Here is a 40746-nt window from a genome sequence, read left to right as displayed (position 1 = left end):
CATCCAGCCGTACCTGCCCGTGCCCAGCGCCGAGACCCTCGAGGCCCTCGGCGAGAAGGCCGAGAGCGTCCCCGCCGCAGACGCGTGGCTCGCCGACCTCACCGGCCGCGCCATCAGCAAGCCCCCCGCCCTCTTCCCCCGCCTGGAACTCCCCGCAGCCGAGTAGCCCCACGCGCGAATCCCCTGTGAACACTCCATTCACACGTTCACAGGGGGCCCGCTCGTCTCCGGCCCCGCACGTCCCAGCGCGACGTTTTCGCGTTTTGGCTACGTGTTGCGATTTGAGAGCGCTCCCATTCGCAACGAGTAGCCAAAACGCGAGAACCCTGGGGGGCGTCAGAAGCTGATGTTGCCCTGGATGTCGCGCGCCTGGACGACCTTGCCGCTGACGTTGCCGGAGATCTGGTTCACCACGCTGCCGCCGTCCGCGTGGATCTCCACGTTGGCCCTGTCGTAGCGCTCGCGCAGCTCGCGCCCGAACTCCGGGTCCGCCTGCTCCGCCCGTTCCAGCTCGCGGCCCAGCTCGCCAACGCGCGCCTCGTCCTCCGGCGCCTCGATCGCGGCGTCCAGCACCGCCTGCGCCTCCGGGCTCAGCTGCTCCTTCACCCACCGCACCAGCCCGCCGATCGCGGACGTCGCGGCCTTCGTCGCCAACACCGCCGCCATAGTCATGATCATCGGCTCCACTAGTCCCCCGTGCGCAGTCCGTATCCAGGCCTCAACTCACCGTAGCAGCGCGCCCTCAATGGCTCGCTCCTTGTCGTTATGCCACTGAGCCGGTGTACGGGTACCGCTTGCGTGCGCTTGGGTATTGAGTCCGCTTGTCGTACATGATCGCATAGCCGGGAAGTGCGATGATCTGCCAGTCCGGGCCGACCGCGTTGATCGCTTGGCCGAGCAGCTCGAACAGTTCGTCGGCGGTCGGATTTTCCCAGTCAACCGTGACTTCAATTCCCCTGTGAAAATCGGCCTTCTTGTAGCGGAATACGAATGGAACGTTTTTCTTCACTTGCTGCAAAAGATTAGTTGCCGTGTAGGTCCCCATTGCGATTTCTTTGCACGTCCAGTGAAGATTCGCGGGATACATCGTGTCGAAGTGGTCGGGTCCGAAGGCCGTCTCGTCCCGATGCTTGCCCGGGTCGTGTGGGCCGAACCCCTTACCGTTCCATGCTGCTAGTCCTTGTTCCTTGTACGACGCGATGAGCCGCCTCTCAGGTGCGACCGAGTGCAGGTCCTCGTGTACGTACAACGCGGTGAATGACATCTCTATCGGTGTGATCTTCAAACGACACTTGATCTTGTCGTAGTGCTCTCGGAGGCGGTTGGCCACCGAACTCTCGTCTTTGCCGACATAGACGAGTACGTCGTTCTGGTAGAGCTGGTAGACGCCCGGCTTGGAGTACACGTCGGCCAGGTGTTCGAGATCGAGGGGAGCAGGCTTGAGGGCGCGTAGGCCGTCCGCCAGTTGATCGGCGAGTGCTCGCATGATGCTTAGCCTGAACTCGCCGGTCGCCGGGGCCTCTGCTGGCTCTTGATCACTCGCCACCGGGCTGAGGGTACCGGCGTCGTTCAACGCGACACGCTGAACTAGGTAGGCGAACGAGCGTTCGAAACGCTCCGCGGTACGGTTTGCGAGTGGCGAAGCGATCAGCGAACCGGCCTGAGGGCACAGAGAAGTCGCGTACCAGTGTTGAGCTGTTCGCTGGCGGGGGTGGGCTTGCCATGGCGGTCCACCAGGCGGGCTTCCGCCCGCTCCTATTCAACGAGTTCAACAACCGTGCCTGCGAGACCCTGGTGGCTAGCGCGCGGAAGACTCTGGGCGTCGACGGCCTGATCCGAGTCGAGGGGACGAGGCCTGAACCTCCGGAGCCGGGCCAACCCGCTCCCCTGTATCCGGGAGACGTGCGCGACCTTGACATGAGCGCCCTTGAGGGCGAGGTGGACGTCCTCGCTGGAGGTCCGCCCTGCCAGCCGTTCAGCGCCGGAGGCGTGGCCAAGGGCGACGAGGACAAACGCAACATGTTCCCCGCCATGTTCAAGGCGGTCCGCGAGATCCGGCCAAAGGCCGTCATCTGCGAGAACGTCCGGGGCCTTCTTCGACCCTCGTTCGCCGAGTACTTCCAGTACATCCAGAACGAACTTCGCCTTCCGTTCGAGAAGCGCGACAGCGAGGTGAGGTGGCAGGACCACGATGCCCATCTGGCTGGCATTCTCCGGCGGCTGCCTGACGAAGACAGCGACCCCGATCACTACAAGGTCGTGATGGTGCCGGTCAACGCCGCCAACTACGGCGTCCCGCAGGTGCGAAACCGTGTCGTTCTCGTCGCCTTCCGTGCCGACCTCGGCGTCGACATCGAAGCATTCACGAAGTATGTCAGGACGCCGAAGTTCTCTGAGGCCGCTCTGCTGCGATCTATGAAGGACGAGAACGGTCCGTACTGGCAGCGCCACCATCAGGTGCCAGGTCACGTAAAGGATCGGGTCCGGGCTCGGCTACCGAAGGTGGTCAAGGAGGACGACTGCCAGCCTTGGCGCACGCTGCGCGACGCGGTCGCGGGCTTTGGCACTGGCGCCAAGCTACCCGCGCTGCCAGAGGTCGACTTGAGCCGCCTTGAGGAGAAGCACGACTTCGGGAGTGGTGGAATCGTCGACCACATCGGATGGCCCGGCGCGCGAATATACAAGGGGCATACGCCGAATGAACTCGACCAACCCGCGAAGACGGTCAAGGCTGGCGTGCACGGGGTGCCAGGCGGCGAGTCCGTGATGCTGCTGGATGACCGTGTCCCCGATTCCAAGTCGGCCGACGGCTGGACCTACCTGCACCGCTATATGACGGTGCGCGAGACCGCCCGAGTGATGACTTTTCCTGACGAGTGGCTCGGCTCCGGACCTCGGGGCGAGCAGATGCGGCAACTGGGCAACGCGGTTCCGGTCGTGCTCGGCGAGTTCTTCGCGAACGCCGTCGCCGATGCCCTCACCACGGCGGGACACTGACGGATGCCGCGGACAGAGGGGCAAGGACATTGGAAGGCGCGGCTCCCCCCGGAGCGGGCCTACAAGCGGCGCGTGGGCGGCGTCGCGCCGGTTATTGAACAAGACCGGGCTGCGGGAGGCCACAACCGGCGCAGCGTCGCGCTGGGAGATGGGCGCTTCGCGCGAGCCTCGATCAGTCTGCGGCTGTATAGGAGTACTCGACGTATCCGTGCCTACCTGCGCTGGTCGCAGGATGGCAAGACTCGGGAACGGTACGTTTGCGAGGTCGAGCATGACTCCAGAGGAAAGAACCTGGCTGAAGCGTGGCAGCGTGCGTGGGACATGGACCTTCTGGTCGAAGAGCCGCTGCCTCCCGAGTCGAGTGCGTCCTCGCTGGAGGTCCGCGCGTCCATGCGGGCAAATCGTGGTAAGGACACCCGACCTGAGCTGACACTCCGTAAGCTGCTCTACGGGCGCGGCCTCCGCTACCGCGTCGACGCGAGGCCGCTCATCGAGATCCGACGTACGGCAGATCTGGTGTTCCCGGGCGCTCGGGTAGCGGTCTTCGTCGATGGCTGTTTCTGGCACGGCTGTCCGGAGCACTACCGCCCCGCTGTCAGGAAGGCGGAATTTTGGCGCGAGAAGATCGAGGGCAATCGCGCCAGAGACCTCGAAACCAATGAAATGCTGTCTGCTGCCGGTTGGCAGGTGATCCGAGTTTGGGAGCATGAAAACCCCGACTTGGCAGCCGAGCGCGTCGAGCGAGAGGTCCGTGCTGGACGACTCCAACGGTCGGTCACGTCTGCTAGGGGTTGATCCCAGCTTCTGTTCGGATGCACAGGGGTGGTGCGGTCACTGGACCGTGGGTTGACGGCCGCTTGGCAAGCGGAGGCGTCGTCACACGAGCTGATCGTCTGCAAGTGCTTGCCTAAGGTAGGCGACGGTACTAGCGCCAGTCCGACTAGAACTGTGGAGCGGACGGATCTGCGTCGATACGATCCAGCGGTCCGCTCGTGCGTCCGCCGTTGTCCAGTCGGCCGCGTCACCCTAGTTGTCGGTGCCGCGCTGTATCTCTTGCCTGGGGTGGACTAGAGCCAGAACAACATCTCAGACAGGAGTTACACCTTGTCGACCGACGCTGAGGGATCTTCGTACGAGGAAGTGGACCTCACGCCTTCTCCGCAGTTGTTGGAGGCGCTGGGGGATATTCCCTACAAGCCCTGGCAGTGCCTGGCGGAGCTGATCGACAACTCTTTCGATGACTTCCTCGCGGACCCAGATCCCATCGAGCGGCAAGAGGTATGGATCACCCTGCCGAAGCCTGCCGACGACGACCCGATCGTAGTTTTGCTCGACAATGGGCGCGGCATGAGTCTGGAAATGCTGCAAAACGCGCTGAAAGCCGGGTACAGCGGTAAGCGGCGCTACGGCAGTCTAGGGTTGTTCGGTATGGGCTTCAATATCGCCACAGCCCGAATGGGAAATCTAACCGAAGTGCGAACAACGCGGGCAGGCGACGCGGACTGGTTGGTCGTTGAGATTGACTTGCGCCGTCTGCAACAGAATGACTCCTTCCGGGCGCCCCTTCGGCGTGAGCCCAAGCAGGATGTGTCTGAACACGGCACCGAAGTGATCGTTCGGCGCCTCCGTGCCGAGATCGTCGACGATCTGAAGAAGGCCAATCGGCACAACCATATCCGCAGGGATCTAGGTCGCGTCTATTCGTATCTGCTGCGCGGAGAAAACCCGGTCCCAGGCGTTCCGGATGGTCCGATGGCGGGACGCGGCTTCCGCCTGAAGGTGAATGACAGGAACGTGTTGCCGAGATTGCCTTGCGTGTGGTCGGCTTCACGGAAAGTGACCAAGCAGGGTCGAGAGATCCCAGCCGTGAAGTCGGTGGACATCCGGTTGACCTCCGCGCTGGCTTGCATGAAGTGTGGCCATTGGCAGAGTCCGGACCTCAACCTGGACCGCTGCGCGCAGTGTGACGGCGATGACATGCGGTTGAGCGAGCGTCGGATCCATGGTTGGTTCGGCGTCCAGCGGTATTTGGATGAGACCGATTATGGGATTGATTTCCTGCGCAATGGAAGGAAAATCAGAATCGGGGATCGATCTCTATTCTCGTGGGAAAATCCCGATGACGGTACGCAGCTCACTGAATACCCAGTGGATATTCCTGCTACTCAGGGTCGAATCGTGGGAGAGATTCACCTTGATCACGTCCCGGTGGGCTATCAGAAAACAGACTTTAGTCGAGAGAGTCGCGATTGGCGTCATGCGGTCATTGTGCTGCGCGGCGAAGGCCCGATGCGTCCAAAGAAGGCGGAAGCTCTGGGATATCCGTTGAATTCCTCTCCTCTTGGGGAGATATTCAAGGGATATCAGGAAAACCGCCCTGGGGCTGCTAGTCTGATTCCTGGAAATGGAAAATCAGCTATCCATGATTCGGCTCGAGAGTGGGGCGCTAAGTTTCATTCTGGACGCCACCCTGAGTTTCTCTCCGACGAGATCTGGTACCAGGCAGTCCTGGCCCACGATGATGCCCGAGACAACGGCGAAGCGCCTGCGAGGCGGAAACGAGCTGGCGAGGTCGAAGATTCCTCGTTGGCTGGGCGCACCGGGTTGAGTCCATTGGTTACTCCAACCTCGGGAGGTCAGGTTGACAGCGAGACCCCGGAGCCATCTGCTCCGTCCTCTGATCCTGAGCGCGTGGAGACTGAGGGGGAACGCTTCCAGCGATACCGCGTTGACGCCCGTCAGATCTTTGACCTGATGGGCGAAGTGACACTTCCTCGGCTGGGACGCAGGGTCGTGACGGTGTTTGACACGCGGGCGCCGCTGCTGGATGACGAGGCGCGGCGGGTTCCCTCCCTGGCACGCATGGGGAAGGGCATGAACCTGGAGGTGTTCGTCAACGGCGAGCATCCGGTATTTCGTGAGTACGGCCGCGATCCGCGGGACTACGCGCTGATGGAGATCGCGCAGACGCTGCACGCCTTTGAGCCAGACGGGCAGAAGATCACCGCAGTCACTGCCGAGGTCACACGCCAGTTCCCCGACCAGAGAGTGACTGAATCGGCCCTGCGCGACCGAGCGGATTCCTTGCTGGGGCGAGTGCGCGAGCTAATGGCGCCGATCGCCGGGTCGATGGCTGGCGAACTGTGGGAGGCGCTCCCCGAGGAGATCCGGCTGCGCGCGGAGCGCGATGCCGGGCGCGCGGATGCCTCCCTGGACTGGCCTGCGGTCATCAGGGAGGGGGCCTACGTCTCCCATCTCGACGCGGCCGGGATCGCGGCCGCGATTCGCGCGTGCCCGGCCAACTTCCTGGACGGGGCGGTGTTCAAGACGTCTTGGCGCGGCTGGTCCGACGCGGCGGTCAAGGAACGGCAAGTCACGCAGACCGTACGACCGCTGGAGGTGGTCGGCGAGTTCTTGGCCGAGCCGGGGGCGAAGACTCGACTAGAGCTGTCCCTGGCGCGGATCACCTTCGACATGCTTGACCAGAGCGTCGCTGGGTCGGTGTGAGTGTTGACCACCTCATTCGTGGCCTCGGAGTTCCTCCGTGCGATGGGACCGTTCGGTTTCACCCGTCAACTGGAGCGCCTCGCACTGCACCTGGGCTTCACCGATGTCGTAAATATCGACGGCGCGAACGACCAGGGCGGTGACATCCTTGCCACCCGGGAGGGACGCCTCTGGGTATTTCAAGCCAAGTGGAAGGCGGGCGCGGTGGTTCCATCCACCGCCATTGACGAAGTGCTAGCGGCGAAGGCCCACTACGGCGCGGACCACGCGGTCGTGGTAACCAACAGCCGTTTCGGGCCAAACACCCGCAAACGCCGCGATAGCCTCGCCGCAGTCGGAATAAGGGTGGAACTGTGGTCGGGCCAGGAGCTGGCTGACCTCTACGCTGACAACCGCTTCACATCTGATCGGCTCCCTGCCCGTTCGCTGCGTCCCTATCAAGACCACGCTCTGCGGGAGATTCAGTGCGACTTGAACAGTGCCGACCGGGCACTGCTGGTCCTGGCCACCGGCCTCGGGAAAACCGTGGTTGGTGGCGAAGCTATCGACTACCACTTACGAGAACACCCCCAGGACAAGGTCTTGGTTGTCGCCCCGGCCAAGGACTTGGTAGATCAGCTCGAACGGGCTCTGTGGCACCACCTGCCCAAGGCGGTACGCACCCAACTCTTGACGGGTGACCACCGTCCCGACGACCTGCGTGGGGTCACTTGCGCTACAGCCGCCAGCGCGCTCTCGTACGCCCGCGCCGGCTATCGTCCGGCTCTAGTCATGGTCGACGAGGCCCATCACGTTGCCGAGGATGGCCAATTGGCCGAGCTCCTCGACATCCTCCACGCCAGTCGACAGTTTGGGGTCACCGCTACCCCGTGGCGCGGTGACCGCTTCGACATCCGCAAGCGATTCGGAGAACCTAGCTTCACCCTGGGCATTGAGGAAGGAATGCGGCTGGGCTATCTGTCCGAGGTTCGCTACCGACTCTACGCGGACAACATCGACTGGGACTTCGTCCGCGGCATCAGCGACCACAGTTACTCGATCAAAGATCTCAATTCCCGACTCTTCCTGCCTGAGCGAGACGAAGGCGTACGTGAGCAACTAAAAGAAGTCTGGGCGCGCACCCAGCGGCCTCGTGCGGTGGTCTTCTGTCGCACTATTGAACACTCCGAGCGGCTCGCCGCGCTGCTCGGGGAAGTACCGCAGTGGCGAGGGGCGCTCGCTGTGCACGCAGGCCTGAGTAAGCGGGAGCGCCAGTCCCGGCTAATGGCCTTTCGTAGTGGGAAGACGCCCATTCTGTCTGCCGTTGACATTCTTAATGAAGGCGTCGACGTTCCGGATGTAAATATTCTTTGCTTCGCTCGGGTGACGCACAGCCGTCGGATCTTCGTCCAGCAACTCGGCCGCGGTTTGCGGCTGCGGCCTGGGAAATCGCACGTGGAAGTTCTGGATTTCGTCAGCGACATCCGCCGTGTCGCCGCGATCTTGAACATTCGCCAACAGATCGCTGAAGACGAAGTCGAGACCTTGCGCCTGGCTGAGCGTGGTACGACCTTCGAGTTTGCCGACCAGCGCGCGGAGAGTCTGATGCGCGAATGGATTAAGGACGCGGCGAGCCTGGAGGCGTCGCTAGAGGACAGTCGCCTCCAGTTTCCTGACCCTGCTGCCTTTGGGGGATGAGGTAATAATGAGTGTTATCGATGAGGACATCCGCCGTGAAGTGATCGCCGAGATCTACCGGCAGGTCGATGAACTCGACTGGGACGGCATGTCCCCGCGTGAGCGCTCGGAGTGCTATGTGCGCTGGATTGATGACCCGCTCGTTGGCGGCAAGCTGAGGCGCTTCATCGAACGTGATCGAGTCCGCGTGTGGATCAAGGACGGCCCGATCAAGGAACTGCCCCGGGCGCGCCACGGTATCGGTTCATACGCGCCGTTCGCGGTGAGTCGATATCCCGATATGGAGGAGATCGCACGTCAGGCCATCGGGGCCGACTGGCGGGCAGACCCCGGCACGGTGGACGTCAAACCCAACCGCTGTTTGGTTCGGGGACCAAGCACGGACGTACTGATGATCTGGGGACCGGCCACGAAGCTCGCCGACCTTGTGTGGGCCGCCATCAACGCCCGCGTCGACGGTGGAGCCGAACCTGTCATCGTCGTTACGTCTTCGCAAGGAACTCGTCTCAGCGAGGGCGAGAAGCACCGGCACGTGCTCCTCTCCAACGTGGTAGGCGTCGATCTTCGACACATCACACTGCGTCTAGCTCGTCTTTGACGTTGACGTACCGCTGTGACGAACCCCAAGGTATCTGTCTGAGTTTGCGTGTCATGCGTCCTCCTCGGTTTGCCAGTGCCGCAAACGGATGGAGAGACATCTAGCAGAGGGGAGCGGTGCTGTGGGGTGACTTGGTTGACTGCCACGCATGCGGATCGTCTTGGACACCGACCCGGGGATCGACGACGCGCTCGCGATCCTCTACCTGGCGGCGCAGTCGGGGGTGGAGCTGGTGGGCGTGGGAACGGTGCACGGCAACGTCGCGGCTGACACGGCCGCGGAGAACGCGTTGCGGGTGTTGGAGCTGGTGGGCTGGGGCGCCGTGCCGGTCGCCATCGGCGCGAGGCGGCCGATGGCGCAGCCGCTGAGGACCTACGAGCACGTGCACGGCGACGACGGCCTCGGCAACGTGGCGGGGGCGAAGCCGAAGGGGAAACCGACGGACGAGTCGGCGGTTGAACAGCTCGTCAGGCTGGCGCGCAGGTATCCGGGGGAGCTGGACCTGCTGGCGCTGGGGCCGTTGACGAACGTGGCGGTGGCGCTGCTGGTGGAGCCGGAGCTGCCGAAGCTGCTGCGCAAGGTCGTCGTGATGGGTGGGGCGGTGTGGGTGCCGGGGAACGCGACGGCGCACGCGGAGGCCAACATCCACAACGACCCGGAAGCGGCTGATCTTGTTCTGGGGGCGGGGTTCGACCTCACGCTGGTCGGTCTCGAAGCGACGGCGCACGCCATCGCGAACGCCACCTGGTTGGATGAACTCGCGGCGCACGACAGCCCCCGCGCGCGGTTCGCGAGCGGTGTTCTCGGCCACTACGTGGGCTTCTACGAGCCGCTGGTCGGGGTGCGCCAGTGCACGCTCTACGACCCGCTCGCGGCGGCGATCCTGCTGGACCCGGACCTGGCGCGCTACCGCGAACTGCCGGTGCACGTGGAGCTGAGTGGCACGCACACCAGGGGCACCACCGTCGCCGACCTGCGCGGTTACCAGGACACGAGTGCCGAGCGGCCCGCGGTGAAGATCGCGGCGGAGTTGGACGAGGCCGAGTTCCTCGACCGGATGTTGCGGGCCCTGCAAGCGGAGACCGCCGGAGCTCCTTGATCGGCAAGGGCGGCGGTCTGCTTCCCCTGTCGGCGGGGCACGCTACGATATTTGCAGGAACAGATGCCCAGACAAGCGGAGCCGCCCACGGGTGAGGCCCGCTTGTCCTCGTATAGGGAGGTCGAGCTATGGGGCGCGGCCGAGCCAAGGCAAAGCAGGCCAAGGTGGCAAGGGAGCTCAAGTACAGCTCTCACCCAACTGACCTGCATGCACTCCAGAACGAGTTGTCGGGCGGGGGGTCGTCGGCGGATCGCAGGCCGGACGATCGCCTCGAACTCGACGACCGGTACGACGATTACCGCGGGTGACCATCTGAGCTGAGCCGCCCGACCACGTGCACCCGTGGCCTGGGCGGCTTCAGTTTTTCCTCTTCTCAGCACCGCCGGTTCACGGCTGGTGCCGGTCCACGAAGCCGGACAGGCTTGCGATGGACTCCAGCGCGTCCAGGTTCAGGTCCTCGGCGGCGACGTCGACCCCGAACCGCTCGCGCACGGAGTCCAGCAGTCGCGCGCCCGCGAGCGAGCTGAGCCCGATCTCGGGGCCGAACAGCCGGGTGTCCCCGGGCAGCGCGGCCACGACCGCCCGCTCTTGGCCGACGGCCTCGGCGATCAGTTCGCGGACCACCGCGTCCGTGCTCATGAGTCCCCTTCCACGATCGTCAGCCAGCCCGGCGCGTCCGGGGGCGGTGTGCCGGCGGGAGCGCCGAGCACGGCCAGGTCGGGCGAGGGCTGTTCGACCACCCGCATCCCGCACTGCCGGAACAGCACGCGCAGTTCGAGGTTCGCGCTGGTCGGGCGCATCAGCACCTCGACGCCCGAGCCGGAGCGCTCCATCAGCCAGCGCAGGAACGCCAGCGCCACCCCGCGCCCGGCGACCCGGCAGGACAGCGCGAGCAGGCGCACCCGCCACGCGGCGTCCCGGCGCTGCACCAACGCGGCGCCGATCATGCCGTAGTCGCCGAAGCGGTCGGTCAGCCTCGCCACCGGCACGAACCACTCCGGCGAAGCGAGCATCGAGCGCAGTTCCTCCGCCGAGGGCACCTCGCCGGTCGAGTTGAGCCGGTGCGTCCGCGTGGCCAGCTCCACCAGCCGGTCCAGGTCCGAAGGGCGGGCCTCGCGCACCGCCAACCGCATGTCGCAGTCGCGCAGGAAGTCCTCGCGGGAGCCACCGAAGCTCGCCGCCGCGGCCTTGCGATCGGAGTCCTCGCGGTAGCGGCGGACGCGCGCCCGGCTGTCGTCGGTCAGCACCTCGGGCAGCAGCGGCGGTTCGTCCAGTCGCTCGGCCAGCTCCGAGGGGGAGAGGACGAGCACCTCGGGGGCGCGCGCCGCGACCTCGGCACGCTCGAAGGCGGTGTCGTCGACGAAGGCGAGGGTGTCCAGGCCGATGCCCAGCTCCGAAGCGATCCGGCGCAGGGAATCGCTCTTGTCGCCCCAGCCCAGCTGCGGCGCGACGAACCGCTCCGCCAGCTCAGGGGTGGACGTGAGCAGCGCGAGCAGCGACGGGTCGGTCCGGCTGGCGACGCTGCTCAGGATGCCCCGCCCGGCCAGGACGTCGATCGCGCGCAGCACCTCCGGCCGCGGCGTCGGCAGGCTCTGCCCGTCGCCCTCGACCGCGACCTCGTCCCACACCGTGCCGTCGAGGTCCCAGACGACGCACTTCACCGAGCGGCCAGAACTCATTTCCTCATGTCCAGGCGCATCGACAGGTGCGTCGACTCGAAGCCGTACTTCCGGTAGAGCGAGCGCATGCCGGTGTTGCCGACGTGCACCTTGCCGGTGACCTCGGTCAGCTCGTTGCGCGCGGCGAAGGCGAGGCCCTCCTCCAGCAGCAGCTCCGCGACCTCGGTCCGCTCCGGCAGCTCCGCGACCGCGAGCGAGCGGAAGTTGGCGTAGCGGTCACCGGTGAGGAAGTTGGTGTTCAGCGCCATCCACAGCCAGCCGATGGGCGCTTCGGTGCCGCGCGCGGCCACGAACATCCCCTCAGGCTGCTTCTTCAGCGCGTTGGCCAGCTTCTTGCGGTGCGTCGCCGGATCGTCCACCGCGTCGTCGCCGAAGGAGATCTTGGCGATCTCCACCTCGAAGTCCGCGATCGCGTCCAGGTCCCGCTCCTCGGCCTGGCGCACGGCGTATGCGGTCACTCCGACTCCGCCACCAGCTGCAACGGCCGGAACGGGCCGCCCTTGCACTCGGGGCACCCCGCCTCGCGCAGTTCGGCGACCGAGTCGAACGCGGCGCCCACGCCGACGGGGACCTTCGCCGAGCACGCGACGCACTCGTACTCGCGCTGCCGGGAGCGCTTCTCCCTGGTGTAGAGCGGGCCCTCGTAGCTGCCCGCCACCGAGGACGCGGTCTCCGCCGTGGTGAGCAAGTGCTGCAGGAACCCGGTGCCGCCGAGGATGCCGCTGCCCTCGTACTCGTTGAAGTTGCGGATCATCCCGTGGGTGACCAGGCCCAGGCCGAGGATCTCCCGCTGGACGTCCAGCATCTCCTCGGTTCCCTTGGCGCCGAAGGAGAACAGCACGTTGCGCGCCGCACCCGGCTTCAGGCCCTCGACCACCCGGGAGAGGAACAGCTTCGCGCCCTCCGCGGTGTAGGGCGGGTCGGTCATGCCCGCGTCGAACTGGCCGCGCAACTCCTCCGGCAGCGGGTCGCGCAGGTTGTGCTGCACCAGGTCGACGTCGATGCCGAGGGTGTCGGCGGTGTCGGCGATGTACTCCAGGATGTCCGCTGACAGGTCGACCACGGTGACCTTGCTGGCCAACGGCACGTCGAGCACGTCGCTGACCACGCCGATGGCGATCGAGACCAGGTCGTCGTCGCCGACGAGCAGCACCGAGCCGCCCGGCAGCACCCCGGCCCTGATCAGCGCGAGCACCCTGCGGACCTTGGTCTCGGCGGTGCACAGCGACTGGTCGAGCGCGACGTTCACGCCCGGCGCGGCCGCCATGATCCGCTTCATCCGCTCGACGGCCTCGTTGAGCACCGCCGGGATGGCGATCTCCAGGCCGCCGCAGCGGTAGCAGTCCGGGTCGAGGTTGAGCTCGACACCCAGTTCGGTGGTCAGCGCGTGCCCGCGCGGGGTCAGCCGGGACGGCCGCTCCTCGCCGAGCAGGCCGCGGCTGCGCAGCTCGTTGCCGACCGCGGCCACGATGGGCAGCGGCAGCCCGGTGCGGCGGCTGATCGCCCTGGTCGGGGCGGGGGCGAGCTGGCGGAAGGCCTGGAGGATGGCGCGGACGCCCATCTCGCCTTCCTGCAGCCGAACGGCGTCGGCCACCTCGGCGAGCAGTGCCAGGTCAGGGTTCTGGGACCCGGTGTTCGGCGACTCGGCGCTCATGAGGCGAATCGCAGACAGGTCAACGCGGTGCTGTTCAACATGGTCCGTCGAGCTTAGCAACCGGCGTGCTCACCAGCGGGTTCAGCTGGTGGCTCTGAGCAGCCGGGAGATGTTGGCGCGCACCGGGGACAACCCCGCCTCGATGCTGCTGATCATGCGTTCGGCGTTGATCCGGCCGTAGGCGAGCAGGTCGATGTTGGCCAGGTTGAACTCCGGCCAGGTGTGGATGCTCAGGTGCGACTGCGAGAGCACCAGGACGGCGGTCACCGCGCCGTTGGGGAAGACGTGCCGGGACTCGCCGAGGATCTTCGCCCCGCCCGCGAGCGCGGCGTCGGTGAGCAGCCGCAGCAGCGCGGGCTCGTCGGTCAGGACAGCCGGGTCGGCCACCCACGCGTCCACCGCGTAGGAGCACAGCTCGCCGACCTCGACCTCGCCGTCACCAGCCATGCGGCGAGGGTAGTTGCTCGTTGACCGGAGGACTTCTCGAACGCGTGGGGCATCCCCGTACGATCGACGAGATCCGTCTGAGGGAGGCCGCTGTGCCCGGACCAGTTCGGCTCGGCGAGCGGGACATCCGGGTCCTGCTCGTCGAGGACGATGACGGCGACGCCTTCCTGGTCGAGGAGCACCTGGCGCTGCAGAACGAGCGCGTCCGCCTCGACCGCGTGCGCACCCTCGCCGACGCCGAGGCGGAGATCGCGGGCCGCCGCGTCGACTGCGTGCTGCTCGACCTGCAACTGCCCGACGCGACCGGGCTCGACGGCCTGCGCAGGCTGCGCGCGGTCGACTCGGCGGGCAGCGTCGCGTTCATCGTGCTCACCGGGCACGACGACCAGCAGCAGGGGGTCGACGCCGTCGCGACGGGCGCGCAGGACTACCTGATCAAGGGCGATGTGGACGGGCGGCTGCTCGGGCGGGCGATCCGCTACGCCATCGAGCGCCTGCGCGCGGAGGAGACCCAGCGCCAGCTCGACGAGGAACGGCTGCGTGGTGAGGAGAACGCCCGGCTGGAGCGCGGCCTGCTGCCCTCGCCGTTGTTGCGCGACCCGCACACGACCTTCGTCGCCCGCTACCGAGCCGGTGGAGCCGGCATGCTCGTCGGTGGGGACTTCTACGACGCGGTGCAGACCGACGACGGCACCGTGCACGTCGTCATCGGCGACGTCTGCGGGCACGGTCCCGACGAGGCGGCCGTCGGGGTGTGCCTGCGCATCGCGTGGCGCGCGCTCGTGCTCTCCGGTCAACCGACCGAGGTGATTCTCCGTACGCTGCAACAGGTTCTGCTCGCGGAGCGGTTGCGAAGGGGCGTGTTCGCGACGATCGCGACGATCTCGGTCAGCCCCGACCAGCAGACCGCGACCATGCACCTGGCCGGGCACCCGGAGCCGCTGCTGCTCAGCGGCGGCCGGGCCGTCGCCGTGCCCAGGGAGGACGCGGGCATGCCGCTGGGCATCGACCCGCAGGCGAGCTGGCTGCCGATGACCGTTGACCTGCCGCAGGACTGGGCTCTGGTGCTCTACACGGACGGGCTGATCGAGGGCCGCGTCGGTGGAGGGCCGGAACGCCTTGGCGTGGAAGGACTCCACGGCCTGGTGGAGGAGCGGATCGCCGAGGACCCGCGCTGGCGCTCGGCCCCGCACACGCTGCTGGACCACCTCATCGAGCGGACCGAGGCCCTGCACGGCCAGCGTCTCACCGACGACGTGGCCGTGCTGCTGCTGACGTCGAACTACCGGCGGCCCAGGTGACGCGCTCCCTCGGGCGCTGGTTGCTGGCGGCAGGGGCGTTCCTGCTGGTGTTCGCGGGGAGCGCGATCGTGCTGGGCGCCTACGCGATCACCGAGCTGACCGACGCCAGGCGCACCGGGACCACCTACGTCCAGCCCGCCGCCCGGCTCGCGCAGACGATGACCACCGCCTTCCTCGACCAGGAGACCGGGGTCCGGGGCTACGTGCTGACCGGCAGGCCGGACTTCCTGGAGCCGTACCGGACCGGCGAGCGCCAGGCGATGGACGCGCACGCGAGGCTCACTGAGCTGATCAAGAACGGCGGCGCCGTCGAGCGCGCGAACCTGCAGACGATCGACGCCGCGAACCGCGCGTGGGTCAGCGGTTACGTCGAGCCGACCCTGGAGATCGTGCACTCCCGGGGCGCATCGGGCGAGACCGGCAACTCCGCGCGCGGCAAGATCCTCTTCGACGAGGTGCGCGCCGCGCTGAACCGGCAGACCGAGCACTACGACCTGCTGCGGGCGAACTCGCAGCGCCAGGTGGACGGTGCGGCGCAGACCCTGATCACGGTCTGCATCACGGTCGCGGTGCTGCTGGTGCTCGCGATCGTCGCGCTGTTCCTCGGCACCCGGCGGGTCGTGCTGCGCCCGCTCGCCGACCTGCGCGCCGAGGCCAGACGCGTGGCCAGCGGCGACTTCCACCACCAGCTCGAAGTGCACGGCCCGCGCGAGATCGTCGACCTCGGGCACGACGTCGACGAGATGCGCGGGCACATCCTGCGCGAGCTGGGCGAGGTGCAGGAGGCCCACCGCACCCTCGACGAGCAGGCCCGCGAGCTCCAGCGCTCCAACGCCGAGCTGGAGCAGTTCGCCTACGTCGCCTCGCACGACCTGCAGGAGCCGTTGCGCAAGGTCGCGGGGTTCTGCCAGCTGCTGTCCACCCGCTACCGGGGGCAGCTGGACGACCGCGCGGACCAGTACATCGACTTCGCGGTGGACGGTGCCAAGCGGATGCAGGTGCTGATCAACGACCTGCTGGCGTTCTCCAGGGTCGGCAGGACCAGCGGCGAGCAGCGCGAGGTGGACAGCGCCGAGCTGCTCGCGCAGGCCGAGCGCAACCTCGCCGCGGTCATCGAGGACACCGGCGCGGAGGTCAGCACCGGCGAGCTGCCCGTGGTGCGCGGTGAGTCCTCGCTGCTGACCACGGTCTTCCAGAACCTGATCGGCAACGCGGTGAAGTTCCGCGGCGAGCAGCCGCCCCGGGTGCGGATCGAGGCGGAGCGCTTCGGCGAGATGTGGGAGTTCTCCTTCTCCGACAACGGGATCGGCATCGAGGCGCAGTACGCGGAACGCATCTTCGTGATCTTCCAGCGGCTGCACGCCAAGGAGGCCTACGAGGGCACCGGCATCGGCCTCGCCCTGTGCCGCAAGATCATCGAACACCACGGCGGGACCATCCGGCTGGACACCGGGTACCAGGGCGGGACGCGCTTCGTCTTCACCCTGCCCGCCGTCGCGGAACCGGCAGACCCAGTGCGAACAGACCCAGTGCGGACAGACCCAGCGCAGACGACCGAAGGTGACCATGACTGACCAGACCCCGCTCACGCCCTTCGACGTCCTGCTGGTCGAGGACGACCCGGGCGACGTGCTGATGACCCAGGAAGCCTTCGAGCTGCACAAGATCCGCAACAGCCTGCACGTGGTGCCCGACGGCGTGGAGGCGCTGGCCTTCCTGCGCCGCGAGGGCGCGCACGCGAACGCGCCGAGGCCGGGGCTGATCCTGCTCGACCTGAACCTGCCGAAGAAGGACGGCCGCGAGGTCCTCGCCGAGATCAAGGCCGACGAGTCGCTGCGCACCATCCCCGTGGTGGTGCTGACCACCTCAGAGGCGGAGGAGGACATCCTGCGCAGCTACGACCTGCACGCCAACGCCTACGTCACCAAGCCGGTGGACTTCCACCGCTTCGTGGAGATCGTCCAGCGCATCGACGACTTCTTCGTCACCGTGGTCAAACTCCCGCGCTGAACATAGGTTGGCCTCATGGCAGCGAACCAGGTCGTCTCGCGCACCGTGATCATCAACGCCCCGCCGGAGCGCGTCTTCGAGGTGCTGGCGAACCCCTACGAGCACGCCAACTTCGACGGCTCCGGCAGCGTGCGCGGGCAGCTGCACGGGCCCGAGCGCTTGGAGCTGGGCGCGAAGTTCGGCATGCGGATGCGGATCCTGCTGCCCTACCGGATCGAGAACGAGGTGGTGGAGTTCGAGGCGGACCGGCTCATCGCCTGGCGGCACACCGGCCACCACCGCTGGCGATACGCGCTGGAGCCCGCCGAGGGCGGCACCAGGGTCACCGAGAGCTTCGACTGGGGCACCGCGCGCTCGCCGAAGGCGTTGGAGCTGCTCGGCTACCCCAAGCGCAACGCCCGCTCGATCGAGCAAACCTTGGCACGGCTCAAGAAGCTCATCGAGGAGCGCACCGGCTGAGCTGTTCTGTGACGCCACCGTGCCCTCGGTGATCTCCGCCGAGCGGATCATGGGTCACTCCCGCGCTGACAGGGGTGAGCCATGCACTGGCGAATACGGGGCGTCATCGCCCTGCTCGTGCTCGTGATGACGACGGGGTGCGGTGCGGACGGATCGGTGAAGCTGGCGCCGCCGTTCCTGCCGATCGCCTTCGGCATCAACAGCAAGGGCGATGTGACCTTCTCCTACGACAAGTCCTTCGTCACCCCGCTCGGCCGGATCACCCTCGGCGCCGACCTGCCCGTGGTGGAGGAGGCCGAGGGGCACCTGCTGGTGATCCAGCAGCGCATCGCCAACCGGGACGTCCGCGACCTCTACACGCTGCGGATCGAGGGCAACCTCGCCGCCTGCCTGAACGGGCGGTTCCACCTCGGGGTGTCCGGCAACACGATCACCCTCGTGCTGCTGACCCCGGTGAGCCGGTTCTGGATGGTCTCGGCCACCGAGAACGCCCGCACGGCGTGTCCGCCCGAGCCGGGCATCACCCGCGCGCTGCCGACGACCCGGCCTCGGCCCACGACCACGACGGTCCGGCCGACGACCACGTTCAGGCCGGTGCCGACCACGACGAGCCGACGGCCCTTCGTGACGACCACGACCCGCTAGCGTCGGCGGGAGCGCAGGGAGCGGCTTCTCGGCGCAGCTGGGTACACCACACGGTGTGTGACCGGTTTTTCACTGCGCGGCAACGACTCCGGGTCGCGCACCACGCGGATCGCGGTCGTCTCCGGGGCCAGCTCCCACGCGCGCAGATCGCTCGGGTACGGGTGGAAACCGTGGCACAGCAGCGTGTCCCGCAACGCCCACATCGGCGGGGGCACGTCGGGGTCGTGCTCGATCCGGAACTCCAGCTCACCCACCCGCATCACCCAGTGGCTGTCGGACTTGTGGTGCAACCGCGCCGATCCGGCGTCAGCGATGATCATCGGGGCCCTCCGGTTCCGGCTTCCAGCAGGTGGAGCCACCCGGTTGTTACCCAAACGGTTGACGCCTAATCGCCCACGGGTGCGAAATCGGGCAGGTCAGAGGAGTTCGACGAGCTTCACGGCCTCGGTGAGCTCGATGCCGGAGTAGGTGCGCCGCACCTCGCGGACCGCACGCACGTTGCCCTCCCGGTCGCGGATCTCGCGGAACCGCGACAGGTCGTCGGTCTCGAGGATGGCCTCGACGGAGGTGTGCTCGGCGACGAAGTCAGCGCGCCGTCGCTTTCTGTCCACTGTGGACACGTATGCGGAGAGGGCGACGGAGGCGAGCGCGGCGAAGGTGGCGGCCAGCGACTGCTCGGCCGCGAGCAGCACCAGCACCACCGCGACGAGCGCGATGTTGGCCATCCACAGCAGGCGCGTCGGCATGGGGGCATTCTCCTGCCCCGCGCGCACGCGGCGCCAGGGGGTGGGAAACCGCTGAAAGTTCTTCTTGTGCGGGGCGGCAATGGTGTGTTCGGCGGTTACGATGGGGTAATCCGGCTGTACGCGTGATCGGCAGGCAGGAGAGCGACATGGTTGCGCCGTTCCGTTTCGGCGTTGTTCTGGTGTCCGAAGCGTGTTCGCGCGCGGAGTGGGTGGCGAAGTGCCGCCGCGCGGAAGAACTCGGGTACGACGTCGTCTCCGCGTGCGAGCACGTGAACCTGCCGTCCCCGTTCCCCTCCGTGATCCTCGCCGCGGAAGCGACGGAACGGCCCAGGATCGGCATCTACGTGCTGAACACCAGTTTCCACAATCCGACCCTGTTGGCCAGGGACGTGGTCACGGTGGACCAGTTCGTGGAGGGCAGGCTCGAACTCGGACTGGGCACCGGCTACGTCGAATGGGAATTCGAGAAGGCGGGCATTCCCTTCGGCACCCCGGCCAGCCGGGTGGACAAGCTGGAGACCGCGATCGGCGAGCTCCAGCGCCTGCTGACCGACCCCGAGCACCCCAAGACCGTGCAGCGCCCGCACCCTCCGATGCTGGTGGGAGGGCATGGCAACCGGGTGCTGCGGCTCGCGGCGCGCAACGCCGAGATCGTCAGCTTCGTCGGGGCGCAGTACCGTCCGGAATACGGTCGGATGGTGATCGCGACCGCGGAGGAAATGGTGGAGCGGGCCGAGTACGCCCGCCGCGCCGCCGGTGCCAGGGCTGACGAGCTCGAATACAACATCCTTTCCAAGGCGACGATCATCACCAAGGACCGGCGATCCGCGCTGGAGCAGGTCCGGCGTTTCGCCCCGCACCTTGACGATGACCAGATCCTCGCGGCTCCGACGTTGTCGATCGGAACTCCGGAACAGATCGCGGAACAGCTCAGGGAGAACCGCGAGGTGTACGGGATCAACTACGTCACGGTGATGGAACCGGCGATGGAGGCCTTCGGCGAGGTCATCGGAGCGATGCGCTGAGCATTTCTGGGAAAGGGCCCGGGCGGATGCGTCCGGGCCTTTTTGTTGCCGAGGTTCTTGCCGGAGAAAAAGAACAAGCGCCACGTCGGAGGACGTGGCGCTCAGCCCCTCGCTCGCCTTTCTGGCCGGGACCGGCCGTCTGCAGGGGACGGCCGGTCCTAGCTGTCGCTGATCGTCGTGCGGCGAGCGGGTCTCGTCAGAGGACGTGCACCTCGGGGACGTAGAGGATCCACTTGCCGCCGGCCTCGCGGAACGCCTTCTCCTTCGCCATGATCTCCTCGGCGTGGTTCCAGGCGAACAGCAGCGCGTAGTCCGGGTAGGGGTTGCTGAACGCCTCGGGGCTGCGCACCGGGATGTGCGTGCCCGGGGTGAGGCGGTTCTGCTTCTGCGGCGTGGTGTCGCAGACGAAGGAGACAAGCTCGGAGCTCAGTCCGCACAGGTTCGCCACGGTCGCGCTCTTCGCGGTGGCGCCGTAGGCCACCACGGTCTTGCCCTCCTCGCGCAGCTTGGTGAGCAGCGCGACCAGGTCTTCCTTGATCTTGGTGACCTTGGCGCCGAATGCCTCCAGGGTCGGCAGCGTGGCCAGGCCGGCCGCGGTCTCCTCGGCGATCAGCTCGGCGACGGCGGCGCTGGGCTCACGGGCACCGGCGCGCGCGATGGTGTAGCGCACCTCGCCGCCGTGCACCGGGTAGCGCTCGACGTCGACGAGGTCGAAGCCGAACTTGCGCGCCATGGCCTGCACCGACCGAGCGGTGAACAGGTAGTAGTGCTCGTCGTAGATCTGGTCGAAGGACGTGCGCTGGTTGATGTCGCCCAGGTACGGGTCCTCGAAGACGAACACGCCGTTCGGCTTCAGCAGCGCGTCGATGCCGCGGAAGATCGAGTCCATGTACGGGATGTGGCAGATGGTGTTCGCGGCGAAGATGACGTCCGCGTGCCCCTCCTCCTTGGCCACCTCGACCGCGGTGGACTCCTCGAAGAAGGCGGTGCGCACGCGGATTCCCTTGCCGCGAGCCACTTCCCCGACCCCGCCGGAGGGGTCGACACCGAGGTGCTTGACGCCCGCCTCGGCCGCGGTCTTCAGCATGATGCCGTCGTTGCAGCCGATCTCGACGATGAACGGGTCCGGGCCGGTGAGCTCGGTCTCCAGGAACTTCCGCGCGGTCAGCTCGAAGTGCTTGCGCATCACCGAGGAACCCGAGGAGAAGTACGGGTAGTCCTCGTGGAACATCTTGTCCCTCGGGACCTCCTCCATGAGCTGGACCATGGTGCAGTCCGAGCACAGACCGACGGCGAGGCGGAAGAAGAACTCGCCTTCGAGCTTGTCCGGCTCCAGGAAAGCATCGGAAAGGGGCTGGCGTCCGAAATCGTAGAATTCCGTGAGAACGCCGCCGCAGATACGACAATCAGCCATATCGCACAACCTAAGTCGCGGCAAGGGACTGGCCAACCCCTAACCTGCCCCGCACCCCTAGCCACGCGCACCCCTAGCGGTCCTGAGCTGCGGTGATCAACATCGGTGCGGTTCTCGCCGAGCGTGTCCGAAGTATTCGTTTTCGAGTTCCTGGTGGCATATCAGGGACTCTGAAGCCGATCGCGCGAACCCCGATCGGGAGGACGGCGTCCTCGATGTGGATGTGTCCGGTTTCGGAGCATGGGGAGAACTGTGCGTGTATTACGGGGTTCCCGCTTGGGGAACGTGAAGGTGGTCGTCGTGGCCGCCCTGCTGGTGGCCGTGATCGCCAGCGTGTCCTGGATCAGCGGCCGGGGGCAGGCCGACGCCGAGCCCGGTTTCGAGGTGCCGCGCGCGCCGGTCGCGGAGCAGCCAGCCGCGCGCCAGGCGGTTCCCGCGCCCGAGGCGGGCGTGGCGGAGAAGGTGCGCAGCGCGCCTGAGGGCCGTGTCGTCGCGCGCGGGCCGTCGATGGTCGCCGACGAGATCACCACGCACACCGACCGGGCCCCGTTGCTCCGGCTGACCGTCTCGGGCGAGTTCCCGGTGCGCGCGCTGGACTACACCGTTCTCGTCGACGGCCAGCCGGTCGGCAGGGGCATCCCGACCGAGAACCTCGACGCCATCCGGGTCGCGCTGCCGCAGCCGCGTTCCGGCGCCGAGGTGTCCGTCCGCTACGGCGACGAGCAGGCGAAGCCGATCGGCCAGTTGAAGGAGGAGGGCAAGTGAAGCGCATCGGATTCTTTGCCGCCGCCGCCGTGCTGGCCGCCTCGCTGGCCGGGACGGCCACCGGCTCGGCCAGCGCCGCGCCGCAGGTGGACCCGCTCACGCCCGGCCCGCACAAGGTCGCCGAGGCCTCCTACGACCTGGGCGACGAGGCCTTCCAGCCCAACGGCTTCCCCAAGCCCGTCGAGCTGGCCGGGCACGTCTACCACCCGGAGAAGCTGGCCGACTCCGCCTACCCGGTCGTGGTCTTCCTGCACGGCAGGCACGTCACGTGCATGTCGAAGACCGAGCCGAGGCCGAAGCTGGCCTGGCCGTGCCCGACCGGCTACGAGCCGATCCCGAGCCACCGCGGCTACGACTACGTCGCCAGGCAGCTCGCCAGCCACGGCTACGCGGTGATCTCCCTCAGCGCCAACGGGATCAACGGCAACGACTCGCTCGACCCGCAGTACGGCCAGCGGGCGCGCGGCGACCTGGTGCTCAAGCACCTCGACCTGTGGAACGAGTGGCGCTCCAAGCCCGGCGGCCCCGTCCCGGTCACGGTGACGCGGTCCTTCGACTTCACCCGCATCGGGCTGATGGGCCACTCGCGGGGCGGTGAGGGCGTCGTCAACGCCGTCGCGCAGAACGCGTTGCGGGAGAAGCCTTACAAGCTGCGCGCACTGCTCCCGCTCGCCGCTACGGACTTCGAGCGGCGCATCCCGGTCGGCATCACGATGGCCACGCTCCAGCCTGACTGCGACGGCGACGTCTCGGACCTCCAGGGCGTGCACTACTACGACGACGGCCGCTACTACGTGAACACCGACCGCGCGACGCGCAACAACGTCACCGTGCTCGGCGCGAACCACAACTACTTCAACACCAACTGGACGCCGAGCAGCGGCCTGCAGGGCGCGATCGACGACTGGCACGGCGACGCGAACTCGCCCTGCCACCCGTCGAAGCCGACGCGCCTCACCGAGCAGCAGCAGCGCAACGTCGGCATCGGCTACATCGGCGGCTTCTTCCGGCACCACCTCGGCGGCGAGAAGTCCCTGGGACCGTTGTGGCGCGGCGAAAGTGGCGTTCCGGCGTCGATCGCCCCGGCCACCGTCAACGTCTCCTACCACCCGCCCGCCGCGACCGGGCAGCGGCTGGACGTCAACCGGCAGCAGGACGGCTCGCCCACCAACACCCTGGCGGGCAAGGTCGCCGTCGCCGGCGCGAAGCAGATCAGGTGCGGTGGTTCGAGCGTCGACCCGGTCATGGGGACGTGCCTGAGCAAGCCCGGTATGCGGTTGACCGAACCGCACCGCGGATGGGGCTTCTCCGGCGTCATCGCGGGCAGGACCACGTGGGCCGCGACGGGTGGCACGATCACCAACGAGCTGCCCGCCCAGCACGCTGACGTCCAGAAGTACAAGGCGGTTCAGTTCCGCGGCGGCGTCGACTTCAGCGACGTGGCCAACACCGCGGGCCAGCCGCAGGACCTCCGCGTCGTGCTCACCGACACCGCGGGCAAGTCCGCGTCGGTGAAGGCGTCGGACTTCGGCAAGGCGCTGGACTACCCGCTGGTGAGCAGTGGCGAGTACGACGTGGTGCCGAAGCTGCACCTCAACCAGGTGCGCGTGCCGCTGAGCGCGTTCACCGGGGTCGACCTCACCAAGGTCGCGTCCGTGGCGCTCGCCCTCGACGTCAACCCGACCGGCGCGCTCGCCGTCTCGGACCTGGTGTTCACCGACTGACAGCGGTCGCGACGACAGCGACGTAAAACAGAACGGCCGATCTTCCAGAAAGGAAGATCGGCCGTTCTGTTGTGCTTTGTTTGTGCGCCGCCAGGGACTCGAACCCCGAACCCGCTGATTAAGAGTCAGCTGCTCTACCACTTGAGCTAGCGGCGCTTGTTTTGTTGTTGCCCTTTCGGACGGGGGAAAACTTAGCACAGGGGGTATCGCGGTTCCCAATCGGCTGGTCAGGGGCGGTTTCGGGGCCTCGGAGACGGGTGTCTCCGCAGGACAGGGGCCCCCGCCTGGCCGGTGGGAGTGATCAAGGTTACGTTCGGCTCCCCGGGGGCCGCTCGTCGCGAGCAACCTGCGGACTGATTTTTGCGTCTGAACAGTGGTGAAGGTGACAGGGGCTACGCGCCGTTGCTTCGCCCGAGGCACTCGCCTCGACCGGGTGGTGTAGCACACTGGATCGTGCACAGCCTGTGGGAACGAGCGGAACGGACGGTCGCCGATGTTGGTGCCAGGAAGCCCGAAAGATCGAGTCGTGCTGGGGCGGCGCCGCGCGCTCGCGGTGGGGACTCTTGGGCTGGTGGCCGCGTTCGTCTCCGGGTGCACCGGCGGTGGGGGCGGTCAGGGCGCGCCGGGTGGCGGCCAGCCCAGCGGGGGCGGCTCGACGCCGACCACCCCGCCGACCCCGGCGACGCTCGCGCTGGTGCCCGCCGAGGGCTCGCAGGGGGTGGCGCCGGGTGAGCCGGTGACCGTCACCGCGACCGGCGGCAAGCTCGGCGAGGTCAGCCTGCTCAACCCCGATGGCAAGCCCGTCGCGGGCCAGGTGTCGCAGGACGGTCTCAAGTGGACCTCCACGGAAACCCTGGGCTACAACAAGTCCTACACGCTCACCGCCACGGCGACCGGCACCGATGGCAAGGCCGTGACCGCGAAGTCGGCCTTCGGCACCGTGAAGCCGCGCAGGCAGGCGTTCGTGTCGATGAACCCGCTCGACGGCCAGACCGTGGGCATCGGCCAGCCGCTGGCGTTCATCTTCGACGTCGCGCCGCCGAACAAGGAGGCCGCGCAGAAGGCCATCCAGGTCACCGCCGAGCCCAGGGCCGAGGGCGCCTTCTACTGGTTCTCCGACAAGGAGGTCCACTGGCGCCCGCGCGAGTACTGGAAGCCGGGCACCAAGGTCAGCATCGACGTCAAGGTCTACGGCAAGGACCTCGGCGGCGGCATCTACGGCCAGGAGGACCGCAAGGCCACGATCACCATCGGCGACGCGGTCATCGCCGAGGCCGACGGCGGCTCGCACCAGATGGTCGTCAAGGTCAACGGCCAGGTGGTCAAGGAGATGCCGGTTTCCCTCGGCAGTGCGAAGTTCCCGTCCAACAACGGCATCCACGTGGTGACCGAGAAGCACCCGACCAAGGTCATGGACTCCACGAGCTACGGCCTGCCGCTGGACCGGGGCGGTTACCGCACCAAGGTCAACTGGGCGGTCCGGATCTCCAACGGCGGCGAGTTCACCCACGCCGCGCCGTGGTCCGTGCGCGACCAGGGGCGCCGCAACGTCAGCCACGGCTGCATCAACATGTCGACCGAGAACGCCAAGTGGTACTTCGACACGGTGAAGAAGGGCGACATCGTGGTGATCACCAACTCCGGCGGCCCCGACCTGCGGTCCTGGGACGGCTTCGGGGACTGGCAGATCCCGTGGGAGGAATGGCTCAAGGGCGGCAAGAAGTAGCCCTTCGACGAACTCGGCGGGCGCGCGACACGGAAACGGCCGATTCCCCGGCGTGGGGAATCGGCCGTTCTCGTGCGAGCGCGCGGTTGCGCCGCGCCCTGCGAGTCTCTGCTCAGCTGCCAGGACGGCAGAGGCGGCCGTCGTACCAGGCGTCACGAACCGAGAAAATGGTGCCGATGGTGGTGATGCCGGGACCGACGCACTTCGTGTAGTTGTCGCCGAGCCACCGGTCGATCTGGATCACGACCCAGTTCTCGGCGCAGTGGTTGTAGATCACGGCGTGGCCGTCCTTCACCGAGACTCCGCACCGCTCTCGGGCGAGGTCATCGGCGGTGGAGGCGTTCGCAGCCGTGGTGGCGAGGCTCGTCATCGCGGCTGCCGCCGCGAGGGCGACGGCGAGCCGGGTTCGTGCGCGCACAGGTCTCTCCGTGTGTCTTCTGCGTTCGACGCATTTCGGGAAATCGGGAAGATGTCGTCCCAGGAAACGGTGGCGGTCGACGTGAGGCATGCTGCGCTCAGCTTGCTCATGAGTGCGCCCTTCGATCTTGTGCGCGTCGACCGCGCACGGCGCACATCGAAACAGCGGGTGCGGCGCTGCTGTATGGGTCGAAGGTGGTATTTGTCGAAGTTGGCGGTTCCGCCTCACCTCCGGCACTTCTGGGTTACAGTTCCGCCCGACCAGTTTTCCATCGCAGGAGACGAATCATGGCGAGAGTTTCGAGATCCCTTCTCACCGGTGCCGCCGTTGCCGCCGCCCTGGCCGGTGGCCTCGTGATCGCGCCCGCCAGCGCGTTCGCCTACCCGACCAATCAGGTGTACGCGACCCAAGCGAAGTGCGAGAAGGCCGCTGCCCTGATCCGGCAGGGCTCGGTCGGCGCGTGGTGCCAGTCGGAAAGGGTCGGTAGGCCGCCGCTGCAGGCGACGGTGTGGAGGGTGCACACCACCGGTTGATGACCGTTCACGGAGGACGGACAGATCAGAAGGGCCCCGCGCGAGCTGCGCGGGGCCCTTCAGCTGTTGCGGCGATCTTTTCTCGCGTTTGTGCGGCCCTTGAGAGGAACGGTCGCATTTTGAGATGAGATGCCGCAGTTGAACAGAATCGTCGACGAGGGTTCTTGGTTAGGGTTCAGGGTCGTCCTCTTATTTTTACGACGGGAGATGAGGCATGGCAAGAATCGCAAGATCTGTTCTCGCTGGGAGCGCGGTCGCGGCTGCTGTCGCCGGGATTCTGGTGGCGGCACCCGCGAGTGCCTTCGCGGGCGCCACCGGCGAGCTGTTCACGTCCCACCACTACTGCGAGAAGCGGGCCGCGCAGATCCGCGACGGCAGCACCGGCGCGTGGTGCGAGCCGGAGATGGTGTGGACCGGTGTGTCGTTCGTGCAGCGGTGGCGGCTGTTCACCAGCGACCGCTAGGCCGTCCACGTCGGACGGACAAGGACCGGGCAAGAACCCGGGCAAAGCGGAAGGGCCCCGCGCGTGCTGCGCGGGGCCCTTCCGTTGGGGTGAGTGACGGGACTTGAACCCGCGACTTCCTGGACCACAACCAGGTGCTCTACCAGCTGAGCTACACCCACCGTACCTATTGTGTTTCGTTGCCGCCGAGGCAGCCGCACAAGCGTAGCGTGCCACCCTGCGTGAGCGAAATCGGGTTACCCCTTGGTCTGCTCCGCGACCAGCTCGGCCGCTATGGCCTGGGCTTTCTCGGTGGTGGGGCCGGGCGGCGGGACGAAGAGCGCGCGCCGGTAGTAGGCCAGCTCCACGATCGACTCCTGGATGTCGGCCAGCGCCCGGTGGGCCAGCCCCTTCGCCGGCTGGCCGTAGTAGACCTTGGGGTACCAGCGGCGGCACAGCTCCTTGATGGAGGAGACGTCGACCATCCGGTAGTGCAGGTGCGCGTCCAGCTCCTGCATGTCGCGGGCGATGAAGCCGCGGTCGGTGGCGATGGAGTTGCCCGCCAGCGGAGCGGTCCGCTTGTCCGGCACCCACTCGCGCACGTAGTCCAGCACCGCGCGCTGGGCTTCCTCGATGGTCACCGTCGAGCGGCGGACCTCCTCGGTCAGCCCGGACTTGGCGTGCATGTCGCGCACAACGTCCGGCATGCTCTCCAGCGCCTTGTCATCGGCGTGGATCACGATGTCCACGCCCTCGCCGAGCACGTTCAGGTCGGCGTCGGTCACCAGGGCTGCGATCTCGATGAGCGCGTCCTTGCCCAGGTCCAGGCCGGTCATCTCGCAGTCGATCCACACTAGACGTTCCGTCACGCGGGTGAGCCTATCCCTTACCGTCCGCGCTCAACGGTCAACGGTGAACGAGACCAGGAACGGGGTGAGCAGTCCGGGCAGGGCGGCCTCGGCCAGCGCCAGCGCGTCGGACTCGCCGAGGTCCTCCACCGAGTAGGCGCCGTTCTCGGCCTCCGCGCGGCCGGTGCTCGCGCCGGTGGTGGCGTGCAGCGTGACCAGTCCGGCGCGCCGCTGGAAGATCGACCTGGTGACCTTCCACCCGATGATGCCGTTGCGGTGCAGCGCGACCGTCTGCCTGATCAGCGAGCCGGAGCGGCTGACCAGGTGCTCGTCGTGGGTGAAGGTGTGCCCCAGGTTGCGGTAGCGGTCGACGCCCAGCAGCAGCGACACCGGCAGCAGGCACAGCGCCGCGATCCACGGCCAGTCCGGGAAGGACAGGTAGATCCGCAGCCCGCCGAGGATCGCCGCGAGCACCAGAACCGGGACCGTGGCGCGGAAAAGCCGCCGGATGAGCGCGGCGCGCGGGTGGCTGGTGAGCGCGGCGGTCGTCGGTGAGACGGCGAGCTGGAGCGCTTCCGCGGCGACGCGGTGCGCCTCGGCGCGCGGAGCCTGGGGGAGCAGCATGCCGCTGCCCTCACCGGTGCCGAGGCCGGTGGCGATGGCACTGCACTTCGCGCCCTTGCCGGTGCGCAGCAGCAGCGGCTCCTCGACCTTGGCCCCGCGCATGCGCTTCTGCTCGATGGACACCGAACGGACTTCGAGCAGGCCGTAGCGCACGAGCAGCGAACCGTGCTCTTCCCGGCTCAACTCGTAGTTCCAGTAGGAGATCACGTACACGACGATGCCCGCGATGCTGGAGAGCACCAGCGCGCCCGCGACGACCACCGGGATCGTGGTCAGCAGCGAGGTCGTGGTGAACCAGTCGACGACGGCCTGAACGGGACCGATGTGGAACAGGTCCACCTTGATCTGCCGGGCGATCGCCGCGGCGCCACCGAAGAGCGTGCCCACCGCGATCACGCCGAAGAGCGTCAGCGGGGCGAACCTCAGCCACTTCGGGTCCATCTTGGAAAGCAGCGTGACCGGAGTGACCCCAGTGTCCTCTGTGGACGGTTCGGAGCGCTCTTCCTGCTGCTGCGGCGCGACTTCCCTGCGCAGCAAGGTCAGCCGGAGGGCTTCGGCCTGTGCCTTGGTGATCGCGTTGAGGGTCAGCTCGTCCTCGGTGCCGGAGTCCTGGCGGCCGGTGCCGAGCCGGACCACGGACAGCCCGACGAGGCGGTGCGGCACCGACGCCTTCAGGTCGACGGTGCGCAGCCGGTCCCGCGCCACCTGCCGGTGCTTCTTGACCAGCCAGCCGGTGTGCAGCTCGACGTGCTTGGCGGTGACGCGGTAGCGCGTGGTCAGCCAGCGCACCATGGCGTAGGCGATGAGGCTGCCGGAGACGCCGAGCGCGACGGCGGTCTCCCAGAACTCCAGCTCGAACCGCCCGCGCACCACCAGGATCAGCACGAGGACGCCGAGCACGCTGGCGATCTCGTTGAGCGGGTCGGCGATCATCACCTTCGGGTTGAGCCGGTGCCACTCCGTGTCCGGCTCCTCCAACGGCGGTGCCGCGGGGAGGTCGGCGAAGTCGTTCGCGTGCTGGCTCACGTCGCATCACCCTGCGCGGCCTCGGCCACCGCGGTCAGCTCGTCGACCATGCGGGTCGCGACGTCGTGGTCCACTCCGGCGATCTCCAGCGGCCCCGCCGCCGAAGCCGTCGTGACCACCACGGTCGCCAGCCCGAGCCACTGCTGCAACGGGCCGCGCTTCATGTCCACCGTCTGCACCCGCGACACCGGAGCCACCCGCGCGTCCAGCCAGAACCAGCCCGACTGCACGTACACGGCCTGTTCGGTCGTCTCCCAGCGGTGCACGCGGAAGCGCCACAAGGGCATCACCGCCGTGTGCGCCGCGCCGAGCACGATCGCCAGCACCAGGAACGTGGTCGGCCACGGACCCGTCCAGTCGAACAGGAAGCGGGCCGCCACGAGCGCGCCGACGAGCACCAGCCACTCGATCGCCGCCTGGATCGCCCACCAGCCGATCGCCTTGCGGCTGACCTGGTTGGCCGGTGGACGCAGGCGCAGCTGGAGACGCGGTTGTGCAGTGTTCACGCGCACACTCTGCCCCACCTGCGGCGCACCCGGCAGAAGAACGCGCCTTTGGTGAGCGGTGCTCGCTACTTTCGTCTAGCCCAGTTCTCGTTTGACGACCTTGCCGGTGGCGTTGCGGGGGAGCGCGTCGAGGAAGGTCACGTCGCGGGGCACGCAGAAGCGGGTGAGCGTGGCGCGGACGTGCTTGCGCAGCTCCTCGGCGTCCAGCAGCACCCCGTCGGCGGGGACCACGTAGGCGGCCAAGCGCTGGCCGAACTCGTCGTCGGGCACGCCGATCACGGCGACCTCGCGGACGTCGGGCAGGGCGGCGAGCACGTCCTCGACCTCGCGCGGGTACAGGTTCTCACCGCCGGAGATGATCATGTCGTCATCGCGGCCGGCCACGAAGAGCAGGCCGTGCTCATCGAGGTAGCCCATGTCGCCGGTGGAGAGCATGCCGTCGACGACCTGCTTGCCGGAGCCGTTGGTGTAGCCGTCGAAGAGCATCTCGTTGGCCACGAAGATCCGCCCGGTCCGCCCGCGCGACACCGGCCGGCCGTCCTCGTCCAGGATCGCCAAGCGCGTGCCCAGCGGTGGTTTCCCGGCCGTGCCGGGGGCGAGCCGCAGCTCCTCGGGCGAGGCGACGGACACCCACGACGCCTCGGTCGAGCCGTAGAAGTTGTGGAGCACGGGCCCGAACGCGTCGAGGAAGTCGGTGGCGAGCTTGCCGGGCAGGACGGAGCCCGTGCACGCCACCGTGCGCAGGAACGACGTGTCGTGCCGCTGCCGCTCCTCGGTGGGCAGCTCCATGATCCGCTGCAACATCACCGGGACGGCGAACATGCTGGTGCAGCGGTGTTTCTGGGCGGTGGCCAGCGCGTCGGCGGGCTCGAACCTGCGCCGCAGCACGATCGGCGAGCCGAGCACGAGGCTGATCTGGAACGCGCCGATGCCCCAGCTGTGGAACATCGGCGCGGCGATGAGCATCGGCTCCCCGGCGCGCAGCGGGATGCGTGACAGGAACGGTGCGGCCGAACCCAGCAACCCCTTGGCGTGCGGTCTGCGCGCGCCCTTCGGCGTTCCGGTCGTGCCAGAGGTCAGCACGATCAGCCGCGACACCGACGGCTTCGGCAGTTCGGTGGCGGGCGAGGACGCGATCAGCTCCTCCACCGTGGTGCTCTTGGTCGGCCCGTCGGTCCACGCGGTCACGCGCTTCACCCCGCGCGGGGCGTTCACCAGCAAGGGCCGGAACTCGGTGTCGGCGACGACCAGGCAGATCTCCTGATCGCGCAGCACCGCGCTGAGCTGAGAAGGGCTCGCGCCGGTGTTGAGCAGCACGGTGTGCGCGCCGAGCTTGGCCAGCGCGGCGATCGACTCGACGAAGCCGCGGTGGTTGCGGCACAGCACTCCCACGTGCGACCCGGCGCGCACTCCGTGCTCGGCGAAGCCGTGCGCGAGCCGCGTCGTCCGGTCGTGGACCTCGGCCCAGGTCAGCGTGCCCAGCTCGTCGATGATCGCGGGGCTGTCGGGGCGCAGCGCCGCGCCGGAGGCGTAACCGGCCGCGATGCTGTACTCGTACTTGCGCAACGCCTGCGCCGCCCTGATGAGCCGATCGGGGCTCTGCGGGACGAGGACCCGGCTCCTGGCCAGCACCAGGAGTCCCTTCGCCTGGTTCACCGTGCGCTGGGTGAGTCGTTGGGCTAGCCGGGTGAACCGCATCATCGCGTCCCTCCACAGTGGATGGTCAGGGCGTGCGCCGTGGTGCCTCCGGCATAAGGCGATACAGCAGGTGCATGGCGCGATCAACCGCCTTGGGGGTGACGGCGTACGCGGCCTGGGCGAGTGCGCCGATCGTGGAGCCGACCCGCTTGGGCCGTCGGGTCAGCGCGCGCACCACCAGACGGGCGCCCTCCTCCGGGGTGGCGGCGGGCAGCCGGTCGTAGGCCGAGGTCGCCTGGCTCATCGGCGTCCTGACGAGTCCCATGTGGACGGTGCTGAACGTGACCCCGTCAGCCACGGTCTCGCTCGCGACCACCCGGCTGAACATGTCCAGCGCCGCTTTCGAGGCCAGGTAGGCGGAATAGCGCGGCGTGGCGAGCTGCACGCCCTGCGTCGAGACGTTCACGACGTGGCCGAAGCGGCGGGATGTCATGTGCGGCAACAGGGCCAGCACCAGGCGCACCGCGCCGAAGTAGTTGATCGCCATCGTGCGCTCGTAGTCGTGCAGGCGGTCCAACGAGTTCAGCACGCCGCGCCGGATCGAGCGGCCTGCGTTGTTGACCAGCATGTCGATGCCCTCGTGGTCGCTGAGCATCCGCTTCACCGTGGCCCGCACGGACTCCGTGTCGGTCAGGTCGCAGGGGTACACGTGCGCCTGGCCGCCCTCGTGCACGATCTCCTCGCGCACGGCCTCCAGCTCCTCCGCGCGCCGAGCGATCAGCAGCGGCACCGCGCCGAGCTTCGCCACCTGCACCGCTGTCGCCCGCCCGATCCCCGAGGACGCGCCGGTGATCACGATCCGCCGACCGCGCAGACCCTCCCTGGGACGCCGCGCGCGGTCCGGATCGAGGTGCCGTTTCCAGAAGCGCCACAAGCGATCCGCGTACTCCCCGAACTCCGGCGTCGGCAGGTCGTGCAGCACGCGATCGGTGTTCGAGCGGTCGAAGCTCGCCGAGAAAGCCATGTGCGGCAACACTTCTGAGGGCACGCCGAGGACCTTGTCCAGGCCGGGAAGCTTCGCCAGCGCTCGGACCGGGACGGGCACGGGCGCGGTCACCGCGATCCTCGGTGCCCCGGCCGCCGAAGCGAGCGCGTTGTAGACCGAGGTCAGCCGCTGCCCGCCGGCAGCGGTGAGGTGGAAGGTCGTCCCCGACGAGAAGTCGTTGTGCACCAATCGGTCCAGCGCGTCAGCGACCCAGTCCACCGGCACCAGGTTGGTCGTGCCCAGATCGGCGCCGGCGAGGGGGAGCGCGGCGGGCAGCCGGGACAGCTCCGCGAGCGCGCCGAAGAAGTAGTACGGCCCGTCGATCTTGTCCATCTCGCCCGTGCGCGAGTCGCCGACGATCGCGCCCGGCCGGTAGACCTGCCACTGCACGCCCGTGCTCTCGCGGACGACGCGCTCCGCGTCGAACTTCGTCGAGTGGTACGGCGAGCCGAAGCGCTGTCCCAGGTCGAAGTCGTCCTCGGTGAACGGCCCGCTGTGCTCGCCCGCGACGGCGACCGAGGACACGTGGTGCAGCTTCGCGCCCAACTCGGTGGCGAGGTCCACGACGTGCCGCGTGCCGTCGACGTTGGCCGCCCGCGCGTCGGCTTCTCCGGCGGTCAGGTCGTAGCTCGCGCCGAGGTGGATGACGTGCTCGGCGCCGGAGAGCCGCGCGCGGTCCTCCTCGGCCAGTCCGAGACCCGGGCTGATCAGGTCGCCGGACACCGGCCAGACGCGCTCAGCCTGTGGCCAGCGCTGCGCGAGTTCGTCGAACTTCGCCCTGGAGCCGGGCCTGACCAGCACGAACACGCGTTCGCACGCGGCGCGCAGGAGCAGTCTCTCGACCAGCCGAACGCCGACGAAGCCGGTCGCGCCGGTCACCAGGTAGGAGGTCACCCCTCGATACTGACACTACCTACCCGTGAGTAGGAAGAGCTGAAGGGCCGGCACGCAGGAAGCAGGGGACCAACGTGCCGGCCCGGTCAGGGGTGGCGGCGCAGGCGCCGTTCGAGGACCTGGCCCGGCCAGTCCCCGACCTCGAAGCCGTGCAGCCTGGTGAAACCCGCCGAGACGTAGAAGTCCACGAGCGCGCCGTCACCGCCTGCCCAGCAGTCGACCCGCAGCCGGGAGACCCCCGCCGCCACCGCCTTCTGGTGTGCCGTCTCCAGCAATGCCCTTCCCGCGCCACGTGCGGCGGCCTGCCGCCCAGAGACCAGGCCGATCACGTACAGCTCGGGTTCGTCGGAGACGGGCACGTAGTCCGGGGCTTCCGGCAGCAGCACGAGCGCGCCGACCGCCTCCCCGGACCGTTCGGCGATGTGCAGCCCGCCGGAGCCGCACCACCGCTCCACCTGCAGGACGCGCTTCGGACTCTCCGAGAACGGGGTGGTGCCCCACTGGCCGGTCTGCCCCTTGACCGTCAACCAGCGCACCGCGTCGTCGAAGAGTCCGAGCACTGTCGCGGCGTCGCTGACCGTCCCGCTCCGAACGGTCAGCTCAGACGCCTCTTCTCCTGCTTGCTCGCTCACAGTTCGGCGCCCACCGCGGCCATCGCCGCCTGCCGAAGCGCGGACCGCAGTTCACCGACCTCCAAGGGCGCGAGCACGGCCGCCTCGCCCGGCGGCGAGATCACCACGACCTGTCCCTGGTTCACCAGCACCGTCAACGACCGCCGTCGGCCCGCGACATCGCGGCAGCCCACGATCCACTCCTTGCGGACAACCACGTTCCCCGACCTCCAGCCCTGGTCCGTTCTCGATGCGGAGGTGGGACGCCCGGGCTGGCCGGGCATGACGCGGCGCTTGAGCCTGTTCAGTCGATCGGCTGAACGAACGGCGCTCTGACCAGCAGAAGCCGGTCGTCATGATCACTCGGAAGAGGCCCCAGGGCCGACGTCGGAGGCGGTCAGCGGGACGCGCTGGCCACCGCGCTCGTCGGCACCGACGTCCTTGCGGTCGTCCCGCCGCAGCCCGTCCACGTCCAGCTCGACCATCGGGTAGGAGCCGACGGAGGCGTTGAGCACCGGGCTGTCCGATGCCGGGCGCCGGAGTTCGCCGGAGAGCTTCGGGTCGGCCTGGCGGTAGCCGCCGGACGGGATGTCACCGGCGCTGCCGCCCCAGAGCACGTTGCCCTCCCAGCGGAACTTGGCGAACTGCGTCTGCCGCACGAGCTGGCCGCTGCCGGTGAGCACGTTGTTGGCGATCACGCACGAGTCCGGCCCGTAGGTCTTGTTCTCGCCCGCGATGGCCGTCGCCGTGCCGGAAACGGTGTTGAAGGCGACCAGCACGCGGTCCGGGCGGTCGTTGCCGGTGCTGCTGGTGTCGTCGATGACGGTCCCGCTGCCGACCGTGATCCCGTTGCCGCTGCTGCCGTTCACGACGTTGTTCACGATCACGTGGTCGTTGCCGTAGAAGCGGATTCCGGAAGCTCCGCCGAGCATGATGTTGCCCTCGACGCGCGTGCGGTTGCCGTGCCGCAACACGATCTGGCCCTTGCTGTCACGGATCGTGTTGTTGCGGACGACGTTGTCGGAGGACTTGACGGAGATCGCCTCGGGGTCGCCGTTGGCCTTCTCGAACAGGTTGTTCTCCACCAGGGCGCGCGCGGAGAACCGCTGCTTGGAGCTGACGCCGAGCCTGATCGACTCGCCGCCGTTCGATCCGGAGAACGAGTGGTTGTGGAAGTAGTTGCGGTGGATGTGCGTCCGCTGCGCCATTCCGCTGCTCGGCCCGAAGATCGACAGGTAGACGCCCTGCGTGCTCTTGCCGGTGAAGGTGTTGCGGTCCACCTCGACGTCGTCGCCGTCCACGTTCACCCAGTGCTTGCCCGCCTCGGAGCGCAGCTGGAAGACGTTGCGGCTCAAGCGGATGTGGTGCGAACTGGACGGAACGGACACCGTCGCGGTGTGGGTGAACTTGAAGCCCTCCACCGTGACGTTGTCGGAGGACTCGAAGGTGAAGCCGTTCGCACCGAAGATCTCGGCGCCACCGACCGAGGCGGCGGCGATCGTGACACCGGACTTGCGGGCGATCTTGATCGGCTGCTTGGCCTCGTAGCGGCCCGCCGCGAGCACGACGCGGTCCCCGGACTTGGCCTTGTCGATCGCGCTCTGCAAGGCGGACAACGAGGTCACCGGCGCGGCGTTCGCGATCGGCGTGGTTCCCAGCAGCAGCAACGCGGCGACCGGGACGAGGGCATGTCTCATCGCTGGATCTCCTTGTGTGGAGTACCTGCGACGGCGTAGCCGACCGTAGTGCCCGCGATGCGCGCGGTCATCGTCCGGAAGAACGACAGAGCTGTTCGAGTTCGTGAACCGCTTTGCCCGCACCGTTTTCCGCGCGGACCAGCGCGCCGAGCCGCGCGGCCTCCTCCGCCCTGCTCAGCGCCTCCTTGATCGATGCGGCCAGCTCCCCGGCGTCCAGCGCGCGCTCGGGCAGCGGCGGCGGGGCCACGCCGAGCTCGTGCATCCGGCGTCCCCAGTACGGCTGGTCCGCGATGAACGGGCACAGGACCTGCGGTCGCCCGGCCGCGACGGCTGCCGCGGACGTCCCGGCTCCGCCGTGGTGCACAACCGCGTCCACCAGCGGGAACAGGCGCTCGTGCGGCACCTGGTCGATCATCGTCACGTTCTTCGGCAGGTCCGTTGATGCCAGCCCGCCCCAGCCGCGCGCGAGGACCGCGTGGACCCCGGCCAGCCTGACGGCTTCGAGCACGGTCGCGGTCGTGCGAGCGGGATCGGCTCCCAACATGCTGCCGAATCCGATGTAGACGGTCGTTCCGGTGATCTCGGGAAGCTCGATCTCCTCAGGGGATTCGAGGAACCAGTAGCCCGTGGTGTGCGCGGTCGCGGGCCAGTCGGCTGGGCGGGGCACGACGTGCTCGCTGATCGCGTGCAGCACCGCGTCCTGTCGTCCCTTTCCAGGTGGCAGGCCCAACCGCTCGGCGCGCCAGCGCGTCACCAGCTTCCGGAACGGCAGGCCGATCGCGTTGACGAGCCGGTAGCTCGCCCGGTTGAACGCCGGAGGCGTCCACGGTGGCAACAGGGGCAGCGGAAACGCTTGTGTCGGAACGTAGAGCGGGGTCAGCGCGCCGATCACCGCCGGGACACCGAGGCGCTCGGCGATGTGCGCGCCGACGAGCGCTCCGGGATGGTGCACGACGAGGTCCGCGCCATCGGCCGCGACCGCCCAGGCGTCGTCGAACATCCGTCCCATCATGCCCATGGCCTTGCGGTAGAGCGCGAGCTTGCTCTCCGTCGCCGCGCTCTCGGTCAGCGCGAGCGGACCCTCGTCCAACTCGGCGAACCGGAAGCCGAGCCCGGCGAAGACCTCGCCCGAACGGGTGGCCGCCGCGAGCACCGGCTCGTGCCCCGCCGCCCGCAGCGCGACCGCGAGCGCCGCGTAGGGCTGCACGTCGCCCCTGCTGCCTGCGGTGATCATCAGAATCCTCACGGCGTCCTCCCAGCTCGGCTCCGAGAGTAGTGATCACCGGACGTGCCAGACTGGTCACGCTGAGCCCGCTGCCTGGAAGGACGCCCGGATGGCCGACGCCGACGACCACGCGGCCGCTGCCGTGCGGCAGGCCGCCGAGCTGTGCCGCTCCGGCAAGGCGGCCAAGGCCGTGCGGCTGCTGCGCCCGGTGACCGCCCAGTTCCCGACGAACGTGGACGCCTGGTGCGGCCTCGCCGCCGCCCACCTGTCCGACGACCAGCCCAAAAAAGCGTTGGAGGCCGCCCAGAACGCGGTGGTCCTCGGCTCGGGCAAGGAGGGGCCGCACCGGCTGGCTAGCCTCGCGCTGCTCCAGCTCGGCCGCAGCGCCGAGGCCGTCGCCGCCGCCGACTGCGCGGTCCGCGCCGATCCGTTCGAATGGCGCTGCCACATCGCGCTCGCCGAAGCCCTGATCGGCTCGGGTGCCGTCGAGCGCGTGCACGAGGCCGAGGAGGACGCCAAGCGCGCGCTCATCGCCGCGCACCGCGCCTCCGAGCTGGCGCCGACGGAGTCCCGCCCCTTCGAGGTCCTCAGCGAGATCGCTTCGCGCGCGCACCGGTGGGACGTGGCCGAACAGGCGCTGCTGACCGCTGTGCAGCTCAACCCGAACAACGAGCACCTGCGCGATGAGCTGGCGAAGGTGCAGCGCGGCGAGCCCGACCCCGAGCCCGTGGTCCCCGACGCGGAACCGGTGCTGTGGGATGTGTTGTGGCGCTTGGTGGTTCTGCAAGCCATCGGCAGCCTGGCCCTGGTGATCGGCGGGCTGCCCCGGCCGTCGTCCGGGTACGCGGTGTTCGGGCTGATCCTGATCGCCGCCATGGCCGCGGTGCTGTGGCAGTTCGTGTCCAAGGTGCCCGCCGCGGTGCGGCCGGGCCTGGTCCGGCTGGTGCGGGCACGGACGCTGCTGCTGGCGGCGAGCGCGCTGTTCACGCTGGGTACGGCGTTGCTGGTGCTGTGGACGCTCGCGCTGCTCGTGTGGCCGGGCGTGCTCCAGACCGCCGTCGTGGCGTGCGTCGTGACCGTGCTGGCTGGTGCGGTGACCGTTGGCGGACGGCGGTTGACGCGCTGGCGCAACCGTACGTGAAGCGTGTTTCCAGTATGGAAAGTGTGCTATAGCGTCAATCCGCTGGATGGAGTCTTTCTGGGCGGAGGTGGTGCCGTGGCGCAGCTCAGCGTGTCCGCGCTGGTTCCGGGGTTCACCGAGTCGCAGAGCGCGGCGGTCAACCCGTTGGCGGAGCGGGCGGAGGACGAGGCGGTCGCGTGGTTGTGGCGCGTCGGGTTCCTCACCGACCACGCCCAGGAAGATCATCTTCGGTCCTTCCGGTTCGGGCTCTACCACGGGATCGCCACGCCCTCGCTCGGGTTCGCCGCGCTCGTGCTCGGCATGAAGTGGTTCTGCTGGGGATCGCTGGCCGACGACCAGTACGACAACTACGACTGGGGTGAGCGCGACAGCCGGATGTGCTCGGTCATCCGCTCCGCCCGCACGATCCTTGACGGCGGCGCGGTCCCCGGCACCGATCCGGTCGTCAGGGGGCTCGCCGAGTTCTGGCCCGAGCTGATCGCGGACATGGCGCCCGCCGCGCGGCTGCGGGTGGCGCGGAACTTCCTCGACTACCTCGAAGCGGTCCGCTTTCAGAACCGCTTCCACGTCAAGGGAGAAGTCCCCGACGCGGCCACCTTCCTCGGCCTGCGCAGGCACACCATCGCGATGATCTTCCAGGCCGACGTGCTCGAAGCCCTGTCCGGGCTGCGCATCCCGGAAGCGCTGCGCTCGCACCGGATGTTCCGCGAGCTTGTGTGGTGTTTCGCCGACATCACCGCGTGGCACAACGACATTTACGGCCTGGAGAAGGACATCGCCGACGAGCAGCTGTGCAACACCGTGCTCGTGGTGTCGGCGAGCGAGGACTGCTCGATCGAAGTCGCCGTGGATCGCGTTGTGGAGCGGGCCAAGGAGCGACAACGACTTTTCCTGCACATCGAGGGCGAGTTACCCGAGCTGGCGGCGGAGTTCGGACTCGGCGCAGAAGCGGCGCTCGCTCTGACCCGGCAGTTGCGTGCGTACGTCTACGCGAACCTCGTGTGGATCGAGCACACCAAGCGTTATGACCTTGACCTGCCTCGAATTCGGGGGATCTTCGACAATGTCCTCTGACCTCGGCGCTGTTCCGGTCGCCCCTGGGAGACTGCCCGGTATCGGGCACCTCGGCGCGCTGGCCCGTGGCCCGCTGCCGTTCCTGGTGTCGCTGCGCGAGTCCGGTGACGTCGTGCGCGTCGACCTCGGCCCGAAACCGGTCTACTTCATCACCGCGCCCCGGCTTCATCGAGAAGCGTTGACCAGCAACGGTTTCGCGCGTGGTCAGATCTACGAGCGCGCGCGAACCCTGTTCGGCGACGGCCTCGCGACCTCCGACGGAGCGCTGCACCTACGGCAGCGACGGCTCGTGCAGCCGCTCTTCCACCGCGCGCACGTCGAGTCCTACTTCGACACGATGGTCGCCCAGACCCGCGCGCTGACCGACTCGTGGGAGCACGGTCGCGTCGTCGAGGTCGACAAGGCGATGAGCTCGCTCATGCTCAAGATCGTCGTGAACGCGCTGACCTCCCGTGACATCGGCCGTGCCGCCGCCTCGGAGATCCACCGCCTGATGCCCGTGATCATGAAGGGCATCGCGCTGCGCATGGTCACGCCGTTCCACCCGCGCTTCGACGCCGCTTCCGCGCGGCTGCGGCAACTGGTCGGCACGCTGATCACCAGCTACCGGTCGGATTCCGGTTCGAGCGCGGATCTGTTGAGCATGCTGGTTTCCGCGGGCATGTCCGATGCGGAGATCTGCGACGAAGTCGTATCGCTGCTGATGGCGGGTACCGAGACTCCGAGTTCGACGTTGGCTTGGATCTTCCATGAGCTGTCGGCCAATCCTTCTGTTGCGCTTGGTGTGCAGGCCGAAGTTGATGCGGTGCTTGGCGGGCGGCCAGTGACGGTTTCGTCTGTGCGGGAGTTGGAGTACACGCGCCGCGTGGTGACCGAGGCGTTGCGACTGCATCCGACGCTGCTGTTCACCTTGCGTACCACGCGGGAAGTTTCCCTTGGGGGCTTTCGGTTTCCTCAGGGGGCAGAGGTCGCGTACAGCCCTTACGCGTTGCATCGCGATCCAGAGTTGTTCCCGTCGCCGTTGCGGTTCGATCCGGAGCGGACGGTGCCGGAGTTGTTCTCCCCGTTCAACTTCGGGGTGCACAAGTGCGTCGGGGAGCACTTCGCCTGGGCGGAGATGATGGTGGTCGTGGCGGGGGTTGTGTCGCGGTGGTCGTTGCGCGGGGTTGAGGGTCGGGTCCGGGAGGCTTTGGCGATCGTGCCTCGGCCTCGGCGGTTGCGGATGCGGGTCCTGTCTCGTTGACGCCCGGGGGTGTTGGCGGGCTGGTGGGTTCTCCAGCTGTGATTGATTGACGGCAAGGGCTTTTAGCTCTTTCCAGCGGGGTACGGCTGCGCTTCCAGGTCGGGTACGGCTGGGGGCGCGGGGGTTGCTGCGTGGGGTCGGCTTGACCTGGGGACCCCTTGCGCGTGCCGAAAAGGGCCGGGCGGCACGGTGATGAAACACCGGCCCCCGCGCGAGCGTATGGCACGCGCACCCCAGGTAAAGCCGACCCGTTCCAGCCGCGTGTTCTGTTGGGAGGGGGTTGCGTTTCGGCGTGGCGGACGCCTGGG

At 68.0% G+C, this 40746-nt stretch carries 41 protein-coding genes and 2 tRNA genes; 21 read left to right on the top strand and 22 right to left on the bottom strand.

Annotated features, from left to right (window positions below; all coding sequences use genetic code 11):
• Positions 1 to 336: 336 nt before the first annotated feature.
• Positions 337 to 666, bottom strand: a complete 330-nt coding sequence (locus CCN37_RS06590) for a hypothetical protein (RefSeq protein WP_246842848.1) — start codon at positions 664 to 666, stop codon at positions 337 to 339.
• A gap of 97 nt (positions 667 to 763) precedes the next feature.
• Complete coding sequence (locus CCN37_RS06585; protein ID WP_143261456.1) at positions 764 to 1573, bottom strand: GIY-YIG nuclease family protein; 810 nt, start codon at positions 1571 to 1573, stop codon at positions 764 to 766.
• Positions 1574 to 1635: 62 nt separating this feature from the next.
• On the opposite strand from CCN37_RS06585, the gene CCN37_RS06580 reads away from it, so the two are divergent.
• The 7 genes from CCN37_RS06580 (at position 1636) to CCN37_RS06550 (ending at position 10186) form a co-directional block, all read left to right on the top strand.
• Complete coding sequence (locus tag CCN37_RS06580) at positions 1636 to 2997, top strand: DNA (cytosine-5-)-methyltransferase (protein ID WP_086819764.1); 1362 nt, start codon at positions 1636 to 1638, stop codon at positions 2995 to 2997.
• A gap of 72 nt (positions 2998 to 3069) precedes the next feature.
• Positions 3070 to 3792, top strand: coding sequence for a very short patch repair endonuclease (locus CCN37_RS42280; protein WP_371503696.1), 723 nt, complete (start codon positions 3070 to 3072; stop codon positions 3790 to 3792).
• A gap of 309 nt (positions 3793 to 4101) precedes the next feature.
• Positions 4102 to 6504, top strand: a complete 2403-nt coding sequence (locus CCN37_RS06570; RefSeq protein ID WP_168200543.1) for an ATP-binding protein — start codon at positions 4102 to 4104, stop codon at positions 6502 to 6504.
• Positions 6505 to 6522: 18 nt separating this feature from the next.
• Positions 6523 to 8181, top strand: a complete 1659-nt coding sequence (locus CCN37_RS06565) for a DEAD/DEAH box helicase family protein (protein ID WP_246842847.1) — start codon at positions 6523 to 6525, stop codon at positions 8179 to 8181.
• Between the two features lie 7 nt (positions 8182 to 8188).
• Entirely contained in the window at positions 8189 to 8779 is a 591-nt protein-coding gene (locus tag CCN37_RS06560) for a hypothetical protein (protein WP_086819761.1), read from the top strand.
• 148 nt (positions 8780 to 8927) lie between these two features.
• A complete protein-coding gene (locus CCN37_RS06555; RefSeq protein WP_086819760.1) occupies positions 8928 to 9878 on the top strand; it encodes a nucleoside hydrolase in 951 nt (316 codons plus the stop codon).
• A 128-nt stretch (positions 9879 to 10006) separates the two neighbouring features.
• On the top strand, positions 10007 to 10186 hold the full coding sequence (locus tag CCN37_RS06550) for a DUF3073 domain-containing protein (protein ID WP_086819759.1): 180 nt from the start codon (positions 10007 to 10009) through the stop codon (positions 10184 to 10186).
• Between the two features lie 79 nt (positions 10187 to 10265).
• Here the strand turns inward: CCN37_RS06550 and CCN37_RS06545 are convergent, their stop codons facing one another.
• From CCN37_RS06545 to CCN37_RS06530, 5 genes are all read right to left on the bottom strand, one after another.
• Positions 10266 to 10517 (bottom strand): acyl carrier protein, encoded by a 252-nt coding sequence (locus tag CCN37_RS06545; RefSeq protein ID WP_086819758.1) that lies wholly within the window; start codon positions 10515 to 10517, stop codon positions 10266 to 10268.
• A complete protein-coding gene (locus CCN37_RS06540) occupies positions 10514 to 11557 on the bottom strand; it encodes an HAD family hydrolase (RefSeq protein WP_086819757.1) in 1044 nt (347 codons plus the stop codon). The genes CCN37_RS06545 and CCN37_RS06540 overlap by 4 nt, the downstream gene beginning before the upstream one ends.
• Entirely contained in the window at positions 11554 to 12015 is a 462-nt protein-coding gene (locus CCN37_RS40690) for a GNAT family N-acetyltransferase (protein WP_210407897.1), read from the bottom strand. Before CCN37_RS40690 ends, CCN37_RS06540 begins: the two co-directional genes overlap by 4 nt.
• Positions 12012 to 13211, bottom strand: a complete 1200-nt coding sequence (locus tag CCN37_RS06535) for a bis-aminopropyl spermidine synthase family protein (protein WP_210407896.1) — start codon at positions 13209 to 13211, stop codon at positions 12012 to 12014. The genes CCN37_RS40690 and CCN37_RS06535 overlap by 4 nt, the downstream gene beginning before the upstream one ends.
• Positions 13212 to 13292: 81 nt before the next feature.
• Complete coding sequence (locus CCN37_RS06530) at positions 13293 to 13658, bottom strand: S-adenosylmethionine decarboxylase family protein (RefSeq protein ID WP_086819756.1); 366 nt, start codon at positions 13656 to 13658, stop codon at positions 13293 to 13295.
• Between the two features lie 92 nt (positions 13659 to 13750).
• On the opposite strand from CCN37_RS06530, the gene CCN37_RS06525 reads away from it, so the two are divergent.
• The 5 genes from CCN37_RS06525 (at position 13751) to CCN37_RS06505 (ending at position 18073) form a co-directional block, all read left to right on the top strand.
• On the top strand, positions 13751 to 14959 hold the full coding sequence (locus CCN37_RS06525) for a PP2C family protein-serine/threonine phosphatase (RefSeq protein WP_086819755.1): 1209 nt from the start codon (positions 13751 to 13753) through the stop codon (positions 14957 to 14959).
• Complete coding sequence (locus tag CCN37_RS06520) at positions 14956 to 16533, top strand: ATP-binding protein (RefSeq protein WP_086819754.1); 1578 nt, start codon at positions 14956 to 14958, stop codon at positions 16531 to 16533. The genes CCN37_RS06525 and CCN37_RS06520 overlap by 4 nt, the downstream gene beginning before the upstream one ends.
• Entirely contained in the window at positions 16526 to 16969 is a 444-nt protein-coding gene (locus tag CCN37_RS06515) for a response regulator (protein ID WP_086819753.1), read from the top strand. Before CCN37_RS06520 ends, CCN37_RS06515 begins: the two co-directional genes overlap by 8 nt.
• A 15-nt stretch (positions 16970 to 16984) precedes the next feature.
• Positions 16985 to 17428 (top strand): SRPBCC family protein, encoded by a 444-nt coding sequence (locus tag CCN37_RS06510; RefSeq protein ID WP_086819752.1) that lies wholly within the window; start codon positions 16985 to 16987, stop codon positions 17426 to 17428.
• An 81-nt stretch (positions 17429 to 17509) separates the two neighbouring features.
• On the top strand, positions 17510 to 18073 hold the full coding sequence (locus CCN37_RS06505; protein ID WP_086819751.1) for a hypothetical protein: 564 nt from the start codon (positions 17510 to 17512) through the stop codon (positions 18071 to 18073).
• Here the strand turns inward: CCN37_RS06505 and CCN37_RS06500 are convergent.
• Complete coding sequence (locus CCN37_RS06500; RefSeq protein ID WP_086819750.1) at positions 18070 to 18393, bottom strand: hypothetical protein; 324 nt, start codon at positions 18391 to 18393, stop codon at positions 18070 to 18072. The two genes, CCN37_RS06505 and CCN37_RS06500, sit on opposite strands and share 4 nt — an antisense overlap.
• 96 nt (positions 18394 to 18489) lie before the next feature.
• Complete coding sequence (locus CCN37_RS06495; RefSeq protein ID WP_086819749.1) at positions 18490 to 18819, bottom strand: hypothetical protein; 330 nt, start codon at positions 18817 to 18819, stop codon at positions 18490 to 18492.
• Positions 18820 to 18965: 146 nt separating this feature from the next.
• On the opposite strand from CCN37_RS06495, the gene CCN37_RS06490 reads away from it, so the two are divergent.
• On the top strand, positions 18966 to 19844 hold the full coding sequence (locus CCN37_RS06490) for a TIGR03621 family F420-dependent LLM class oxidoreductase (protein ID WP_086819748.1): 879 nt from the start codon (positions 18966 to 18968) through the stop codon (positions 19842 to 19844).
• Positions 19845 to 20040: 196 nt separating this feature from the next.
• Here the strand turns inward: CCN37_RS06490 and CCN37_RS06485 are convergent, their stop codons facing one another.
• A complete protein-coding gene (locus tag CCN37_RS06485; RefSeq protein WP_210407895.1) occupies positions 20041 to 21258 on the bottom strand; it encodes a class I SAM-dependent methyltransferase in 1218 nt (405 codons plus the stop codon).
• Positions 21259 to 21558: 300 nt separating this feature from the next.
• On the opposite strand from CCN37_RS06485, the gene CCN37_RS06480 reads away from it, so the two are divergent.
• A complete protein-coding gene (locus CCN37_RS06480) occupies positions 21559 to 22023 on the top strand; it encodes a hypothetical protein (RefSeq protein WP_143261455.1) in 465 nt (154 codons plus the stop codon).
• Positions 22020 to 23747 carry a hypothetical protein gene (locus tag CCN37_RS06475; protein WP_086819745.1) on the top strand — a complete coding sequence of 576 codons (1728 nt, stop codon included), beginning with the start codon at positions 22020 to 22022 and terminating at the stop codon, positions 23745 to 23747. Before CCN37_RS06480 ends, CCN37_RS06475 begins: the two co-directional genes overlap by 4 nt.
• A gap of 83 nt (positions 23748 to 23830) precedes the next feature.
• Here CCN37_RS06475 and CCN37_RS06470 read toward each other — a convergent pair.
• Positions 23831 to 23903: transfer RNA gene (locus CCN37_RS06470), tRNA-Lys, on the bottom strand.
• A 370-nt stretch (positions 23904 to 24273) separates the two neighbouring features.
• Between CCN37_RS06470 and CCN37_RS06465 the strand changes: the two genes are divergently transcribed.
• Positions 24274 to 25473: an Ig-like domain-containing protein gene (locus CCN37_RS06465; protein WP_371503688.1), complete on the top strand. Its 1200-nt coding sequence runs from the start codon at positions 24274 to 24276 to the stop codon at positions 25471 to 25473.
• A 112-nt stretch (positions 25474 to 25585) separates the two neighbouring features.
• On the opposite strand, the gene CCN37_RS06460 is transcribed toward CCN37_RS06465, so the two are convergent.
• Positions 25586 to 25891 (bottom strand): DUF6355 family natural product biosynthesis protein, encoded by a 306-nt coding sequence (locus tag CCN37_RS06460; RefSeq protein ID WP_086819743.1) that lies wholly within the window; start codon positions 25889 to 25891, stop codon positions 25586 to 25588.
• A 287-nt stretch (positions 25892 to 26178) separates the two neighbouring features.
• Between CCN37_RS06460 and CCN37_RS06455 the strand changes: the two genes are divergently transcribed.
• Together CCN37_RS06455 and CCN37_RS06450 are read left to right on the top strand one after the other, a co-directional pair.
• Positions 26179 to 26424: a hypothetical protein gene (locus CCN37_RS06455; protein ID WP_086819742.1), complete on the top strand. Its 246-nt coding sequence runs from the start codon at positions 26179 to 26181 to the stop codon at positions 26422 to 26424.
• A gap of 214 nt (positions 26425 to 26638) precedes the next feature.
• On the top strand, positions 26639 to 26887 hold the full coding sequence (locus CCN37_RS06450; RefSeq protein ID WP_143261454.1) for a hypothetical protein: 249 nt from the start codon (positions 26639 to 26641) through the stop codon (positions 26885 to 26887).
• Positions 26888 to 26972: 85 nt separating this feature from the next.
• Here CCN37_RS06450 and CCN37_RS06445 read toward each other — a convergent pair.
• From CCN37_RS06445 to CCN37_RS06400, 10 genes are all read right to left on the bottom strand, one after another.
• Positions 26973 to 27048 (bottom strand) — tRNA-His (locus CCN37_RS06445).
• 75 nt (positions 27049 to 27123) lie between these two features.
• On the bottom strand, positions 27124 to 27735 hold the full coding sequence (orn, locus tag CCN37_RS06440) for an oligoribonuclease (protein ID WP_086819740.1): 612 nt from the start codon (positions 27733 to 27735) through the stop codon (positions 27124 to 27126).
• Between the two features lie 30 nt (positions 27736 to 27765).
• Positions 27766 to 29364 carry a PH domain-containing protein gene (locus CCN37_RS06435; protein WP_086819739.1) on the bottom strand — a complete coding sequence of 533 codons (1599 nt, stop codon included), beginning with the start codon at positions 29362 to 29364 and terminating at the stop codon, positions 27766 to 27768.
• A complete protein-coding gene (locus CCN37_RS06430) occupies positions 29361 to 29870 on the bottom strand; it encodes a PH domain-containing protein (protein WP_086819767.1) in 510 nt (169 codons plus the stop codon). Before CCN37_RS06430 ends, CCN37_RS06435 begins: the two co-directional genes overlap by 4 nt.
• 75 nt (positions 29871 to 29945) lie before the next feature.
• Complete coding sequence (locus CCN37_RS06425; protein WP_086819738.1) at positions 29946 to 31571, bottom strand: AMP-binding protein; 1626 nt, start codon at positions 31569 to 31571, stop codon at positions 29946 to 29948.
• A 22-nt stretch (positions 31572 to 31593) separates the two neighbouring features.
• Positions 31594 to 33447, bottom strand: coding sequence for an SDR family oxidoreductase (locus tag CCN37_RS06420; RefSeq protein ID WP_086819737.1), 1854 nt, complete (start codon positions 33445 to 33447; stop codon positions 31594 to 31596).
• Positions 33448 to 33533: 86 nt separating this feature from the next.
• Positions 33534 to 34079, bottom strand: coding sequence for a GNAT family N-acetyltransferase (locus CCN37_RS06415; RefSeq protein WP_210407894.1), 546 nt, complete (start codon positions 34077 to 34079; stop codon positions 33534 to 33536).
• Positions 34076 to 34276, bottom strand: a complete 201-nt coding sequence (locus tag CCN37_RS06410; protein ID WP_030426592.1) for a hypothetical protein — start codon at positions 34274 to 34276, stop codon at positions 34076 to 34078. The genes CCN37_RS06415 and CCN37_RS06410 overlap by 4 nt, the downstream gene beginning before the upstream one ends.
• A 141-nt stretch (positions 34277 to 34417) precedes the next feature.
• Positions 34418 to 35755: a polysaccharide lyase 6 family protein gene (locus CCN37_RS06405; RefSeq protein WP_086819736.1), complete on the bottom strand. Its 1338-nt coding sequence runs from the start codon at positions 35753 to 35755 to the stop codon at positions 34418 to 34420.
• A 67-nt stretch (positions 35756 to 35822) separates the two neighbouring features.
• Positions 35823 to 37001, bottom strand: coding sequence for a glycosyltransferase (locus CCN37_RS06400; RefSeq protein ID WP_086819735.1), 1179 nt, complete (start codon positions 36999 to 37001; stop codon positions 35823 to 35825).
• An 88-nt stretch (positions 37002 to 37089) separates the two neighbouring features.
• Here CCN37_RS06400 and CCN37_RS06395 point away from each other — a divergent pair, with 88 nt between their 5' ends.
• The 3 genes from CCN37_RS06395 (at position 37090) to CCN37_RS06385 (ending at position 40438) form a co-directional block, all read left to right on the top strand.
• Positions 37090 to 38121 carry a lipopolysaccharide assembly protein LapB gene (locus CCN37_RS06395; protein ID WP_086819734.1) on the top strand — a complete coding sequence of 344 codons (1032 nt, stop codon included), beginning with the start codon at positions 37090 to 37092 and terminating at the stop codon, positions 38119 to 38121.
• Positions 38122 to 38196: 75 nt separating this feature from the next.
• Positions 38197 to 39195: a terpene synthase family protein gene (locus tag CCN37_RS06390; RefSeq protein ID WP_086819733.1), complete on the top strand. Its 999-nt coding sequence runs from the start codon at positions 38197 to 38199 to the stop codon at positions 39193 to 39195.
• Positions 39185 to 40438 (top strand): cytochrome P450, encoded by a 1254-nt coding sequence (locus CCN37_RS06385; protein WP_168200542.1) that lies wholly within the window; start codon positions 39185 to 39187, stop codon positions 40436 to 40438. Before CCN37_RS06390 ends, CCN37_RS06385 begins: the two co-directional genes overlap by 11 nt.
• Positions 40439 to 40746 lie beyond the last annotated feature (308 nt).

The sequence above is a fragment of the Allokutzneria sp. NRRL B-24872 genome (assembly GCF_002155965.1).
Classification (GTDB): domain Bacteria; phylum Actinomycetota; class Actinomycetes; order Mycobacteriales; family Pseudonocardiaceae; genus Allokutzneria.
The sequence above is the reverse complement of the archived record's forward strand: the minus strand, read 5'-3'. Positions and strand labels throughout refer to the sequence as shown.

Excerpts from the sequence above, each read along its gene's own strand:
- CCN37_RS06590 (WP_246842848.1), bottom strand. The coding sequence starts at position 666 with ATGGCGGCGGTGTTGGCGACGAAGGCCGCGACGTCCGCGATCGGCGGG.
- CCN37_RS06560 (WP_086819761.1), top strand. The coding sequence starts at position 8,189 with ATGAGTGTTATCGATGAGGACATCCGCCGTGAAGTGATCGCCGAGATC.
- CCN37_RS06555 (WP_086819760.1), top strand. The coding sequence starts at position 8,928 with ATGCGGATCGTCTTGGACACCGACCCGGGGATCGACGACGCGCTCGCG.
- CCN37_RS06550 (WP_086819759.1), top strand. The coding sequence starts at position 10,007 with ATGGGGCGCGGCCGAGCCAAGGCAAAGCAGGCCAAGGTGGCAAGGGAG.
- CCN37_RS06545 (WP_086819758.1), bottom strand. The coding sequence starts at position 10,517 with ATGAGCACGGACGCGGTGGTCCGCGAACTGATCGCCGAGGCCGTCGGC.
- CCN37_RS06540 (WP_086819757.1), bottom strand. The coding sequence starts at position 11,557 with ATGAGTTCTGGCCGCTCGGTGAAGTGCGTCGTCTGGGACCTCGACGGC.
- CCN37_RS06535 (WP_210407896.1), bottom strand. The coding sequence starts at position 13,211 with ATGAGCGCCGAGTCGCCGAACACCGGGTCCCAGAACCCTGACCTGGCA.
- CCN37_RS06530 (WP_086819756.1), bottom strand. The coding sequence starts at position 13,658 with ATGGCTGGTGACGGCGAGGTCGAGGTCGGCGAGCTGTGCTCCTACGCG.
- CCN37_RS06515 (WP_086819753.1), top strand. The coding sequence starts at position 16,526 with ATGACTGACCAGACCCCGCTCACGCCCTTCGACGTCCTGCTGGTCGAG.
- CCN37_RS06510 (WP_086819752.1), top strand. The coding sequence starts at position 16,985 with ATGGCAGCGAACCAGGTCGTCTCGCGCACCGTGATCATCAACGCCCCG.
- CCN37_RS06505 (WP_086819751.1), top strand. The coding sequence starts at position 17,510 with ATGCACTGGCGAATACGGGGCGTCATCGCCCTGCTCGTGCTCGTGATG.
- CCN37_RS06500 (WP_086819750.1), bottom strand. The coding sequence starts at position 18,393 with ATGATCATCGCTGACGCCGGATCGGCGCGGTTGCACCACAAGTCCGAC.
- CCN37_RS06495 (WP_086819749.1), bottom strand. The coding sequence starts at position 18,819 with ATGCCGACGCGCCTGCTGTGGATGGCCAACATCGCGCTCGTCGCGGTG.
- CCN37_RS06490 (WP_086819748.1), top strand. The coding sequence starts at position 18,966 with ATGGTTGCGCCGTTCCGTTTCGGCGTTGTTCTGGTGTCCGAAGCGTGT.
- CCN37_RS06485 (WP_210407895.1), bottom strand. The coding sequence starts at position 21,258 with ATGGCTGATTGTCGTATCTGCGGCGGCGTTCTCACGGAATTCTACGAT.
- CCN37_RS06455 (WP_086819742.1), top strand. The coding sequence starts at position 26,179 with ATGGCGAGAGTTTCGAGATCCCTTCTCACCGGTGCCGCCGTTGCCGCC.
- CCN37_RS06450 (WP_143261454.1), top strand. The coding sequence starts at position 26,639 with ATGGCAAGAATCGCAAGATCTGTTCTCGCTGGGAGCGCGGTCGCGGCT.
- CCN37_RS06425 (WP_086819738.1), bottom strand. The coding sequence starts at position 31,571 with ATGATGCGGTTCACCCGGCTAGCCCAACGACTCACCCAGCGCACGGTG.
- CCN37_RS06405 (WP_086819736.1), bottom strand. The coding sequence starts at position 35,755 with ATGAGACATGCCCTCGTCCCGGTCGCCGCGTTGCTGCTGCTGGGAACC.
- CCN37_RS06395 (WP_086819734.1), top strand. The coding sequence starts at position 37,090 with ATGGCCGACGCCGACGACCACGCGGCCGCTGCCGTGCGGCAGGCCGCC.
- CCN37_RS06385 (WP_168200542.1), top strand. The coding sequence starts at position 39,185 with ATGTCCTCTGACCTCGGCGCTGTTCCGGTCGCCCCTGGGAGACTGCCC.